Annotated in this window: 46 protein-coding genes, 3 tRNA genes and 2 pseudogenes (1 of these 51 running past the window's edge); 31 read left to right on the forward strand and 20 right to left on the reverse strand. The window is 66.7% G+C overall.

The window, feature by feature from the left end:
- Nucleotides 1–20: 20 nt before the first annotated feature.
- The 10 genes from dnaA to RCP80_RS00050 all read left to right on the forward strand — a co-directional run bounded on the left by dnaA (nucleotide 21) and on the right by RCP80_RS00050 (nucleotide 13,428).
- Nucleotides 21–1,529, forward strand: a complete 1,509-nt coding sequence (gene dnaA, locus RCP80_RS00005; protein ID WP_308480399.1) for a chromosomal replication initiator protein DnaA — start codon at nucleotides 21–23, stop codon at nucleotides 1,527–1,529.
- 715 nt (nucleotides 1,530–2,244) lie between these two features.
- Nucleotides 2,245–3,447: a DNA polymerase III subunit beta gene (dnaN, locus tag RCP80_RS00010; RefSeq protein WP_308480400.1), complete on the forward strand. Its 1,203-nt coding sequence runs from the start codon at nucleotides 2,245–2,247 to the stop codon at nucleotides 3,445–3,447.
- 31 nt (nucleotides 3,448–3,478) lie between these two features.
- Nucleotides 3,479–4,372 carry a phosphogluconate dehydrogenase (NAD(+)-dependent, decarboxylating) gene (gnd, locus tag RCP80_RS00015; protein ID WP_308480401.1) on the forward strand — a complete coding sequence of 298 codons (894 nt, stop codon included), beginning with the start codon at nucleotides 3,479–3,481 and terminating at the stop codon, nucleotides 4,370–4,372.
- A gap of 7 nt (nucleotides 4,373–4,379) precedes the next feature.
- Entirely contained in the window at nucleotides 4,380–5,537 is a 1,158-nt protein-coding gene (gene recF, locus RCP80_RS00020; RefSeq protein WP_308480402.1) for a DNA replication/repair protein RecF, read from the forward strand.
- Nucleotides 5,534–6,103, forward strand: a complete 570-nt coding sequence (locus tag RCP80_RS00025) for a DUF721 family protein (protein WP_308480403.1) — start codon at nucleotides 5,534–5,536, stop codon at nucleotides 6,101–6,103. Before recF ends, RCP80_RS00025 begins: the two co-directional genes overlap by 4 nt.
- A 213-nt stretch (nucleotides 6,104–6,316) precedes the next feature.
- Nucleotides 6,317–8,344: a DNA topoisomerase (ATP-hydrolyzing) subunit B gene (gene gyrB / locus RCP80_RS00030; RefSeq protein ID WP_308483032.1), complete on the forward strand. Its 2,028-nt coding sequence runs from the start codon at nucleotides 6,317–6,319 to the stop codon at nucleotides 8,342–8,344.
- A 48-nt stretch (nucleotides 8,345–8,392) separates the two neighbouring features.
- Complete coding sequence (gene gyrA / locus RCP80_RS00035; protein WP_308480404.1) at nucleotides 8,393–12,169, forward strand: intein-containing DNA gyrase subunit A; 3,777 nt, start codon at nucleotides 8,393–8,395, stop codon at nucleotides 12,167–12,169.
- A gap of 22 nt (nucleotides 12,170–12,191) precedes the next feature.
- Nucleotides 12,192–13,082 (forward strand): DUF3566 domain-containing protein, encoded by an 891-nt coding sequence (locus tag RCP80_RS00040; protein WP_308480405.1) that lies wholly within the window; start codon nucleotides 12,192–12,194, stop codon nucleotides 13,080–13,082.
- Between the two features lie 65 nt (nucleotides 13,083–13,147).
- Nucleotides 13,148–13,221, forward strand: a tRNA-Ile gene (locus RCP80_RS00045).
- Nucleotides 13,222–13,355: 134 nt separating this feature from the next.
- Nucleotides 13,356–13,428, forward strand: a tRNA-Ala gene (locus tag RCP80_RS00050).
- Between the two features lie 73 nt (nucleotides 13,429–13,501).
- On the opposite strand, the gene cwsA is transcribed toward RCP80_RS00050, so the two are convergent.
- Nucleotides 13,502–13,978: a cell wall synthesis protein CwsA gene (gene cwsA, locus RCP80_RS00055; protein WP_373693417.1), complete on the reverse strand. Its 477-nt coding sequence runs from the start codon at nucleotides 13,976–13,978 to the stop codon at nucleotides 13,502–13,504.
- A gap of 64 nt (nucleotides 13,979–14,042) precedes the next feature.
- Between cwsA and RCP80_RS00060 the strand changes: the two genes are divergently transcribed.
- Nucleotides 14,043–14,591, forward strand: a complete 549-nt coding sequence (locus RCP80_RS00060) for a peptidylprolyl isomerase (RefSeq protein ID WP_308480406.1) — start codon at nucleotides 14,043–14,045, stop codon at nucleotides 14,589–14,591.
- A gap of 242 nt (nucleotides 14,592–14,833) precedes the next feature.
- On the opposite strand, the gene RCP80_RS00065 is transcribed toward RCP80_RS00060, so the two are convergent.
- A complete protein-coding gene (locus RCP80_RS00065; protein WP_308480407.1) occupies nucleotides 14,834–15,256 on the reverse strand; it encodes a PH domain-containing protein in 423 nt (140 codons plus the stop codon).
- Between the two features lie 148 nt (nucleotides 15,257–15,404).
- Nucleotides 15,405–15,668, reverse strand: a complete 264-nt coding sequence (gene crgA / locus RCP80_RS00070; RefSeq protein ID WP_308480408.1) for a cell division protein CrgA — start codon at nucleotides 15,666–15,668, stop codon at nucleotides 15,405–15,407.
- A 106-nt stretch (nucleotides 15,669–15,774) separates the two neighbouring features.
- Here crgA and RCP80_RS00075 point away from each other — a divergent pair, with 106 nt between their 5' ends.
- Together RCP80_RS00075 and RCP80_RS00080 are read left to right on the forward strand one after the other, a co-directional pair.
- Nucleotides 15,775–16,524 (forward strand): DUF881 domain-containing protein, encoded by a 750-nt coding sequence (locus RCP80_RS00075; protein ID WP_308480409.1) that lies wholly within the window; start codon nucleotides 15,775–15,777, stop codon nucleotides 16,522–16,524.
- 33 nt (nucleotides 16,525–16,557) lie between these two features.
- Entirely contained in the window at nucleotides 16,558–17,256 is a 699-nt protein-coding gene (locus RCP80_RS00080; protein WP_308480410.1) for an aminodeoxychorismate/anthranilate synthase component II, read from the forward strand.
- On the opposite strand, the gene pknB is transcribed toward RCP80_RS00080, so the two are convergent.
- The 7 genes and pseudogenes from pknB to RCP80_RS00115 all read right to left on the reverse strand — a co-directional run bounded on the left by pknB (nucleotide 17,234) and on the right by RCP80_RS00115 (nucleotide 26,855).
- Nucleotides 17,234–19,105, reverse strand: coding sequence for a Stk1 family PASTA domain-containing Ser/Thr kinase (gene pknB / locus RCP80_RS00085; protein ID WP_308480411.1), 1,872 nt, complete (start codon nucleotides 19,103–19,105; stop codon nucleotides 17,234–17,236). The genes RCP80_RS00080 and pknB overlap by 23 nt on opposite strands.
- Nucleotides 19,102–20,442 (reverse strand): protein kinase domain-containing protein, encoded by a 1,341-nt coding sequence (locus tag RCP80_RS00090; protein WP_308480412.1) that lies wholly within the window; start codon nucleotides 20,440–20,442, stop codon nucleotides 19,102–19,104. Before RCP80_RS00090 ends, pknB begins: the two co-directional genes overlap by 4 nt.
- Complete coding sequence (gene pbpA, locus RCP80_RS00095) at nucleotides 20,439–21,914, reverse strand: D,D-transpeptidase PbpA (RefSeq protein WP_308480413.1); 1,476 nt, start codon at nucleotides 21,912–21,914, stop codon at nucleotides 20,439–20,441. Before pbpA ends, RCP80_RS00090 begins: the two co-directional genes overlap by 4 nt.
- A complete protein-coding gene (locus RCP80_RS00100) occupies nucleotides 21,911–23,323 on the reverse strand; it encodes a peptidoglycan glycosyltransferase RodA (protein ID WP_308480414.1) in 1,413 nt (470 codons plus the stop codon). The genes pbpA and RCP80_RS00100 overlap by 4 nt, the downstream gene beginning before the upstream one ends.
- Before the next feature lie 1,041 nt (nucleotides 23,324–24,364).
- Nucleotides 24,365–24,790: pseudogene (locus tag RCP80_RS25950) on the reverse strand (PP2C family protein-serine/threonine phosphatase); the annotation flags it as partial.
- Between the two features lie 104 nt (nucleotides 24,791–24,894).
- Entirely contained in the window at nucleotides 24,895–25,362 is a 468-nt protein-coding gene (locus RCP80_RS00110) for an FHA domain-containing protein FhaB/FipA (RefSeq protein ID WP_308480415.1), read from the reverse strand.
- A 107-nt stretch (nucleotides 25,363–25,469) separates the two neighbouring features.
- On the reverse strand, nucleotides 25,470–26,855 hold the full coding sequence (locus tag RCP80_RS00115; protein WP_308480416.1) for an FHA domain-containing protein: 1,386 nt from the start codon (nucleotides 26,853–26,855) through the stop codon (nucleotides 25,470–25,472).
- A 239-nt stretch (nucleotides 26,856–27,094) separates the two neighbouring features.
- Here RCP80_RS00115 and RCP80_RS00120 point away from each other — a divergent pair.
- The 5 genes from RCP80_RS00120 (at nucleotide 27,095) to RCP80_RS00140 (ending at nucleotide 35,922) form a co-directional block, all read left to right on the forward strand.
- A tRNA-Leu gene (locus RCP80_RS00120) sits at nucleotides 27,095–27,177 on the forward strand.
- 253 nt (nucleotides 27,178–27,430) lie between these two features.
- On the forward strand, nucleotides 27,431–28,885 hold the full coding sequence (locus tag RCP80_RS00125) for a type I restriction-modification system subunit M (protein WP_308480417.1): 1,455 nt from the start codon (nucleotides 27,431–27,433) through the stop codon (nucleotides 28,883–28,885).
- Nucleotides 28,882–30,072: a restriction endonuclease subunit S gene (locus RCP80_RS00130; RefSeq protein WP_308480418.1), complete on the forward strand. Its 1,191-nt coding sequence runs from the start codon at nucleotides 28,882–28,884 to the stop codon at nucleotides 30,070–30,072. Before RCP80_RS00125 ends, RCP80_RS00130 begins: the two co-directional genes overlap by 4 nt.
- A gap of 9 nt (nucleotides 30,073–30,081) precedes the next feature.
- A complete protein-coding gene (locus RCP80_RS00135) occupies nucleotides 30,082–33,495 on the forward strand; it encodes a DEAD/DEAH box helicase family protein (RefSeq protein ID WP_308480419.1) in 3,414 nt (1,137 codons plus the stop codon).
- A gap of 72 nt (nucleotides 33,496–33,567) precedes the next feature.
- A complete protein-coding gene (locus RCP80_RS00140) occupies nucleotides 33,568–35,922 on the forward strand; it encodes a hypothetical protein (RefSeq protein WP_308483052.1) in 2,355 nt (784 codons plus the stop codon).
- Nucleotides 35,923–35,973: 51 nt separating this feature from the next.
- On the opposite strand, the pseudogene RCP80_RS00145 reads toward RCP80_RS00140, so the two are convergent.
- Together RCP80_RS00145 and RCP80_RS00150 are read right to left on the reverse strand one after the other, a co-directional pair.
- A pseudogene (locus RCP80_RS00145) lies at nucleotides 35,974–36,231 on the reverse strand (integrase core domain-containing protein); the annotation flags it as partial.
- 106 nt (nucleotides 36,232–36,337) lie between these two features.
- The gene (locus tag RCP80_RS00150) at nucleotides 36,338–37,297 is read right to left on the reverse strand and encodes a DUF4268 domain-containing protein (protein WP_308480420.1); all 960 of its coding nucleotides are present in this window, start codon (nucleotides 37,295–37,297) and stop codon (nucleotides 36,338–36,340) included.
- Between the two features lie 386 nt (nucleotides 37,298–37,683).
- Here RCP80_RS00150 and RCP80_RS00155 point away from each other — a divergent pair, with 386 nt between their 5' ends.
- On the forward strand, nucleotides 37,684–38,934 hold the full coding sequence (locus RCP80_RS00155) for a PP2C family protein-serine/threonine phosphatase (RefSeq protein ID WP_308480421.1): 1,251 nt from the start codon (nucleotides 37,684–37,686) through the stop codon (nucleotides 38,932–38,934).
- Entirely contained in the window at nucleotides 38,922–39,947 is a 1,026-nt protein-coding gene (locus RCP80_RS00160; RefSeq protein WP_308480422.1) for a cobalamin B12-binding domain-containing protein, read from the forward strand. Before RCP80_RS00155 ends, RCP80_RS00160 begins: the two co-directional genes overlap by 13 nt.
- A gap of 7 nt (nucleotides 39,948–39,954) precedes the next feature.
- Here the strand turns inward: RCP80_RS00160 and RCP80_RS00165 are convergent, their stop codons facing one another.
- Nucleotides 39,955–40,701 (reverse strand): hypothetical protein, encoded by a 747-nt coding sequence (locus RCP80_RS00165; RefSeq protein WP_308480423.1) that lies wholly within the window; start codon nucleotides 40,699–40,701, stop codon nucleotides 39,955–39,957.
- Nucleotides 40,702–40,771: 70 nt separating this feature from the next.
- On the reverse strand, nucleotides 40,772–40,969 hold the full coding sequence (locus RCP80_RS00170; protein WP_308480424.1) for a hypothetical protein: 198 nt from the start codon (nucleotides 40,967–40,969) through the stop codon (nucleotides 40,772–40,774).
- A gap of 193 nt (nucleotides 40,970–41,162) precedes the next feature.
- Between RCP80_RS00170 and RCP80_RS00175 the strand changes: the two genes are divergently transcribed.
- Together RCP80_RS00175 and RCP80_RS00180 are read left to right on the forward strand one after the other, a co-directional pair.
- A complete protein-coding gene (locus RCP80_RS00175) occupies nucleotides 41,163–41,840 on the forward strand; it encodes an HxlR-like winged helix-turn-helix transcriptional regulator (RefSeq protein ID WP_308483034.1) in 678 nt (225 codons plus the stop codon).
- A 103-nt stretch (nucleotides 41,841–41,943) separates the two neighbouring features.
- Nucleotides 41,944–43,686, forward strand: a complete 1,743-nt coding sequence (locus RCP80_RS00180; RefSeq protein WP_308480425.1) for an HNH endonuclease signature motif containing protein — start codon at nucleotides 41,944–41,946, stop codon at nucleotides 43,684–43,686.
- Nucleotides 43,687–43,788: 102 nt separating this feature from the next.
- Here RCP80_RS00180 and RCP80_RS00185 read toward each other — a convergent pair whose 3' ends face one another.
- Both RCP80_RS00185 and RCP80_RS00190 read right to left on the reverse strand, forming a co-directional pair.
- A complete protein-coding gene (locus RCP80_RS00185; protein ID WP_373693562.1) occupies nucleotides 43,789–45,846 on the reverse strand; it encodes an acyltransferase family protein in 2,058 nt (685 codons plus the stop codon).
- A gap of 177 nt (nucleotides 45,847–46,023) precedes the next feature.
- Nucleotides 46,024–46,596, reverse strand: a complete 573-nt coding sequence (locus RCP80_RS00190; protein WP_308480427.1) for a GNAT family N-acetyltransferase — start codon at nucleotides 46,594–46,596, stop codon at nucleotides 46,024–46,026.
- A gap of 268 nt (nucleotides 46,597–46,864) precedes the next feature.
- Here RCP80_RS00190 and mgtE point away from each other — a divergent pair, with 268 nt between their 5' ends.
- The 3 genes from mgtE to RCP80_RS00205 are packed head-to-tail and all read left to right on the forward strand — an operon-like array spanning nucleotide 46,865 to nucleotide 49,168.
- Nucleotides 46,865–48,241, forward strand: coding sequence for a magnesium transporter (mgtE, locus tag RCP80_RS00195; protein WP_308480428.1), 1,377 nt, complete (start codon nucleotides 46,865–46,867; stop codon nucleotides 48,239–48,241).
- 55 nt (nucleotides 48,242–48,296) lie between these two features.
- Nucleotides 48,297–48,644, forward strand: a complete 348-nt coding sequence (locus RCP80_RS00200; protein WP_308480429.1) for an ArsR/SmtB family transcription factor — start codon at nucleotides 48,297–48,299, stop codon at nucleotides 48,642–48,644.
- A gap of 32 nt (nucleotides 48,645–48,676) precedes the next feature.
- A complete protein-coding gene (locus RCP80_RS00205) occupies nucleotides 48,677–49,168 on the forward strand; it encodes an SRPBCC family protein (protein ID WP_308480430.1) in 492 nt (163 codons plus the stop codon).
- Between the two features lie 69 nt (nucleotides 49,169–49,237).
- Here the strand turns inward: RCP80_RS00205 and RCP80_RS00210 are convergent, their stop codons facing one another.
- Nucleotides 49,238–49,708, reverse strand: coding sequence for a hypothetical protein (locus tag RCP80_RS00210; RefSeq protein ID WP_308480431.1), 471 nt, complete (start codon nucleotides 49,706–49,708; stop codon nucleotides 49,238–49,240).
- Between the two features lie 176 nt (nucleotides 49,709–49,884).
- Here RCP80_RS00210 and RCP80_RS00215 point away from each other — a divergent pair, with 176 nt between their 5' ends.
- Entirely contained in the window at nucleotides 49,885–50,538 is a 654-nt protein-coding gene (locus RCP80_RS00215) for a response regulator (protein WP_308480432.1), read from the forward strand.
- Nucleotides 50,539–50,540: 2 nt separating this feature from the next.
- Nucleotides 50,541–51,737 (forward strand): sensor histidine kinase, encoded by a 1,197-nt coding sequence (locus RCP80_RS00220; RefSeq protein WP_308480433.1) that lies wholly within the window; start codon nucleotides 50,541–50,543, stop codon nucleotides 51,735–51,737.
- Nucleotides 51,738–51,800: 63 nt separating this feature from the next.
- Here RCP80_RS00220 and RCP80_RS00225 read toward each other — a convergent pair whose 3' ends face one another.
- Nucleotides 51,801–52,184, reverse strand: a complete 384-nt coding sequence (locus RCP80_RS00225) for a type II toxin-antitoxin system death-on-curing family toxin (RefSeq protein ID WP_308480434.1) — start codon at nucleotides 52,182–52,184, stop codon at nucleotides 51,801–51,803.
- Nucleotides 52,181–52,387, reverse strand: coding sequence for a CopG family transcriptional regulator (locus tag RCP80_RS00230; RefSeq protein ID WP_308480435.1), 207 nt, complete (start codon nucleotides 52,385–52,387; stop codon nucleotides 52,181–52,183). Before RCP80_RS00230 ends, RCP80_RS00225 begins: the two co-directional genes overlap by 4 nt.
- Before the next feature lie 145 nt (nucleotides 52,388–52,532).
- On the opposite strand from RCP80_RS00230, the gene RCP80_RS00235 reads away from it, so the two are divergent.
- Both RCP80_RS00235 and RCP80_RS00240 read left to right on the forward strand, forming a co-directional pair.
- A complete protein-coding gene (locus RCP80_RS00235; protein ID WP_308480436.1) occupies nucleotides 52,533–54,266 on the forward strand; it encodes a serine/threonine-protein kinase PknH/PknJ in 1,734 nt (577 codons plus the stop codon).
- A 247-nt stretch (nucleotides 54,267–54,513) separates the two neighbouring features.
- Nucleotides 54,514–56,085, forward strand: a complete 1,572-nt coding sequence (locus RCP80_RS00240) for a serine/threonine-protein kinase (RefSeq protein WP_308480437.1) — start codon at nucleotides 54,514–54,516, stop codon at nucleotides 56,083–56,085.
- Nucleotides 56,086–56,091: 6 nt separating this feature from the next.
- Here RCP80_RS00240 and RCP80_RS00245 read toward each other — a convergent pair whose 3' ends face one another.
- Nucleotides 56,092–56,841, reverse strand: coding sequence for a helix-turn-helix domain-containing protein (locus tag RCP80_RS00245; RefSeq protein WP_308480438.1), 750 nt, complete (start codon nucleotides 56,839–56,841; stop codon nucleotides 56,092–56,094).
- A gap of 139 nt (nucleotides 56,842–56,980) precedes the next feature.
- On the opposite strand from RCP80_RS00245, the gene RCP80_RS00250 reads away from it, so the two are divergent.
- The gene (locus tag RCP80_RS00250) at nucleotides 56,981–57,397 is read left to right on the forward strand and encodes a WhiB family transcriptional regulator (RefSeq protein ID WP_308480439.1); all 417 of its coding nucleotides are present in this window, start codon (nucleotides 56,981–56,983) and stop codon (nucleotides 57,395–57,397) included.
- 9 nt (nucleotides 57,398–57,406) lie between these two features.
- Nucleotides 57,407–57,671 carry the start of a C40 family peptidase gene (locus tag RCP80_RS00255; protein ID WP_308480440.1) on the forward strand. The gene runs 566 nt beyond the window's last position, so only the first 265 of its 831 coding nucleotides appear in the window; the start codon lies at nucleotides 57,407–57,409; its stop codon lies off the right edge, out of view.

The following is a 57,671-nucleotide window of genomic DNA, read 5'->3' on the forward strand; positions in this document are numbered from 1 at the left end:
CGAAACAGGGGGATCCGTCGTTGAGCGATGATCCCAGTGCCGATTTTGGGACGTTGTGGGCCCAGGTTGTCGCGGAGCTCAACGGCGAATCCGAGGCCGCCCAACACGGTTCCGCGCCGCCGAACGCCGACGGCTTCAACCGACCGCTGACCCCCCAGCAAAGGGCCTGGCTCAAACTCGTCAAACCGCTGACGATCGTCGAGGGCTTTGCTCTGCTGTCGGTACCGAGCAGCTTTGTCCAGAACGAGATCGAACGGCACCTGCGCATCCAGATCACCGACGCGCTGAGTCGTCGCCTCGGACAGCGCGTCGAACTCGGGGTGCGCATCGCTCCCCCGTCCGCCGACGACGCCCCCGACGACACCGACTCCCCCGCGCCGCCCGAATCCGAGGACGTCGACGAGGTCGACGAGGACAGCGAGGCGTTGGCCAGCGCGCACGAAAGCTGGCCGTCCTACTTCACCGGCCGCCGCCCGGCCGACACCGCGACCACCCAGGCCAACAGCCTCAACCGGCGCTATACCTTCGAGACCTTCGTCATCGGCGCGTCCAACCGGTTTGCGCACGCCGCCGCGCTGGCCATCGCCGAGGCGCCGGCGCGCGCCTACAACCCCTTGTTCATCTGGGGCGAATCCGGTTTGGGTAAAACCCATCTGCTGCATGCGGCCGGCAACTACGCGCAGCGACTGTTCCCCGGCATGCGGGTCAAGTACGTCTCCACCGAAGAGTTCACCAACGACTTCATCAACTCGCTGCGCGACGACCGCAAGGTCGCGTTCAAGCGCAGCTACCGCGACACCGACGTGCTGCTGGTCGACGACATCCAGTTCATCGAGGGCAAGGAAGGCATCCAGGAGGAGTTCTTCCACACCTTCAACACCCTGCACAACGCCAACAAGCAGATCGTCATCTCCTCGGACCGCCCGCCCAAGCAACTCGCGACGCTCGAGGACCGACTGCGGACCCGCTTCGAATGGGGTCTGATCACCGACGTTCAGCCACCCGAACTCGAAACCCGCATCGCGATCCTGCGCAAGAAGGCGCAGATGGAGCGCCTCGATGTGCCGGGCGATGTGCTGGAACTCATCGCGAGCAGCATCGAGCGCAACATCCGCGAACTCGAGGGGGCGTTGATCCGGGTCACGGCCTTCGCGTCGCTGAACCAGACACCGATCGACAAGGCGTTGGCCGAGATCGTGCTGCGCGATCTGATCGCCGATGCCAGCACCATGCAGATCAGCGCGGCCGCGATCATGGCCGCCACCGCGGAGTACTTCGACACCACGGTGGAGGAGTTGCGCGGGCCGGGCAAGACCCGCGCGCTGGCGCAGTCGCGTCAGATCGCGATGTACCTGTGTCGCGAGCTCACCGACCTGTCCCTGCCCAAGATCGGGCAGACGTTCGGCCGCGACCACACCACGGTGATGTACGCCCAGAAGAAGATCCTCAACGAGATGGCGCACCGCCGCGAGGTCTTCGACCACGTTAAGGAACTCACCACCCGCATCCGCCAGCGCTCCAAGCGCTGACCTGGCAGCCGGGACGGCCGCCGCGACGCACGGTTGGTTGCCCGCGGCCCGGCCTGCGCGTTTCCCCTCATCAGGCCCTGGACGGCCCGTGGCGGCCCGCTACGCGCGTGGCCAGCCCCTCACCCCACCCCAAACGCGCAAGTTCGCGTGATTCTCGTCGGCGAGGTCGACGAAATGCCGGAAGCCACTCGCACTTTGCGGCCCAAACCCCCCTTTCGGCGGGTGGGGCGGGGAGAAACTTGGGCACCAGCGGCCACAACAGTCCCAGCGCCGAGATGTGTAGTTCCCTGTGCACAACCTGCCCACCAACGGCGCCCGGCTGCGGGATCTCGTGCACAACCTCGATGTTCTGCACAGCCGGGCCGAGTAGTCCTCAGGATGCTCCACGGCTGCTCCACAGCGGCGCACCGCCCTGGTCTGCAGCAACCCCGATCCATCCCCAGTGTGCACAGCCCCTATTACTACTACTGCGTTATCTCCCTAGATTGTTCTTTAGAAGCAGACCGTTGGGGACAGCCGCTCCACAACCCGATGACCTCGGCTCACAGCGCCGATGTCGGGGCGATCGAATAGCTTTGAAGTTACGAGCGAAAGCTCTACGGTTGTTCTTCGACGGCGGATAGGGTCGTCCTGCGGGGCACGGTCACCGGACCTCGGCGAAGGACCGCCGCCGCCAGAAGCTTGTGAATTGATCGTGAAGTGACGAAGGGACGCTATGGCCGTGCATGGGCCGACGGTGACAGTTGGCACCGACTTGAAGTGCCGTCTGGTGCGAGACGACTTCGCCGATGCGGTGGCATGGGTGGCGCGAAACCTTCCGAGCAGGCCCACCGTGCCGGTGTTGGCCGGGGTGTTGATCACCGGGACCGAAGACGGTCTGACGATCTCCGGATTCGACTACGAGACCTCCGCCGAAGTTCAGGTTGCGGCCGAAGTCGCTTCTCCTGGAAGCGTTTTGGTGTCCGGGCGGCTGTTGTCCGACATCACCCGGGCGTTGCCGAACAAGCCCGTCGAGGTCAACGCTGACGGCACCCGGGTCGCGCTGACCTGCGGCAGCGCCCGGTTCTCGCTGCCGACGATGGCGGTCGAGGACTATCCGGTGTTGCCGACGTTGCCCGAGGACACCGGCATGGTGCCGGCGGATTTGTTCGCCGAAGCCATCGGTCAGGTCGCCATCGCCGCCGGCCGCGACGACACGTTGCCGATGTTGACCGGCATTCGGGTGGAGATCTCGGGCGACAGTGTGGTGCTGGCCGCCACCGACCGCTTCCGTCTCGCCGTTCGCGAACTCACCTGGACGACCTCGACCGCCGACACCGAGGCCGCGATCCTGGTGCCGGCCAAGACGCTGGCCGAAGCCGCCAAAACCGGCGGTGCGGGCACCGAAGTGCATCTGTCGCTCGGGGCCGGCCCCGATGTCGGCAAGGAAGGCCTGCTGGGCATCCGCAGCGGCGGAAAACGAAGCACCACCAGGCTGTTGGATGCCGAATTCCCGAAATTTCGGCAGTTGCTGCCGGCCGAGCACACCGCGGTCGCCTCGCTCGGTGTGGCCGAACTCACCGAAGCCATCAAGCGCGTGGCGCTCGTCGCCGACCGCGGCGCCCAGGTGCGGATGGAATTCAGCGACGGCACGGTGCGGTTGTCGGCCGGCGCCGACGACGTGGGCCGCGCCGAAGAGGACCTGCCGGTGGAGTTCGCGGGGGAACCGTTGACCATCGCGTTCAACCCGACCTACCTCACCGACGGCCTGGGGTCGCTGCATTCGGATCGGGTGGCCTTCGGTTTCACAACGCCGAGCAAGCCCGCGGTGCTGCGACCGGGCGGCGAGGAGGGCTCGCTGCCCGAGGGGTCGGGCCCGTTCCCGGCCGCCGAAACCGATTACGTGTACTTGTTGATGCCGGTACGGCTACCCGGTTAGGTCCTGTCGGACCGACCGGAAAGGGGATTGCATGCAGCTCGGGTTGGTTGGACTCGGCAAGATGGGGTTCAACATGCGCGAACGGCTGCGCGCGGGCGGTCACGAGGTGATCGGCTACGACCCACGCCCCGAGGTCACCGACGTCGAAACCCTCGCCGCGCTCGCCGGCGCCCTCGACGCGCCGCGGGTGGTGTGGGTGATGGTGCCGTCCGGGCCGGTCACCAGCGAGACCGTCGCCGACCTGGCGGCGGTGCTCAGTGCCGGTGATCTGGTGATCGACGGCGGCAACTCGCGCTACACCGAAGACGGCAAGCACGCAAAACTGTTGGCCGAAAAGGGAATTGGCTTTGTCGACGCCGGTGTCTCCGGTGGTATCTGGGGCTTGACGGAGGGGTACGGCCTGATGGTCGGCGGCGCCGACGCGGATGTGGAACGCGTCCTGCCGATCTTCGAGACACTGCGGCCCGAGGGTCCGCGCGAGGACGGCTTTGTCCACGCCGGGCCGGTCGGCGCCGGGCATTACGCCAAAATGGTGCACAACGGCATCGAGTACGGGTTGATGATGGCCTATTCGGAGGGCTACGAGTTGTTGGCCGCCGAGGATTTGATCCAGGATCCGCAGGCGGTCATCCAGGCCTGGACCAACGGCACCGTGGTGCGGTCCTGGTTGCAGCAGCTGCTGGCCAAGGCGCTGTCCGAGGATCCCGGGCTGGCCGAGATCTCCGGCTACACCGAGGATTCCGGTGAGGGCCGCTGGACCGTGGAAGAAGCCATCAACCACCGCGTTCCGGTTCCGGTGATCGCTGCCTCGTTGTTCGCCCGGTTCGGGTCGCGGCAGGAGGAGTCCCCCACCATGAAGGCCGTCGCCGCGCTGCGCAACCAGTTTGGCGGGCACGCCGTCAAACGGATCGGTCTTTCCGGTTAGGTCGCGTGTGTACGTTCGTCACCTGGCTCTGCGGGACTTCCGATCGTGGCACTCCATTGACCTCGATCTGGAGCCGGGCCGGACTGTATTCGTCGCTCCCAATGGCTACGGGAAGACCAATCTCATTGAGGCGCTGTGGTATGCGTCGACCTTGGGCTCACACCGGGTCGCCACCGACGCGCCGCTGATCCGGGCCGGCGCCGAGCGTGCGGTGGTCTCGACGATCGTCGTCAACGAGGGCCGCGAGATGGCGGTCGACCTCGAGATCACCGCGGGGCGGGCCAACAAGGCCCGACTGAACCGGTCACCGGTGCGTAGCACCCGGGAAGTGCTCGGCGTCTTGAAGGCGGTGCTGTTCGCCCCCGAGGATCTGTCGCTGGTGCGCGGTGATCCCGGCGATCGACGCCGTTATCTCGACGACCTGGCGGTGCTGCGTCGGCCCCGAATCGCCGGTGTGCGTGCCGATTACGAGAAGGTGGTGCGGCAGCGGACGGCGTTGTTGAAGTCCGCGGCCGGGGCCCGCTACGGCGGCCGGGACGCCGGGATCGAGCAGACCCTGGAGGTCTGGGACGGCCATCTGGCCGACCACGGCGCGGAGCTGATGGCGGCCCGGCTGGAACTCGTCAGCGAGTTGGCCCCCGAGGTGGAGAAGTCCTATCAACTGCTGGCGCCGTCGTCGCGGCCCGCGACCATCTCGTACCGCAGCAGCACCGAGTTCTCCCCCGATGTCGTCGCCGGCCCGGACGCGGTGGATGCGTTGCGGCTGGCCTTGCTCGACAGCCTGGCCCTGCGGCGGCGCGCCGAACTCGAACGCGGCGTCTGCCTGGTGGGTCCGCACCGCGACGATCTGGAACTGACACTCGGTGACCAACCCGCGAAAGGCTTTGCCAGCCATGGCGAATCGTGGTCGATCGCCTTGGCGTTGCGGCTGGGATCCTACGAGCTGTTGCGCGCCGAGGACGCCGAGCCGGTGTTGCTGCTCGACGATGTCTTCGCCGAGCTCGATACCTCGCGGCGCGCGGCGCTGGCCGGGGTCGCGGCCTCGGCCGAACAGGTGTTGGTGACTGCCGCTGTGTCCGAGGACATTCCGGCCGAGTGGGATGTGCGTCGGGTCATGGTCAACATGAAAGACACTGAACACGGCCGGGTTTCGGAGCTGGTATGACCGAATTCGACGACGAACCCGAGGAGACCCCGAAGCCGCCGGCGCATCTGGCGGGCCTGAAGGGCATGGATCTGGTCCGCCGCACGCTGGAGGAGGCGCGTGGTGCGGCCCGGGAACAGGGCAAGGATGTCGGTCGCGGCGGTCACGGTCCGGTCCGTCGCTCCCCAGTCGCGGGTCGGCGTCGCCGCTGGTCCGGTCCCGGGCCGGACAGTCGGGACCCGCAGCCCCTCGGCGCGGCCACCAACGACCTGGCCAAGAAGCGGGGCTGGAACAACAAGGTCTCCGAGGGCGTGGTCCTCGGTCAGTGGGCCGTGGTGGTCGGTGAGCAGATCGCCGAACACGCCCAGCCCACGGTCCTGCGGGACGGGGTGCTGAGCGTTTCGGCCGAGAGCACGGCCTGGGCCACTCAACTGCGCATGGTGCAGGCCCAGCTGCTGGCCAAGATCGCCGCGGCGGTCGGCGACGGCGTGGTCACTTCGTTGAAGATCACCGGTCCCACCGCGCCGTCGTGGCGCAAGGGCCCGCGGCATATCTCCGGACGGGGACCCCGCGACACCTACGGTTGAGGTGCGCGCTCAGAGCTACCAGGACAGCGCAGTCTCCTCAGGTGGTCCCGATTTGGTGCCGCTTAGCACGAAAATCAGCGCCTGACGCAATCAGATGCCCAGAAACGCCCATAGAGTATGAGTCCTGACGGGGTCTACCGGTAGACTTGGACGATGACCTGCCGCGGTGACTAGGCCGCGTGCATGCGACACCCCAAGGAGAAGCGTCCGACCGTGGCTGCGCAAAAGAAGAAGAATGATTACGGCGCCGAATCCATCACCGTTCTCGAGGGCCTCGAGGCCGTGCGCAAGCGGCCCGGTATGTATATCGGATCCACCGGAGAGCGTGGTCTACACCATCTGATCTGGGAAGTTGTCGACAACTCGGTCGACGAGGCGATGGCGGGCTACGCGGACCAGGTCGATGTCACCCTGCTCGACGACGGCGGCGTGGAGGTGCGCGACAATGGCCGCGGCATCCCGGTCGCCATGCACGCCACGGGCGTCCCCACCGTCGATGTCGTGATGACCCAGTTGCACGCCGGCGGCAAGTTCGGCGGCGAGGAGAGCGGCTACACGGTCTCCGGCGGCCTGCACGGCGTCGGTGTCTCCGTCGTCAACGCGCTGTCACGGCGGCTCGAGGTCGACATCTGCCGGGACGGCTACGAATGGTTCCAGGTTTATGACCGCGCCCAGCCCGGGACCCTCAAGCAGGGCGAGGCCACCAAGAAGTCCGGCACCGTCATCCGGTTCTGGGCGGACTCGGAGATCTTCGAGACCACGGTGTACGACTTCGAAACCGTGGCGCGGCGCCTTCAGGAGATGGCCTTCCTCAACAAGGGCCTGACCATCAACCTCACCGACAAGCGGGTCCGGGTCGAAGAAGTGGTCGACGACGTGGTCAGCGAGACCGCCGAAGCGCCCAAATCCGCCGAGGAGCAAGCCGCCGAGGCCGCGGCGCCGCAGAAGGTCAAGCACCGGACCTTCCACTATCCGGGCGGCCTGGTGGACTACGTCAAACACATCAACCGCACCAAGACCCCGATCCATCAGAGCATCGTCGACTTCGAGAGCAAGGGCACCGGCCATGAGGTCGAGGTCGCGATGCAGTGGAACGCCGGCTACTCCGAATCCGTGCACACCTTTGCCAACACCATCAACACCCACGAGGGCGGCACCCACGAGGAGGGCTTCCGCGCGGCGCTGACCTCGGTGGTCAACAGGTACGCCAAGGACAAGAAGCTGCTCAAGGACAAGGATCCGAACCTCACCGGTGACGACATCCGCGAGGGCCTGGCGGCGGTGATCTCGGTGAAGGTCGCCGAACCGCAGTTCGAGGGTCAGACCAAGACCAAACTCGGCAACACCGAGGTCAAGTCCTTCGTCCAGAAGGCCTGCAACGAGCAGCTCAACCACTGGTTCGAGGCCAACCCGGCCGAGGCGAAAATCGTTGTCAACAAGGCGGTTTCGTCGGCGCAGGCGCGTCTTGCCGCGCGCAAGGCCCGCGAGTTGGTGCGGCGCAAGAGCGCCACCGACCTCGGCGGGCTGCCGGGCAAGCTCGCCGACTGCCGTTCTACCGATCCGACCAAGTCGGAACTGTATGTGGTGGAGGGTGATTCGGCCGGTGGCTCGGCCAAGAGCGGGCGCGACTCGATGTTTCAGGCGATTCTGCCGTTGCGCGGCAAGATCATCAACGTCGAAAAGGCACGCATCGACCGGGTCTTGAAGAACACCGAAGTCCAGGCGATCATCACCGCGCTCGGCACCGGTATCCACGACGAGTTCGACATCACCAAGCTGCGCTATCACAAGATCGTGCTGATGGCCGACGCCGACGTCGACGGTCAGCACATTGCGACGCTGCTGCTGACGCTGTTGTTCCGGTTCATGCGGCCGTTGATCGAGAACGGCCACGTGTACCTGGCGCAACCGCCGCTGTACAAGCTGCGTTGGCAGCGCAGCGAACCGGAATTCGCCTATTCCGACCGCGAGCGCGACGGTCTGCTGGAGGCCGGTCGGCAGGCCGGTCGCAAGATCAACGTCGACGACGGCATCCAGCGCTACAAGGGCCTCGGCGAGATGAATGCCAAGGAACTGTGGGAGACCACCATGGATCCCTCGGTACGGGTGTTGCGGCAGGTGACGCTCGACGACGCGGCCGCCGCCGACGAGTTGTTCTCGGTGCTGATGGGCGAGGACGTCGCGGCCCGTCGCAGTTTCATCACGCGCAACGCCCGGGATGTCCGCTTCCTGGATGTGTAGCGCGCACAACACCTTTGACTCGAACATGGCAGAACAGATGAGGATCAGATGACAGACACCACGCTGCCGCCCGGCGGCGGTCCGGCCGATCACGATCGGATCGAACCGGTCGATATCCAGCACGAGATGCAGCGCAGCTACATCGATTACGCGATGAGTGTGATCGTGGGCCGCGCGCTGCCCGAAGTCCGCGACGGCCTCAAGCCGGTGCACCGCCGGGTGCTGTACGCGATGTACGACTCGGGCTTCCGCCCGGACCGCAGCCACGCGAAGTCGGCGCGGTCGGTGGCCGAGACGATGGGTAACTACCACCCGCACGGCGACTCCTCGATCTACGACACTCTGGTGCGCATGGCGCAGCCGTGGTCGCTGCGCTACCCGTTGGTGGACGGTCAGGGCAACTTCGGTTCGCCGGGCAACGACCCGCCGGCCGCGATGCGTTACTGCCTCACCGCCGATGCGATGGTCCGGCTGCCGTTCGGGCAGTCGATACGGATCGGTGACGTCGTACCGGGCGCCCGACCCAACACCGACAATGAGATCGATCTGAAAGTTCTGGATCGCCACGGCAATCCAGTGCTGGCGGATCGACTCTTCCAATCCGGTGAGCATCCGACCTACAAGGTGAGCACCGCCGAGGGCTACGAGGTCACCGGGACGGCCAACCATCCGCTGTTGTGCCTGGTCGACGTGGCCGGTGTGCCGACGCTGTTGTGGAAGCTGATCGAAGAGATCCGCCCCGACGACTGCGTGGTCCTGCAGCGCACACCGCCGATGGAGTTCGGCTCGGCCGATGGGGAGGTCTCCCTGGAGGCCCTGCTGTTGGGCGCCTTCATCAGCGAGGGCTTCGTCGGCGAATCCCGAGCGGGATTCAACAACCTTGACCGCGATTATTTCAACCTCGTTGTCGCCGCTTACGACGCCGTCATCGGCGGACCGCGGTACGTCTCGGAACGACTGATCGCCTCCGGCTCCACCCTGCTCGAGCTCGACATTCAGAACACGGCGCGACTGCGAAGCAGCCGTCTGGGCTGCCTCGTCGGCCAGCGCTCGGCCGACAAGGTGATCCCGGAGTGGTTGTGGCGCTCTCCCGCCGCGGTCAAACGCGCCTTCCTGCAGGCGTTGTTCGAGGGCGACGGTTCGTGCTCGGCCCTGCCGCGAAACACCGTGCAGGTCTCATACTCCACCCGTAGCGGACGCCTGGCCAAGGATGTCCAGCAGATGCTGCTGGAGTTCGGGGTGCTCTCCAATCGGTACCTGCACGCCACCGGTGAACACAAGGTCGTCATCACCAACCGTGGACATGCCGAAGCGTTCGCAAGTCTGATCGGATTCGGCGGCGCCAAACAGACCAAGCTGCAAGGCATCTTGTCGGCGTTGCCGGCCCGAGCCGCCGGCCTCGATGGCGATTTCGTGCCCGGACTGGGCGCGTTCATCCGCGAACACAGTGGTGGTTCGTGGGTCGACAAGGAGTGGTTGCGCAGGCACAACATCGACCGGCTGTCGCGTTGGCGGCAGCACGGTGCCGAGATCCTGGATCACATCGCCGATCCGGATGTCCGCGCCATTGCCACCGCCCTGACCGACGGCCGGTTCTGTTATGCGCGCGTCGCGGCGGTGACCGATGCCGGTGTTCAACCGGTGTACAGCTTGCGGGTCGACACCGACGATCACTCGTTCATCAGCAACGGATTCGTCAGCCACAACACCGAGGCCCGGCTGACCCCGCTGGCCATGGAGATGTTGCGTGAAATCGACGAGGAGACAGTCGATTTCGCCCCGAACTACGACGGCCGGGTGCAGGAGCCGACCGTGCTGCCCAGCCGGTTCCCGAACCTGCTGGCCAACGGATCCGGCGGCATCGCCGTCGGCATGGCCACCAACATCCCGCCGCACAACCTGCGTGAGCTCGCGGAAGCGGTGTACTGGGCGTTGGAGAACTACGAGGCCGACGAGGAGACCACCCTCGAGGCGGTGATGGAGCGGGTCAAGGGGCCTGACTTCCCCACCCACGGCCTGATCGTCGGCACCCAGGGCATCAACGAGGCCTACCGCACGGGTCGCGGATCGATCCGGATGCGCGGCGTGGTCGAGATCGAAGAGGACAGCAAGGGTCGCACCTCGCTGGTCATCACCGAACTCCCCTACCAGGTCAACCACGACAACTTCATCACCTCGATCGCCGATCAGGTCCGCGACGCGAAGCTGGCCGGCATCTCCAACATCGAGGACCAGTCCAGCGACCGGGTGGGCCTGCGCATCGTCATCGAACTCAAGCGGGACGCCGTGGCCAAGGTCGTGGTGAACAACCTCTACAAGCACACCCAGTTGCAGTCGAGCTTCGGTGCCAACATGCTGTCGATCGTCGACGGCGTGCCGCGCACGCTGCGCCTCGACCAGATGATCCGCCTGTACGTCGAACACCAACTCGATGTCATCGTGCGGCGCACCACCTACCGGCTGCGCAAGGCCAACGAACGGGCCCACATCCTGCGCGGCCTGGTCAAGGCCCTCGACGCGCTCGACGAGGTCATCGCGTTGATCCGGGCGTCCCAGACCGTCGACATCGCCCGCGCGGGCCTGATCGAACTGCTCGACATCGACGAGATCCAGTCGCAGGCGATCCTCGACATGCAGTTGCGGCGCCTGGCCGCCCTCGAGCGGCAGCGCATCGTCGACGACCTGGCGAAGATCGAGGCCGAGATCGCCGACCTCGAGGACATCCTGGCCAAGCCCGTGCGGCAGCGCGGCATCGTGCGTGACGAACTCGCCGAGATCGTCGAGAAGCACGGCGACGACCGGCGCACCCGGATCATCGCCGCCGACGGCGACCTCAGCGACGAGGATCTGATCACCCGCGAGGACGTCGTCGTCACCATCACCGAGACCGGCTACGCCAAGCGCACCAAGACCGACCTGTACCGCAGCCAGAAGCGCGGCGGCAAGGGTGTGCAGGGCGCCGGCCTCAAGCAGGACGACCTCGTCGCGCACTTCTTCGTGTGCTCGACGCACGACTGGATCCTGTTCTTCACCACCCAGGGCCGGGTGTACCGGGCCAAGGCCTACGACCTGCCCGAGATGTCGCGCACGGCGCGCGGCCAGCACGTCGCGAACCTGCTGGCCTTCCAGCCGGAGGAGCGCATCGCCCAGGTCATCCAGATCAGGGGCTACGACGATGCGCCGTACCTTGTCTTGGCGACCCGCAACGGCCTGGTCAAGAAGTCCAAGCTGACCGACTTCGACTCGAACCGCTCGGGCGGCATCGTCGCGATCAACCTGCGCGGCGACGACGAGTTGGTGGGTGCGGTGCTGTGCTCGGCCGACGACGACCTGCTGCTGGTCAGCGCCAAGGGCCAGTCGATCCGGTTCTCGGCCACCGACGAGGCGTTACGGCCGATGGGCCGCGCCACCTCGGGCGTGCAGGGCATGCGGTTCAACGACGACGACCGGTTGTTGTCGCTCAACGTGGTCCAGGAGGGCACCTACCTGCTGGTCGCCACGGCCGGCGGTTACGCCAAGCGCACCGCGATCGAGGAGTACACGGTCCAGGGCCGCGGCGGTAAAGGCATCCTGACCATCCAATACGACAAGCGGCGTGGCACTCTTGTCGGAGCGTTGATCGTCGACGACGACACCGAGTTGTACGCCATCACCTCCGGTGGCGGTGTCATCCGGACGGCGGCGCGCCAGGTGCGCAAGGCCGGCCGTCAGACCAAGGGCGTTCGGTTGATGAACCTGGGCGAGGGCGACACACTGATAGCCATCGCGCGCAATGCCGACGAGACTGAAGACTCGGAGGCGTCGGCGGACGCCGCCGACGAGTAGCGGTCAAACGGACGGAGTTGGTGTGAGTTCACCGAACGAACCGGGCCACCCGGGCGCCGGCGAGAATGCCGGCAGCGGCAACGGCACGGTCGACCGGAGCGGGACCCGGCCGACCACGCCGGTGCCCCGGGTCACCGACTCCGGTGAGGTACCGCCCTGGCAGCGCGGCGCCGGCCGCACCCAGCAGTCGACTCCCCCGCGGCCGGCCGCCGAGCCGCCGGCCCGGGAGCCGAAGCCGGAGTCGCGGCCCGAGAACCGCGGCGCCCACGCCGCGGCCGGTGCGGACAGCCGGATCAGCCGCTACGTCACCGGTACCGCGGCGCCCGGCGCGTTGCAGGGCGCCAGCAAGCCGTCGGCCCCCGCCGGCGACTCGGAGGCGCAGGCCCGTCCGGAGTCCGTCCGCAGCAAGGAGTACGCCAGCGAGCTGCCCGACCTGTCGGGACCCCAACCGCGGCCGGCGGCACCGCGCCGCGACGCCGACCGGCCCGACGGGGCGGCCGCGCGGACGACGGTCACGAACCGAATCCAGGTGGGCAGCCGGGCCAAGTCCGGACCGGTGCGGGCCAGCATGCAGATCCGTCGCATCGATCCGTGGAGCACGCTGAAGGTGTCGCTGCTGCTGTCGGTGGCGCTGTTCTTCGTGTGGATGATCGCCGTGGCGTTCCTCTACCTCGTGCTGGGCGGCATGGGCGTGTGGACCAAGCTGAACAGCAACGTGGGCGATCTGCTGACCACCAGCGGCGGCGCCGGCGGCGAGCTGGTGTCCAGCGGCACCATCTTCGGCGGCGCCCTGCTGATCGGTCTGGTCAACATCGTGCTGCTGACCGCGATGGCGACCATCGGCGCGTTCATTTACAACCTGTCGACCGACATCGTCGGCGGGGTCGAGGTGACGCTGGCCGACCGGGATTGACCCAGGTCGGGAGGCGCGTTTTGTTCCCACGGCCGCCGGTGCGGTAATCTCACCGCTCGGTGTACGGGCCTATAGCTCAGGTGGTTAGAGCGCTTCGCTGATAACGAAGAGGTCGGAGGTTCGAGTCCTCCTAGGCCCACTATGAGACTGCTGTTGGGCGTTGTCGCCATGGTCGCCGCGGCCGCCGTGGTGTTACGGTCACGGCAGCGTGCCGAGGTCTGGCACTCCCTCCCGGAATCAGCGGTCGGCCAGACGCCCGCCTGACTCAGGCAAGGGGCCTTAGCTCAGTTGGTAGAGCGCTGCCTTTGCAAGGCAGATGTCAGGAGTTCGAATCTCCTAGGCTCCACAACGCACTTCCGGCAGTGCCCGCGGTGCGAATGCCGCCGGGCTTTCGCAACCCAACCCCGACGGCGGTTCCGCTACGGCCTGGGATCGATCTGCACGCTCGGCGGCAGCGCCGACGAGGGCTCCGGTTGCTTGGTGCGCCGCACGAACGCGAACGCCGCCCCACCGAGGACCAGGGTGCCGGCCACGGCCCCGGCGATAATCCAGGGCCGCTTGCTGTTTCGTCGGTTGGCCCGCGCCTCGCGGAAGGTCTCCGGCAACTCGGCGAGCACCTCCCCCGCCGTGCTGAGCTCGCGCGTGAGGGCCTCCTGGGCCGCGGCGAGTTCCTTGCGGAGTTGACCGCTGCGGTAGCGCTGCCGGACCGAGGACGCCGTCGCGGCGACCGCGTTGGCGCTCAGGCCCAACGCTCCCCTGGTGATGTCGACGGGGCCCGCCGCGGTGTGTGCCAGCCCGCGGGTGAGGCGCTGCGCGGGGGTGGGCCGGGACTCGGTGCTGGAGGTCATGTCCACCTTCTGAAAGTCGAACGAGCAATACCGGTGTGTGGTTCTCACCCTGCCACTGTCGCGGCCCGTTCGGGGCCAAAGGTAGGTGGGCCATCAAGCCGATACTGCGATAGTGGCACACTGTAAAACCGTGACTACGAGCCCCATTCAGACCGCTACCGCAACCCTGCACACCAACCGCGGCGACATCAAGATCGCGCTGTTCGGCAACCACGCCCCCAAGACCGTCGCCAACTTCGTCGGGCTGGCCCAGGGCACCAAGGATTACTCGACGGAAAACGCGTCCGGTGGCAGCTCGGGCCCGTTCTACGACGGCTCGGTGTTCCACCGGGTCATCGAGGGATTCATGATCCAGGGCGGCGACCCGACCGGCACCGGCCGCGGCGGACCCGGCTACAAGTTCGCCGACGAGTTCCACCCCGAACTGCAGTTCGACAAGCCCTACCTGCTGGCGATGGCCAACGCCGGGCCGGGCACCAACGGTTCGCAGTTCTTCGTGACTGTGGGCGCCACGCCGCACCTCAACCGCAAGCACACCATCTTCGGAGAGGTGGTCGACCCCGAGTCGCAGAAGGTCATCGACGCGATCGCCACCACGGCCACCGACCGCAACGACCGGCCGTCCGAGCCCGTCGTGATCGAGTCGGTCACCATTTCCTGACGCTGCTCGGCTGAGGGCCGGCCGCTCGAGCCTGCATGGGCCGACGGCCGGCCTCGGCGTGCCGAGCGTGCGGTTCGATACGGCGACGCGGCGTGTCGCGGATGGACCTGCACTGTCGCGTACACCGTCGGCTGGTTTGGGCCCCTAAAGCCGAGCGAGCGTGCGCAGAACACGTGAATGTGGCGGCGTGTCCCCCGGGACACGCCCGCTCGCGCTATCGGACGCCACCCCCGAGATTCGCGCTAGGGGGCGTAGCCGGCGGCGGTGAGGGCATCGAGCACCACGAGCGGGTCGGTGCCCAGGTCCCACCGGGTGAAGACGCGCAGCCGGTCGTCGGTGGTGTCGATCTCCAGCATCCGGGACCGCCGCCCCAGGCGTCGGAACTCGGTGATCCGGATGTGCGCGATCTCCGATTTCGGCAAAGTGGTGACGCCCAGCAATCCCCGGATGGCGAGACCGCCTTCGGTGATTGCTAGTTTCGGCCGGTTCCGCCACGACACGAGTGCAAACACCAGCAGGCTCACCGCGGCAACGCCGGTCAGCACCCGCCCCGGGGTGTCTGTGACCAGCATCACACAGGCGACGGCCATCACAATCCCGCCGATTCCGAGGGCTGCGATACTCCCCGACCGGGGTCCCCAGAAAGTTTGCTGCGAATCATTCATAGGTGCTCTTACCATTGCAGATGGAGTTATCCACAGGCGCTATCAACAATGGGGATGAATAACACGCGTGTGATTGGGTTGACAGGACCCGTCGGCATCAGTAGGCGCCGGATCCCCATAATGAATTCATTCTGTCGCCGCGCTGGGCTCAGCGCCAGCGCATCGTCAGTAGCAGTCCGGTGATCATGAAGGCAAACGCGATCGCGTAGTTCCACGGCCCGAGGTCGGCCATCCACGGCAGCGACGAGGATGCGAGCTGGAAAACCAACAGCCAGAACAATCCAATCAACATCAAACCCACGAAAAGTACGACAAACCACACACTCGACGGTCCGGCTTTCACCTTGACCGGGGTGCGGCTGACCGGGTTGATGGTGAAGTCGTTCTTCTTGCGAACCTTGGACTTGGGCATGGTTACCTTCGTAGAAAGTTGAACAGGTGCGACGATGAACGTCGCGACAGGAGTCTCCCGAGCCTAACGCAGCGCCCGGGTCTCCTCAGAACACGCAGGAGTGGTGATGGCCGATCCGCCGCCCCGCCGGACCTGGTGGCGATTCGGGGTGCCGGTGGTGTGTCTGCTGGCCGGCCTGCTGCTGGCCGCCACCCACGGCGTCGCCGGTGGCGACGAGATCCGCCGCAGCGACGCGCCCCGGCTCGTCGACCTGGTGCGCGAGGCCCAGCAGTCCGTCGAGCGGGTCGCCGCCGAACGCGACGACCTGGCCGGGCGGCTGGACTCCACGCACGGCAGGTCCGGTGGTGCGGCGCTGGCCGCCATGCAGGCCCGGGCCGACGAGATCGCCGCGGAGGCCGGCCTGGACCCGGTCCGGGGCCCCGGGCTGGTGGTCACCCTCACCGATGCGCAGCGGGACGCCCAGGGTCGTTTCCCGCGCGATGCCCGCCCCGATGACCTGGTGGTGCACCAGCAGGACATCCAGGGCGTGCTCAACGCGCTGTGGAGCGCGGGCGCGGAGGCCGTCCAGATGCAGGATCAGCGCCTGATCGCGACCTCGGCCCCGCGCTGCGTGGGCAACACGCTGTTACTCAACGGGCGGACCTACAGCCCGCCCTACCGGATCACCGCCGTCGGCGATCCGGTGGCGATGCAGGCCGCGCTCACCGAGGCGCCCCTGGTGTCGCTCTACAAGCAGTACGTGGTGCGCTTCGGCCTCGGCTACACCGAGGAGGTCCACGACGACCTTCAGGTGGTCGGCCATTCCGACCCGGTCCGGATGCGCCACGCCCGCCCGATCGGGCCGTTGGGGTACTGAGCCGCATCCCGCCGACCCCGGTAACCTGTGACGATGCAGGTCTTGGTCGTCGACAACTACGACAGCTTCGTGTTCAACCTCGTGCAGTACCTCGGGCAACTCGGGGTGACGGCACAGGTGTGGCGCCACGACGACCCCCGACTGGCCACCGCCGACGCCGTCGGCGCGGTCGCCGCCGAGTTCGACGGCGTTTTGCTGAGTCCCGGTCCGGGCACCCCGGAGCGGGCCGGCGCCTCGATTCCGCTGGTGCACGCCTGCGCCCAAAGCGCCACCCCGCTGCTGGGAGTGTGCCTGGGACACCAGGCCATCGGCGTGGCCTTCGGCGCCACCGTCGACCGTGCGCCCGAGCTGCTGCACGGCAAGACCAGCACCGTGTTTCACCGCAATTCCGGTGTCCTGCAAGGGCTTCCGGACCCCTTCACGGCAACGCGGTACCACTCGTTGACGATCCTGCCGGAGACGCTGCCCGAGGTGCTGCAGGTCACCGCGCAGACCCGCAGCGGCGTCATCATGGGCGTCCGGCACGCCGAGTTGCCGATCCACGGCGTGCAATTTCACCCGGAGTCGATCCTGACTGAGGGCGGTCATCGGTTGCTCGCCAACTGGCTCGGGTACTGCGGTGCCGCGCCCGAGGAGGGTCTGGTGCGGCGCCTCGAGACCGAGGTCGCCGACGCCCTGGCCGGGTCTCCGGCGGCGCGGACGGCGGGGGCTACGAGCCGAACGACAGCGTGATCGTCCCGCTGTAGTTGACGCCCTGGCCCGACTGCGGCGCCTGCGACATCACCCGGTTGCGGTTCTGATCGCCGGCGTTGGGTACGTCGGGGCCCTTGTTGAGCACCCCGGTCCAGCCCAGCGCGCGCAGTGTGGGTTCGGCGTCGGTCCAGAACTGGCCGACCAGGTTCGGCATGGTGAACTGATTGCCGCGCGAGACCCGCAGTTCGATCACCGAGTCCAGCGGAACGTTCTGTCCGGTCGGGGGATTGGTGCCGATCACGGTGCCCACCGGCTGGGTGCCGTCGACGTCGGCCCGGGCCACCTTGGTGAAGCCGTACACGCCGAGATTGCGCTGCGCGACGTCGACGGTCTGGCCGCTGACATCGGGCACATCGCGGGTTTCGGGGCCGGCGCCCACGATCACGGTGATCTCGTTGGTGATCGCCGAGGTCTGGTTGGCCGGGGGACTGGTGCCGATCACCCGGTCCTTGAGTTCGGGGGTCGACGGCGAATTCGCCTGTTTGAACACCGTGAAGCCGGCGGCCTTGAGCTTCTGCACCGCATCGCCGTAGCTCAGCCGTGCGACGTCGGGCACCTCGCGCTGCTCGGGACCCGTCGATACGTAGACGGTGATCTCGTCGCCCGCGCCGACGGAGGTGTCGGCTGCGGGTTCGGTCTCGATCACGTGGTCGGGCGGGACGCTGGAGTCGGGCCGCTGCTGGGTGCGGGTCTGGAAGCCGCGGTTCTGCAGGGTCGCCACCGCATCCGCCGACGTCACGCCGGTCACGTCGGGCACCGCGACATCGCGGGTGTCGCCGCCGAAGACGTTGATGGAAATCGTGACGATCACCGTCAGCACCGCCAGCACCGCCACGGCCACCAGCCAGCGCGCCACCGATCCGCCGCCGCGGCCGTCGCCGTAGGGCACCGGCGCCGCGATCTGCTGCGTCTGATCACCCCGGTATCCCGGCGGCGCGGTCAGCATCGAGGTGCGTTCGGCGTCGGTGAGGACCTTCGGGGCCTCCGGGTTCTCGCCGTTGTGCACACGGACCAGGTCGGCGCGCATCTCGGCGGCCGTCTGGTAGCGGTTGTCGGGATTCTTGGCCAAGGCCTTGAGCACCACCGCGTCGAGTTCGGCGGGAATGCCGGCGTGCCGTTGCGAGGGCGGCACCGGATCCTCCCGGACGTGCTGGTACGCCACGGCCACCGGGGAGTCACCGACGAAAGGTGCTTCGCCGGTGAGCATTTCGTACAGCACGCAGCCCAGGGAGTAGACGTCGGAGCGGGCGTCGACGGACTCGCCGCGGGCCTGCTCGGGAGACAGGTACTGGGCGGTGCCGATCACCGCGGCCGTCTGGGTGACGCTGTGGGTCTCGGCCAGCGCGCGGGCGATGCCGAAGTCCATCACCTTCACCGCACCGGCCCTGCTGATCATGATGTTGGCCGGTTTGACGTCGCGGTGGATGATGCCGTGGGTGTGGCTGAAGTTCAGGGCCTGACACGCATCCGCGATGACCTCGATGGCGCGCTTCGGCGGCATCGGCCCGTCGTTGTGCACGATGTCGCGCAGCGTCACGCCTTCGACGTACTCCATGACGATGTAGGGCAGCGGACCGGTGGGCGTCTCGGCCTCACCGGTGTCGTAGACCGCGACGATCGCCGGGTGGTTCAGCGCGGCGGCGTTCTGCGCCTCCCGACGGAACCTCAGATAGAAGCTGGGGTCGCGGGCCAGGTCGGCGCGCAGCACCTTGACCGCGACGTCCCGGTGCAACCGGGTGTCGCGGGCCAGATGGACCTCCGACATTCCGCCGAACCCGAGGATTTCACCGAGTTCGTAGCGGCCGGAGAGCAGCTCAGGGGTCGTCATTGCGGTATCTCGTCAGTAGGCAGGGTCGAGCGTGCAGCGTGGGCGGTGGACAGGACCACGGACCGCGCGGGGTTGACACCAGCATCCTCGGTGCGCGGTCCCGGCGTCCAATTCTGCGGGGACCAGCTCTGCGGTTCCACGTACGGTTCCTCCGGCGGGGCTTCCGGTGGCACCTCGCCGGCCGGTTCCTGCCCCGGCGTGACGGTGTCGGTGACGGTCGGCGGGGGCTGATTCTGGTTCAGCCGATCGTCGCGGGCGTTGACCACGATCAACACCGCGATCACGATCGCGAGGGTGCCCAGGACGCCCGCGGCCCACAGCAGCGCGCGCTGTCCCGAGGAGAAGGTGCGCCGCGGCGCCACCGGCGGCCGGTGATGGCCCGTCGCGGGGCGGGCCCGCGCCGCGGTGGCCGGTCCGACGGCCGCCCGCGCCTTGGTGCTGGACGGGATCGCCGCCGGAGCGGCCCGGCCGATCGTGGGTGCGGAGTTGGGCCGCGGCGGACGGCGGCCGGAGCGGACGGCGGCCACCGCGTCGGCGAACGGGCCGCCGCTCTTGTAGCGCACGCCTGGGTTCTTGGCCAGCGTGATCTCGATGAGCTCGCGCACGTTGGGCGGCAGGTCGGCGGGCAGCGGCGCCGGGGTCTCCTTGATGTGCTTCATGGCCACCGTCAGAGCGCCGTCGCCGGTGAACGGGCGCCGACCCGAAACCGCCTCGTAGCCGACAACTCCCAATGAATACACATCGCTGGCGGCGGTGGCGTCGTGGCCCAGGGCCTGCTCGGGCGCGATGTACTGGGCGGTGCCCATCACCATGCCGGTCTGGGTGACGGGCGCGGCGTCGACGGCCTTGGCGATGCCGAAGTCGGTGAGCTTGACCTGCCCGGTCGGGGTGATCAGGATGTTGCCGGGCTTGACGTCGCGGTGCACCAGGCCGGCCGAATGCGCGACCTGCAGGGCGCGGCCGGTTTGCTCGAGCATGTCGAGGGAGTGCCGCAGCGAGAGCCGCCCGGTGCGCTTGATCACCGCGTTCAGCGGTTCGCCGTTGACCAACTCCATCACCAGGTAGGCGGTGCGGCCCGAGCCGTCGATCTCGGTTTCACCGTAGTCGTGCACGCTGGCGATCCCGGGATGGTTGAGCATCGCGACCGTGCGGGCCTCGGCGCGGAAGCGTTCGACGAACTCGGGGTCCGACGAGTACTCGGCCTTGAGGATCTTGACCGCCACCCGACGGCCCAGCCGGCTGTCGACGGCCTCCCACACCTGGCCCATACCGCCGGTGGCGATGAGGCGCTGCAGCCGGTAGCGGCCGGACAGCGTGACGCCTACGCGGGGGCTCATGATCCTCCCTGAAGTGCCGTGGCCATCACAGCCCGGCCGATCGGTGCCGCGATCGCGCCGCCGGTGGCCGCGAGGCGGTCACCGCCGTTCTCGACCACCACCGCGATGGCGACCTTCGGGTCTTTGGCGGGCGCGAAAGCGATGTACCACGCGTGGGGCGGCGTGTTACGCGGGTCGGTTCCATGTTCGGCGGTACCTGTCTTGGACGCGATCTGGACGCCGGGGATGGACCCAGCCTGCTGGGTGGACTGTTCGGCGTCGATCATCAAATCCGTTAGTTTAGCGGCGACCTGCGGAGACACCGCACGCTCCTGCTCGTAGGGGACGGTGCTGGAAATGTTTGCCAGGTCGGGGCCTTTAAGGCTGTTCACCAGGTACGGCTGCATGGCGACGCCGTTGTTGGCGATGGTGGCCGCCACGAGGGCGTTCTGCAGCGGGGTCATCGCGACGTCGCGCTGACCGATGGCCGTCATCCCCAGCGCCGCCCGGTCGGAGATGGGGCCCACGGTGGACTCGGCGACCTGCAACGGGATCGGCTCCGGAGGCGTGTCGAGGCCGAAGGCCGCCGCGGTGTCGCGCAGCCGGTCGGCGCCGATGCGCAGCCCCATCTGGACGAACGCGGTGTTGCAGGACCGCGCGAAGGCTTCCTGCAGCGAGGCCGTCTGGCCGGACCCGCACGGCGCCCCGCCGTAGTTCTCCAGCGCCGCGGTGCTGTCCGGCAGCGGGATCGAGGGCAGTGCGGTGAACCGATCGTCCACGTCGATGCCGGCCTCCAACGCCGCGGCAGTGGTGATGACCTTGAACGTCGAGCCCGGGGGGTAGCGCTCGGAGATGGCCCGGTTGGTCAGCGGGCTGGTGGGGTCGTCGCGCAGGTTCTCCCACGCCGCCGATTGCGCGGCGGTGTCGTGGGTGGCCAGCCGGTTGGGGTCATACGACGGCGAGGACACCATCGCGAGGATCCGCCCGGTGGACGGGTCCAGCGCGACGACGGCACCCTTGCAGGGTCCGCTGCACCCGCGCTGCAGGCCGTCCCACGCGGCCCGCTGCACGCGCGGCACGATCGTGGTGTCCACGCTGCCGCCGCGCGGGTCGCGGCCGGTGAAGAAGTCGGCCAACCGGCGGCCGAACAGGCGCTGATCGGATCCGTTGAGGATGCTGTCCTCGGCCCGCTCCAACCCGGTGCTCGAATAGCTGAGCGAGTAGAAGCCGGTGATCGGCGCGTAGACCAGGGGATCCGGATACACCCGGAGATAGCGGTAGCGGCCCTCGGTGGACACCGAGTAGGCCAGCAGCTGGCCCTCGGCCGAGATCTGGCCGCGTTGCCGCGAGTACTCGTCGAGCAGCACGCGCTGGTTGCGCGGGTCGGCACGCAGACCATCGGCGGTGAACACCTGGGTCAGCGTCGCGTTGCCGAGCAGCAGCACGATCAGGGCCATCAGCGTCATCGAGACGCGGCGCAGGGAGGTGTTCATACCTTCTCGATCACCTCGGTGCTGGCGACGGCGATGGGCGGTTGCACGGCCGGCTGCGGCCCGGTGTTGATGGGCCGGCGCGCGTTGTGCGAGATCCGGATAAGGATCGCCAGGAGCAGATAGTTGGCCACCAGCGACGAGCCGCCGTAGGACATCCACGGCGTGGTGAGGCCGGTCAGCGGGATCAGGTTGGTGACGCCGCCGACGACGATGAACAACTGGATGCCCAACGTGCCCGCCAGCCCGGCCGCCAGCAGCTTGCCGAAGCTGTCCCGCACGGCGATCGCGGTACGCAGGCCCCGGATGATCACGATGGTGTAGAGCATGAGTACGCCGGCGAGGCCGACGAGGCCGAGTTCCTCACCGATCGCGGCGATGATGAAGTCCGTCGAGGCGGCGGGCACCGTGCCGGGTTGCCCGTTGCCCAGGCCGGTGCCGAAGATGCCGCCGGTGGCGAAGCTGAACAGCGACTGGATGGTCTGGTAGCCGGCGCCGTCGGGATCGGCGAACGGGTCCAGCCAGTTCTGTACCCGCACGCGGACGTGGGCGAAGAGGTAGTAGGCGGCGATGCTGCCGGCGGCGAACAGGCCCAGCCCGATCAGCACCCAACTGAGCCGCTCGGTGGCGATGTAGACCATCAGCAGGAACGAGGCGTACAGCAGCAGCGAGGTGCCGAGGTCCTTCTCGAAGATCATCACGCCGATCGAGGCGACCCAGGCGGCCAGCAGCGGAGCCAGGTCGCGGGGCCGGGGCAGATCCAGGCCCAGCACATGCTTGCCGGCGCTGGTGAACAGCGTGCGCTTGGACACCAGCACGGAGGCGAAGAAGATCAGCAGCAGAATCTTGGAGAACTCGGCGGGCTGTATCGAGAAGCCCTCGAAGCGAATCCAGATCTTGGCGCCGTACTCCTCGGAGTACTTCGCGGGCAGCAGCGCCGGGATGACCAGCAGGACCAGCCCGGCCAGGCCGCAGACGTAGCCGTAGCGCGACAGCTGCCGGTGATCCTTGAGCGCGACGACCACCGCGATGAAGCCGAGCACACCCACCAGGGTCCACAGCAATTGCTGGTTGGCACTGGGGGTTTCGTCGGCGATTGCCACCCGCACCAAATCCAGGCGGTGGATCATCACCAGGCCCAGACCGTTGAGCAACGCGACGACCGGCAGCAGCAGCGGGTCGGCGTAGGGCGCGAAGCGCCGGATCGCCAGGTGCGCGCCGCCGAAGAGCGCGAGAAAACCGGCGGTGTAGGCCAACAGGTCGGCCGAGAGGGCCTGCTCCTGGTTGATCTCGACGAGCAGCAGGGCCGCGGTGGTGATCGCCGCGGCGAAACACAACAGCAACAGCTCGGCATTGCGGCGATTCGGCAGTGGCGGTTTGACCGCCACCGGGGACTGCGGTGCCGTGGTCATGGGCCTGAGCTCGCTACTCGCCGACTGCTCATGCGGCCGTCCGGCAGTCCGTACCCGGCTTCTGCGGCGCCGGGGGCAGCGTCGTCCTGGTGGGTGGCGGTGCCGGGGTCGCGGCGGGCGGCGGCGCCGGCGGGGAGCGGATTCGGTTGGGGCAGCGTCGGTTCGGGTGGGCTGCTCGGTCGCGGGGAGCTCGGTCTCGGAGGTGGGCGTGGCGGTGGGCGGTGCCGGGGCGGGACCGGGCCGGCTCGACGGACCCGGGGAGTGCGTGCGGGGTTCCGGTGCCGGCCGCGGAGTCGGGGCGGTCGCCGGCGGTTCGCACACCGGCAGCAGCGAGGTTTCGGCGAGCCGACGCAGTTGGGCGATCGCGTCATCGAGCGATCCACCCGGCAGGCCGGCGGCGACCTGGGCGCGCTCAGATGGCCGCAGGTCGCCCAATTGCATGAGACGGCAGGCGAATTGCTGCTCGCCGTAGCTGATCTGGGACAGCTCGTTGCGCTCGTTGAGGCACCCGAGCAGGAACGGCTCGGACATCGAAAGACCCAGCAGCGAGCCCTGGACGCCGCGCATGATGGACACGGTGCCGTCGTGCTCGGTGACGTAGTAGTTGTTCCGGACAATCTGGCGACCGATCGCCAGGCCGGCCAGCACCACCAGCACGACCAGCACCGCGGCGATCGCCATGCGGCGGCGCGACCGGGGCTTGCGCACCGGTTCATCGGCCTCGGCCACAACGCGTTTGGCGGCGGGCTTGCGCGGATTGATCGCCGAGGCGCGCCCGGCGGCGGTGTTCGGGGGAGCGGTGCCTTCGCCGTCGTCGCCGGAGACCGCCCCGGCCAGGATCGGCTGGGTCTGGCCGTAGTCGTAGTCGACCACGTCGGCGACCACCACGGTCACGTTGTCCGGGCCGCCGCCGCGCAGCGCGAGTTCGATGAGACGGTCGGCGCTTTCGACGACGTCCTCGATCTGCAGCGCCTCCAGGATGGTCTCCTGGCTGACCGGGTCCGACAGGCCGTCGGAGCACAACAGGTAACGGTCACCGACGCGCGCCTCGCGCATGATCAGCGTGGGTTCGACCTCGTGCCCGGTCAGCGCGCGCATGATCAGCGAGCGCTGCGGGTGGCTGTGCGCCTCTTCGGCGGTGATCCGGCCCTCGTCGACGAGGGTCTGCACGAACGTGTCGTCCTTGGTGATCTGGTTCAGCTCGCCGTCGCGCAGCAGATAGCCGCGGGAATCGCCGATGTGGATCAGGCCAAGGCGGTTGCCGGCGAACAGGATGGCCGTCAGCGTGGTGCCCATGCCCTCGAGATCGGGGTCCGCCTCGACATGGGCAGCAATCGCCGAGTTGCCCTGATGGACGGCCTCGTTGAGCTTGCTGAGCAGGTCGCCGCCGGGTTCGTCGTCGTCGAGATGGGCCAGGGCGGCGATCACCAACTGGGAGGCGACCTCGCCGGCGGCGTGGCCACCCATGCCGTCGGCGAGAGCGAGCAACCGGGCGCCGGCGTACACCGAATCTTCGTTGTTGGCGCGTACCAGGCCGCGGTCGCTGCGCGCGGCGTAGCGCAGACCTAGGGTCACGGACGTAACTCGATTGCTGTCTTGCCGATTCGCACCGGCGTGCCTACGGGGACCTTTACGGCGGTCGTCACCTTTGACCTATCAAGGTATGTGCCGTTGGTTGATCCTAGATCCTCGACATACCAATCCGAACCTCGTGGTGACAGCCGCGCGTGGCGCGTCGAGGCGTAGTCGTCGGTGAGGACCAGCGTGGAGTCGTCCGCGCGGCCGATCAGCACCGGTTGGGCGCCCAACGTGATCCGGGTGCCGGCCAGCGAGCCGGCGGTGACCACCAGGTAGCGCGGCGTGGTCCGGTTCTGCCGGGCCGGCAGCAGGGTGCCGCGCAACGCCAGGCCGCGACGGACCATCACCGCGCCGGTGGGCGCGTAGATGTCGGTGCGCAGGATCCGCAGCACCGACCAGATGAACAACCAGAGCATCAACAGGAAACCGGCGCGCGTCAGCTGCAGCACTAAACCCTGCATCTGGCGTCCTTCCCGTCATCGATCGGCAACGTCACGATACTTGTGCAGTCACCGGCGTGAGGGCGAAGCTCGTGCGCGTCGCCTGAGTTGGCGTTGTGAGGCCGGGCTCAGTGCACGCGAACGACGATCTCAGAGTGACCCAGACGGATGACGTCGCCGTCGGCCAGCTGCCACTCCTGGACCGGCGCGTTGTTGACCGTGGTGCCGTTGGTGGAGTTCAGATCGGACAGCAGCGCGACCTGCCCGTCCCACCGGATCTCCAGGTGCCGGCGCGAGACCCCGGTGTCGGGCAGCCGGAACTGCGCGTCCTGACCGCGGCCGACGACGTTGGCGCCCTCCCGCAGCTGGTAGGTGCGGCCGCTGCCGTCGTCGAGCTGCAGGGTCACCGTGGCGGCGCCGGGGTAATCACCGGCGGGCGCGGGCTGGCCGTAGTCGGCGTAGCCACCCTGGGCGGGCGGCTGACCGTAGTCGTAGTCGCCACGCGGCGGTTCGCCGTAGCCACCCTCATAGCCACGGCCGGGGCCGGGCTCGGGCTGGCCGTAGTCGGGCCGACCGTAGTTCGGTGCGCCCTGGTAACCCTGCTCGTAGCCACCCTGATCCGGGTAGCCGCCGCGCGGGTCGGGCCGGCCTTCGGGGCGCCCGTAGTCCGGGGCCGGGGGACGGCCGTAGTTGTAGTCGCCACGCGGCGGTTCGCCGTAGCCACCGGCGGGGGGACCGTACGGCTGGCGGTAGCCCTGGTCGTAGCCGCCCGAGGGCGGCGGCGGGCCGTACCCACCGGCGGGCGGGCGCTGCTCATAGGACGGGGCGTAGCCACCCTGGTCCGGGTAGCCACCCTGGCGTGGGGGGTAGTTGGGCTCACCCTGCGGGGGGTAGTGGCCGCCCGACTCCGGCGGGGGCGGCGGGGCCTGCGGGGCGTAGCCGGCGCGGGGGTCGGGAGCGTCCTCCGGGCGACCGTAACGGTCGTCGTAGTACTCGTCCCCCGGTCGTCCCTGCCCTGGGCCGCCGCGGTGGCTCGGATTGTCGCTCATCGGTGGTACTCCTGGTTCTGCGTTCGACGCACGGTCTGATTGTGGCGCGGCGGGTGGTGCGGGTTCTGGAATATCGGCACCGCCCACCGTGGCGTCGGGGTTGACGACACCGCGGGCGCGGACCTGGCCGCTGTGCAAACTCGGCGACTGTTCGAAACGGACAACAACATCACCATACGTTTGCCACCCCTGTTCGCCGATGTATCCCCCGAGATGTTTGGCAAAAGTATCCGACGTGATGTCCGGATCGGCGAGGACCTTCCGATGGTCGGGGGCGCTGAGAGTGATGACGTACTCATTGGGGGCCAGCAGCCGCCCGCCCTGCAGCGCGCGGACACCGTCGGCGGCCGCGCGGCGCAGCATGCCCTCAACTTCCTCGGGAACGACCGCTCCGCCGAACACCCGGGCGAACGCGTCGCCGACGGTAGATTCGAGCTTGCGGTCAAAACGCTCCACAAGTCCCATCTTCACCGCCTGTCTCAGGTGTTCGTCGTACCGATCGGCACAGGCGCGCGGGCTACCGCGTGTCGCGCCCCTGTGTTATTTCCGCACCATGGTATCGGTCTATGCAGGTCGGGCGTCACCATAAGAACTCTGAGAATCGTGTTACCCCAGGTCAGCTTGGTTCCGGGCGGGTGCGATTGGGGCGCGAACAGCGGTTGGAAGATGGGTCATGGACCGTGATACGCTGCCCCGGTTGTCATGGGCGAGTGGCGGAATGGCAGACGCGCTGGCTTCAGGTGCCAGTGTCCTTCGGGACGTGGGGGTTCAAGTCCCCCTTCGCCCACAAGTGAGCGGTTCGTTTGAGCCGCGGCGCAGAGGTCACGAACCAGGAATGGTTCGTGACCTTTGTGTTTTGTGGACAAGCTGTGAGTGAACCGCCCTGCGCGGGGCCGCGGGATATCCAGCTCCAAGTCCCCATGTGGATCGTTGCATGATGCGACGTCGTCCTGACCCTCAGTGTTGCGCGCTACTTGTCGGCCAGGTCCTATATACAGTTCCGTTCAGTTCATGACGATGAAGTTGAGGGGGCCTCGACCGTGATCACCGGTGAGTTGAAGAGCAAGGTCGACCGGGTCTGGGACGCATTCTGGTCCGGCGGCATCTCCAACCCGCTGGAGGTCATCGAGCAGATCACTTACCTGCTTTTCATCCGACGCCTCGATGACCTGGAGACTCTGGAGGAGCGCAAAGCGCGCCTCGGCGCAGCCGGTTTGCTCCGTTTCGGTTCAGACCAGCAAGAGCTCCGGTGGTCGCGCTTCAAGAATGAGGAGCCGGCTGTCATGTTCGCGACGGTCGGGGAAAAGGTCTTCCCGTTCCTGCGGACCCTCGGTGGCGACGGCTCGACCTACGGCGAACACATGAAGGACGCCCGGTTCACTATCCCGACGCCGCAGCTGTTGTCCCGGGTGGTCGACTTGCTTGACGACATTCCGATGAACGATCGCGATACCAACGGCGACCTCTATGAGTACTTGCTGTCGAAGATCGCGAGCGCCGGCGTCAACGGCCAGTTCCGTACGCCGCGGCACATCATCAAGTTGATGGTCGACATGATGGCGCCGAAGCCGACCGACGAGATCTGCGACCCGGCATCCGGTACGGCAGGCTTCCTCGTTGCCGCGTCCGAGTACATCCGCGGGCAGCACCCGTCAGTACTCACCGATGCCGCACAGCGCAAGCACTTCCACGCCAGCATGTTTCACGGCTACGACTTCGACAACACCATGCTCCGGATCGCTAGCATGAATATGCTGATGCACGGCATCGAATCTCCGGACATTCGCTACCGGGACTCGTTGTCGGAGGGTGCTTCTGAGGACGCCGAAAAGTACACGCTGATTCTCGCCAATCCGCCGTTTGCTGGCTCGCTCGACTACGAGTCGACATCGAAAGATCTACAGCGGGTAGTAAAGACGAAAAAAACAGAGTTGCTGTTCGTGGCTTTGTTCCTCAAGTTGTTGAAACCTGGTGGGCGCGCGGCCGTGGTCGTGCCAGATGGCGTGTTGTTCCAGTCTTCGAAGGCGCACAAAGAACTTCGGCAAAGTCTGGTTGAAGATCAGAAGCTGGATGGGGTTGTGAAACTTCCGTCAGGGGTGTTCAAGCCTTACTCGGGGGTCTCGACGGCAATCCTGCTGTTTACGAAGACAAACTCGGGTGGCACCGACAGTGTGTGGTTCTACGAAGTGGCTGCCGACGGGTACTCGCTCGACGATAAACGGAATGCGGTGGAGGCAAATGACCTCCCTGACGTGTTGGCTCGGTGGAGCGCACGCGCAGGGTCCGAACGTGAGCGAGCTCGCACGGACCGGTCGTTCTGCGTCTCAAAGAAGGACATCGTCGCCCAGGGTTATGACTTATCGCTCAACAGGTACAGGGAAAGTGTTCATGACGCAATCCAGCACCGACCGCCACTGGAGATCGTCGCCGAGATCGAGAAATTAGAGCGGGAAATTGCCGCGGGCTTAGTCGAGTTGAAGGCAATGCTGACATGACGTGGCCGACCGTGTCGTTAGGTGACTGCGGCGAGATCCAAGGCGGACTCCAGGTAACAAGCAAGCGCGATTCTTTACCGCTATCTAGGCCGTATCTTCGGGTAGCAAATGTTTATCGCGGTCGCCTCGATTTAACCGAGATCAAGACAATCTGCGCAACTCAGACCGAAATCGACCGGACTCGGCTCGAACCCGGAGACCTACTCTTCGTGGAGGGGCACGGTAACCCCGAAGAAGTAGGCCGAGTGGCCATGTGGAACGGCTCAGTTCCAGACTGCGTGCACCAAAATCACCTAATTCGCGTCCGACTGGATCGCAACGTTCTGATACCCGAGTTCGCGGCCAGGTGGTTTAATTCCCCGGCCGGGGCCAGTCATTTCCGACGGGCTGGAAAGACAACATCCGGCCTTAATACCATCAGCACCCATACAGTTCGATCCGCCGTCACTCCGCTGCCACCACTTGACGAGCAGCGCCGTATCGCCGCGATCCTCGACCGGGTCGATGAATTGGACCTGTCGCGTCGGGCAGTCGACGAGCGGATCGACGAAGTGCCTACCGCCATATTTTTCGAAATGTTTGGCGACCCAGCCGCCGCGTCGGCTCGCGATACCGAGCCACTGGGTGAACTTGTGACTCTCCGTGGTGGCGGGACTCCGTCAAAGGCGAACCCCGCTAATTGGAAGGGCGAACTTCCCTGGTTCAGTCCTAAAGACCTCAAGCGCAAGTTTCTATTCGATTCAATAGACCACGTATCAGAAACGGTCCTCGACTCGACCTCGTTGAAGGCAATCCCGCGCGACACGATACTGATCGTTGTACGCGGCATGATCCTTGCTCACACTGTCCCCATCTCGATTGTCAAGACGAGGTGCACGATCAACCAAGATCTAAAGGCGCTGATCCCACGTGTCGAAATCGACCCGCTATTCCTCCATACCGCGCTTGCTATACAACACGCGCGGATCCTTGACAGCGTAAGCACGGCAGCGCACGGTACGAAACGCCTCGACGTTGAGGACCTGAAAGCCGTCCGTATCCCCCGACCTACCGCTGGTGCACAGACGGAGTTCATCGAACGGGTCAATCAGGTTGAGGACATCGCGCGCGCCGCTGCATCTCAAGCCAAAACTATCAACGAGCTCTTCAGGTCCCTCCAATCCCGCGCGTTCTCCGGTCAGCTGTGAGGTAACGGCATGTCGAACTTCGCCTTCCTGCGCACGGTCAATTGGTCGGAGATGTACTCCGACTGCGCGCGAGCAGAGAGTTATGCCACCACCGACCCACGTTCGGCATGCTTCTACAGCCGCCGGACCGTGGAGCTATTGGTGGACTATCTCTATGACGTTTTGGCGCTGACGATTCCGTACAAGAACGATCTCGCCGCCAAGATCAATGACCCGGCGTTTAAGTCGAAAGTCGGTCTGGGGATCGCTAACAAGCTCAATCTGATTCGTAAGCTCGGAAATACTGCTGTCCACGAGGCACAGCCGATACCGCCCAGGGCCGCCCTCGATACGCTGCGTGAACTGCACCACGTGATGCTGTGGGCTGCCTTCCGGTATTCGACCAACCCGCAACCGGTTCCGATGAAGGCCGCCTTCGATCCAAAGATGGCGGTCAAGGCTGCACCGCTGACCCGGCAGGAAGTCGCTCAGCTCGCGGCGAAGTTCGCCGCTCAGGACGAAGCGCATGCCAAGGCGCTGGCGGAGAAGGACGAACTTGCCGCGACGCAGGCCACTGAGATCAAAGCGTTGCGCGAGGCGGTCGAGCAGGCCCAGGCGGCCAACCAGCAGCCCGATGACCGCGATTACAACGAGGCCGAGACCCGAGATCGGTTCATCGACGTTATGCTCGCCGAAGCCGGCTGGCCCCTGACAGACACCAAGGACCGCGAGTACCCGGTCACCGGCATGCCCAATGGCGACGGCAAGGGGTTCGTCGACTACGTCCTGTGGGGTGCAGACGGTCTCCCGTTGGCGATCGTGGAGGCCAAACGAACGGCTAAAAGCCCGCAGGTCGGCCAGCAGCAGGCCAAGCTGTACGCGGACTGCCTTGAGAAGATGACAGGGCGTCGGCCGGTAATCATCTACACCAACGGTTTCGAGCACTGGATCTGGGATGACACCGGCGGCTACCCTCCGCGGGATATCCAGGGTTTCTACACCCGGGACGAGCTGGAGCTCCTAATCCAACGCCGCGACACCCGCAAGCCGTTGATCGACATGCCGATCGACTCGGCCATCGTAGAACGGCACTATCAACACCGTGCGATCCGCGCGATCGACGACGCATTCACCGAAAAGCAGCGGGAGGCCCTGCTGGTGATGGCAACAGGCTCGGGGAAGACCCGTACCGTGATCGCGTTGGTGAAGCAGCTGATGGAGGCCAACTGGGTCAAACGGGTCCTTTTCCTCGCCGACCGCACTGCACTGGTGACCCAAGCCGCCAACGCGTTCAAGGCACACCTGCCCGATGCCACCACTGTGAACCTAGTGACCGAGAAGATCACCGACGGCCGGGTGTATGTGTGCACCTACCCGACGATGATGAACCTCATCAACGAGACCGACTCTGGCATTAGGAAATTCGGACCCGGCTACTTTGACCTCGTCGTCATTGACGAAGCCCACCGGTCGGTCTACCAGAAGTATGGTGCCATCTTCGACTGGTACGACTCTCTGCTCGTCGGCCTGACCGCCACCCCCAAAGACGAAGTCGACCACAACACCTACCGACTGTTCCACCTCGAAGACGGCGTACCCACGGATGCTTACAGCCTCGACGACGCCGTCAGGGAAGGCTTCCTGGTACCTGCTGTCGGGATCTCCGTGGGCACCAAATTCCTGCGCCAGGGCATCCGCTACGCCGATCTCTCCGAAGAGGAGAAGGACGACTGGGACGCCCTGGACTGGGGCGAGGGTGACCCGCCGGATGAGGTGGGCGCCGAGGAGATCAACCGGTTCCTATTCAACGAGGACACCGTCGACAAGGTGCTCGCCGAACTGATGAGCAAGGGCCACCGTGTAGCTGAAGGCGACCGGCTCGCCAAGACCATCATCTTCGCCAAGAACCAGGCGCACGCTGAGTTCATCGCGCGACGCTTTGACGTCCAATATCCGCAATACGCAGGAACATTCGCCCGCGTCATCACCCACAGCACTGCCTATGCCCAATCGCTGATCGACGACTTCTCCGTCACCGACAAGGTCCCACACATCGCCATATCGGTCGACATGCTCGACACCGGAATCGATGTCCCCGACGTCGTCAACCTCGTGTTCTTCAAGCTGGTCCGGTCCAAGACCAAGTTCTGGCAGATGATCGGCCGCGGTACCCGCCTACGGCCCGATCTATTCGGACCCGGCAAGGACAAGCAGAACTTCTACGTCTTCGACTTCTGCGGCAACCTCGAGTTCTTCAGCCAGGATTTGCCGGGATCGGAAGGCTCGTTCCAGAAGTCCTTGAACCAGCGGCTTTTCGAAACGCGCCTCGGGCTGATCACCGCGATCGACCACGCCTGGCCGCCCTCGGAGCCAGAACCCGAAGAGGGGCAGGGCAGCGAGACCGAACGAGGATTGCGGGTCGATGTCGCGTGGTCGCTCCATCGGGCCGTCACGGGGATGAACCTGGACAACTTCCTGGTGCGACCACACCGCAGGCTGGTCGAGCAATACTCGCAATGGCCGGCGTGGAGATCGCTGACGCCCGACGTCGCCGGAGATGTGGCCGAACACCTGGCCGGGCTGCCGTCAGCCCACAAGGACGACGACGAGGACGCCAAGCGCTTCGACATGCTCGTCTTGCGCCGTCAACTCGCCCAACTCGAAGGCGACGCCGTCGCGGCCGAACGGCTACGCGAACAGATCCAGAACATCGCGACCGGCCTGCTGAGCCAGACAGCGATCCCGTCGGTGAAGGCACAGGAGCGGACTCTCGAAGAGGTCGGCGGGGATGAGTGGTGGGTCGACGTCACTCTGCCGATGCTCGAATCCGCGCGGCGCAAGCTACGCGGTTTGCTCCGGTTCCTGGAGAAGGTGAAACGGAACCAGGTCTACACCGACTTCGCCGACGAACTCAGCGAAGCCACCCTCGTTGATCTTCCAGGGATCACGCCCGGCACCAACTGGGAACGCTTCCAGGCCAAGGCCCGCGCGTATCTCAGACAGCACCAGGATCACGTTGCGCTGCAACGGTTACGACGCAATAAGCCCTTAACCCCCGATGATCTCGCTTCGTTGGAGCAGATGCTTATCGAGAGCGGTACGGGAGAGCAAGCCGACATTGAACTGGCGAAGGAGCAGTCGCATGGCCTGGGGTTGTTCGTGCGGTCACTAGTCGGGCTGGACCGCGAAGCCGCCGCCGAAGCCTTCGGCGCATACCTGGACGGCACGAAGTTCAATACCGACCAGATCCGCTTCGTGAACCTCATTGTCACCGAACTGACAGCCAACGGCTTCATGGAACCCGTGCGGCTCTACGAGTCGCCATACATCGACCACGCACCTACAGGCCCCGACGACGTGTTCGGCGAGGCCGATGTCGACACGATTGTTTCGATTCTGAATATGGTGCGGGATAACGCCGTGCCCGACGACGGAGCAGCATGAATTCCGACCGGCCGGCTGACGCCGACATCGCCCACAGCGACCAAAGTCATGAGGTCGTAGACGAGAGTGCTGATGTCTGATCAAAGCGCGTACTTCAACGAGGTGGCTCATATGCAGCTTCGTGCACCACGCGTTGTCCTCGTCGTGCCGGTCACCGACGACTGGCACCGATTAGCAATGCAAGGGCTTCACCTAGTGACTACATCTTGGGCTGGTGCCGGGTTCGTAGTCGTGCCGACAGAGCGAGGTGTCGTACACCCGGCGATTCTTGCTTCTCTTCGGGAGTACGACCCCGACTGTGTCCTTGCGCCTCCAGCTGAAGCGCTTCCCGCCGACTTGGCGGACGGTGTGACGCGCGCACAGGAAGCAATTTCGGCAATCTGCTCCAACTATCGATCACCTCTGCTGAACCCGCTGGAAGTCGCGAATCCTCGGTTCTCCGCGCTCTGGAACATTTGGTTCTCAACCGCTGGTCACCCGAGCTCCGGTGATCCTGTGGACGTCTCAACTGTCAGTGACGTTCACGACGGCGAGACCTCGATCGGTGCCAATCCAGCTCTTGAAGGCGCCCTTGGCCTAGCGGCAGCAAGTCGCTGGGGGTTAAGTGAAACGCCGAACGACGACACTGCAGACGTCGAAGACTCCGTCAAGAAGGCAGCAGTGCGGCGGCTCTCGTCACACGAATACCAAGCTGGGGGTCTTCCAGGCATTGGCACAGCGGCCACTTTCGAGGGTAGGTACGAGACCTATCTTTCGCGTACGCTCGTCGGTTTGGATGGAGCCCAATCGTACGGTCCTCGACGGTCCGACGCGCTGATCGTCATGGGTGACAAACCGTCGGACTTCGCTCTGGCTATGGTTTGGGACCGCACCTACCGATACGGAATCTGGGTCCCCGAAGAGTGGTGGGCGGACACCGAACTCCGTCCCCACGTCATAGCGGGAATCGACGAACTGGTGCGGCACGCATCGACACAGTTGAAAAGAGTTCTGTTCACATCCACCACTCTCGAAGAGAGCGAAATCGCAGCCCGCGCAAAACAATGGCGCGACCGCACGAGCCTGATCCTCGAAAAGGACCTAGATGACAAGTGGATGGTGGTGGGTGCCGACGCCCTAGCGCCTTCGCGGTACTGGAAGGTCCACTACGTCCTGAAGGAGAACATCTCTCACGAATGGTCGACTGCTGTCACGACAGAGGCTGGCACTGCGAATCTCTCAATGCTCCCGCCCCTTCCTCGGATCGGGGTGCCGGGTCTTGAGCCGCTCGAGCAGTCAACATGCTGGCACGTGGACGTTTCTCTCCGCGGTTACGACCTTCCCGTCTCGACCGCTTTGCCTGAAGATGCGTTGCTGGTCGAAACAACGGAGGCCCAGGCCACTCGTGTTCGTGCGGGCAGAGGGGGGATTTCATACCAGGCGCATCGAACCGACTTCATTCCATCAGGAGCTTCACTTTCGCAATCACTCGCTCGTCCGTTGCTCAGCTTCCCGTCGTTGATCGACTGGGCGAACTCACGCGCAAGTACTCACGCGATGTCCGTTCGGCTTTCGACTGCAGGCACGCAGGCGAACGTGCTGGCTTCAATGATGGGCAGCCGAGAGGCGTTGACTGATCTCGTTGCCAGTGATTTCTTGGCTGCTCTCCTCGCATTCAATCGGTCGCGATCTACGAAAGACGATTACCCCGGGGGCGAGGGATGCGTAGTCAATTCGGAGGGATATTTGCACTTTTCGGGCATATGCGCGATTGCGGGTGTCACGGACACTGCCGAAGCCAGAGACAGGGTAGATGGGTTACTCAAAGCGGGCGTTCTCAGGCGAGGACTGCTTACAAAGTGCCTCTTGTGCCAACATTCTGCATTTGTCCATGTGGACGACCTGGCTTCGATGATCCGATGCGACCGCTGCCTTGGAGTAAACGCCCTCGAGCGTCAACTGTGGCTACATCCGGTCGAAGAACCCACCTGGTATTACGATCTTCATCCCATTGCCCGAAAGCTGCTCCAGGACAATGGAGACGTTCCATTGCTACTTTCTAAGTACCTACGGTCTACTTCTCAGCGCAGTTACACCGACGCAGCCGAGTTTGAGCTATTGGGACCGGAGGGAGACCCCGTATGCGAGACCGATCTACTCGCGCTTACCGATCGGAGGCTATCAATGGCGGAAGCGAAGTCTAGCAACACATTTGGGAGTCGAAAACAACGTATGAGCGGTGCCCGAAAAAGAGTTACCGCCGCGCACGCATTGCATGTCGATGAGATTGTCCTTGCGACTACGGCCGCTCAGTGGGAGGGGGCCACGATCGAAGCGATGAAGACGGCAATGTTTGAACGTGATTGGCGAATGGGGCGAACACCCGATCTGCGAATAGTCTGTAGCCTTGGCGGAGCGGTAACTGACGACACACAACGAGTGCGTTGAAGTTCCGCTGAGGTGAGCCCCTCGTAGTGGTCCAGTCGCTATGCGACTTGGGGGTTGATGGGTCGTGGTCCACTGTAGAGCGAACTCGGCTGGGGTGAGTTCGCCGTGGGCGGAGTGGGGCCCGTTGGCGTTGTAGTCACAGCGCCAGCCTTCGATGAGCACGCGGGCTTCCAGTAGCGAGTCGAAGCGCCACGAGTTGAGCAGCTCATCACGGAACCGGCCGTTGAACGACTCGACCCATGCGTTCTGCCACGGCGATCCGGGATCGATGAAAAGTGAACCAGCACTGTTGAATCGGCACCAATCACTGCTCACCTCATCCGGGCACCCGCGAACCCGACTGCGCCAAGCTAAGCTTACTTAGCGCATATGAGGTGGAGCAGAACTGGGAAAGTGTCGAAGCTCGACGCAAACGTTACCGAAACGCAGTGGCGCCACCAACCGCTTGGAACGCTTGCCGAAACTTGTCCAATCGGTTGATGATCCAGTCCTGCATGGCTGGCCACTGGTCAGTGTCTTCGACCGAAGTGAAAGTAGACGTGGTGAAGATAGCGGCGCCTTTCTTGCCGGGTTTATCATCCCATTCGGCGCTTTCGCCTAACGCGGCCTCAAAGAGTTCCTTTTGTGCGGAGATCCGGTCGAAATTTCGTTCGTTGACCTCCGGTTTGGGACTGTTGAAGTAGAGCTGGGCCCGAAGTCCCGTCGTGGCGAACGAAACGTTGTACACGATAGCGCCGTAACCCGTGGAGAAGTCATACCAGGAACTGGGCGTAGTGGCTTTGGCCCGTGTCCAGGTGGGATGTTCGGAAGCGATGCGGGACAGGAGCAACTCCCAAAACTCCCAGTACAGCTTTGAGCGCTTGGACATTTCGGATGCGCCCGTCGTCGCCGCTCTGACACGTTTTCCCCAATCATTGGGCTGAGCAACCAGTTTGAAGTTGGGAGCTGGTTCGGAGTCGCCGATCTTGACCACCTGGATCTCTACTCCGAAGAACCGCACGTCGGGACCGGTGTGCTCATTGAGCCAGTCCAACGCTGCTCGGTGCTCGGCACGGAACCCCGTCGTGATCCAGACGACTGTCCGCGGTTCGGTGCCCGCCGCGTACGTCAAGATCTGACCGAGGTGACCATGGTCGGATTGGTCGAGTTGATTCTCTACGATCACCACACTGTCATCAGCGAGGTCGCGACCTAAAAGGTCGAGCGAGAATCCCCCCACCGGATGTTCAGCCACCTCGAGTTCCAGCTCCATCCCGAGCAAGTCTGAGAGGACGTCGACATTGCCGAGAAGCCAGGGCGTGAACGCGTGAGCTTCGTGTGGCCAGACGTCGCGTGGATGCACTTCGGCGAGCCGACCGAGTCGCAGTTCGGACATGGTGCCCTTTCGGTGCCTTGTTTGGGACGAAGGCAGTTTGGTCGTACGTTACCCAACGCGCAACGGCTGAAGAGCTTGCCTTCAAGGAGTACGTTTTTCGGCAACACGATGGATGGTGCGTAGCCCAGCCTCAGAAGGCTGCCCATTTGTGAGACGTCGAGGTGACCCCGGTTCGATATCACCTGGATCGACACTGACCGATGGGTGACCTCGCCCTGTGGGGCTCGTTTCCCAAGCCCACACGTGAACTCACAGCACACACAGCCGCCGTTGGGTACCGTGGTCATCGAGGTTGAGTTCACAGCTTCGTCATCTGAGGTCCGCGCGGGGGTCCGCCGGTGTCACCGCAGGGAAATCCGCCACCCCGCCGATTGACGAGGAAAAGTTTGACCATCGATCCCGAACTTGACCGCGCCCCACCCACCCAGACCGGTGATCAGCTGGCCCACGAGGTGGCGACGGTGCTGGGCGGTTCCCTCAATCCGCGGCGCGCCGCGCTGCAACTGGTCAACCTGATCCAACTAAACATGGCTGACTGGGCCATGGTCGTGATTCCGGACCGGCAGACCGGCGCGATGATGCTGGTGGGGGACGCGGCGCCGACCGGCGTCCGGATTGGTCGCGCTGGACTGACGGGACGCCCACTGGACCGGGTGCTGAGTGCCGGCGGCTATGAACACATCGAGGGCAGCGATCTATCCGGCCTGGTGCCGGCGGAGCCATTCCTGCAGGCGGCGGTCGCGTTGGCCCCGGCCGAGGCGGTGGGCGTCGCGCTGACGGCGCGGGGCGTCACATTCGGTGCGCTGGTGCTGCTGCGGCAGGCAGACGCCGGATTCACCGCTGCGGAGATCGGCGCAGCGCAGCGCGTTGCCGACCGGGCGGCGCTGGCCCTGGACTCGGCGCGGATGTATCAGCAGCAAACGCACGTCGCGGCGGTGCTGCAGCAGAGCCTGCGGCCGCCGACCCTGCCCAGCATTCCCGGGCTGCGGCTGGCCGCCTGCTACCGGCCCGCGGCCGAGAACCTCGACATCGGTGGCGACTTCTACGACGTCCTCGGCGGCGACGACGACTGGCTGGTCGCGATCGGCGACGTGTGCGGCAAGGGCGTCGAAGCCGCGGCCCTGACTGGGCAGGCGCGCCAAAGTATCCGCACCGCAGCACATTTCGATCGGGATCCAGCGGCGGTTCTGCGCGTGACCAACTCGGTGTTGTACAACCCGGCGTCGACGCAGTTTGTGACGATGTTGTGTGCGAGACTGCGCCCCGACGGCACCGAGGTCCGGGTGGACCTCGCCACTGCGGGACATCCGCCGCCGCTGGTCTTGCGCGCCGACGGCCGCGTGGAGCAGCTCGCGGTGTATGGCACAGCAGCCGCTCTGGTCGCCGAAGTCCAATACGGCGCAATAACTTTCCGCCTCAGCCGCGGCGACACCATGCTCATGTTCACCGACGGTGTCGACGAGGCCTGGGGAAGCGAAGGCCAGTACGGGCTCGAGCGACTGCAGAAGATGCTGCCCGCCTACGCCGGGGCGTCTCCCGAGGTGGTCTGCGAGGCCGTGGAGCAGGACGTGATGGAGTACCTCGACGGCACTGCCCACGACGACATCGCTTTGCTGGCGGTGACGTGCGGATCTTAGCGGCGGCACCGGTGCTGCGCGAGTACGAGGCGGCCCTGGCCGAATCGGATCGGCCCAGAATCGTTGCGCTCGTGCAGGACCTCCTTGACGATGGGGTCGCGCCGGCGACCGTGCTGACCGACGTCGTGGCGGCCTCGCAACGCGCCATCGGCCAGCGGTGGCAGCGTGGCGAATGGACCGTCGCGCAGGAGCACGCGGCGACGGCAATGGCCATGGCCGCTACCGAAGCGGTCACTCAGCGCGTCGCAGACGTGCCGCTGACCCGCGGCCACGTCCTGGTCACCTGCGCCGAACGGGAGTGGCATTGGTTGCCCGCCGCCATCATCGGCTGTGTCCTGCGCGCTGCGGGCTGGCGGGTCACATCGTTGGGACCGGCGACGTCCCCGCTGCGGCTCAGCCAATACATCCAGGACATCGGGCCCGAGGCGGTCGCGGTCAGCTGTTCGGTGCTGGGAGCACTGCCGACGACACGGAGATTCATCGAGGCGAGCACGTCTGCCGGCGTGCCCGTGGTGGTCGGCGGCCCGGCTTTCGGCTCGGACGCGGTGCGCGCGCAGGCGCTCGGAGCAACCGCGTGGGCCCCGGATGCCTCGGGCGCGCTCACGGCGATGGAAACCCTGCCGGTGGTGGCCTCGGCGGTGCCGCCACTGCCGCGGGCCCCCGCCCAGGAACAGCGTGCCCTCGAGCTGGCGCATGCCGACCTCGTCGCGCGTGTCGTGCGGCGGTGGAGCGTAACATCCAGTGCTGCAACAGATCCCGCCCAGACCGCCCTGCGTGCAGTGGCGCGCGATGCGGCACCTCAAACCCTGCATGCGGTGGGAGCCGCACTGTTGACGGGCGACGTGCGACCGGTGTCCGAGACCGCACTGTGGATGGGCGAGCTGTTGGCTCACCGCAAGGTGGACTCCCAGGCGGCCGTACACGAACTTGCCGCGGTGATCGGTACGACGCTGACGGACTATCCGCTCAGCGTAGAGCTCGTGCGAGCGAACTTCCGGCTGGACCAGGGCTGATTTCGCATCACCGCGCTGTGCTCCCACCGGGTTGACTCTCCACCCACTGGCGAGCCTGCTCGGCGGCCCGGCCCAGCGCGCACCCTTCGCCGAAGTACGACGCCACAGCACCCACCGCGGGCAACATCGCGAGATAGCGGAAGGGCGTGCGCGGATGCGGACGCTTGGCGAGCACGTCGCTGATGGCGTCGAACAACCCCACCAGGCGCCACAGCGCCTTCGCGATGCCCAGCGGCGTGCGGGAGATCGGCTCCGCCTCCTGCGGCTCGCTGACCTCCGTGTCGGTCAGATCGCGGTCGCACAACACCTCGGCCAGCATCCGAGCCTGGGTATCGGGGTCGGTGACGCCGAGTTCGCGGGCCACCGCGCACAGCACGATGGCTTGGTTGACGAAACCCAGCAGGTCCTGAATCGGCAGGCCGCGCGCCACGGCCCCGAGCACGCCCGGGAACGCGACCACCACGGTGTTCAGCGCACCGATGCGCCGAACCCACCAGCGGATACGGGCGTCGACGTCGAGATCTTCCCATCCGCGCGTGCCCGGCACGTCTGCCGCGTTGAGTACCCAAGAGAGCCCGTCGGCCACCTTGTCCAGCGGCCCGGCGTCAGGGTCGACATCGCGTTGCTTCAGTCCCAACGGGTCGGTGCCCCACAGGATGTCGAGCAGCGGGTTGATGATCCGAACCGCGCGCCGCAACGCGTCTTCGACGTCGGAGTCGCTGATCGTCACCGTGGGGCCAGGCAAGAGATTCACCGTTCCATGATGTCCCCATTGCACCGTGCTCAAACCGCGGGGGCGATTCGCTCGCGGCACAGCGTGGCCGTCAGAGCCGGTACATCTCCCGCGCCATCGCCGCGTTCTCGATGAACGCGTCGCGCTGCGGTTGGTAGAAGCGCTTCTCGCGCCGTGCTGCCGGGGTGGCTATTTCTTCCAGCGTCGGCGAATCGGGTGGCCTGAGCAGTTGCAGCAGCCAGGACCGACTCCATCGGGGCCAGGAGCGTAAGCCTGCGATCGATGCCATGTCGTGAACCTCTCTGTGCTGTCGGTGATCGATCGGAAATGCGTCGCCGCGGAGCTTGATTCAGCGATGACCAGTTGCCGCGCCCCTTCGTCCGAGTGAGGCCTTGCACTTCCTGCTCGAAAAAGTAACATAAGATTTAGAAGTGAACAACAGAAAAGTGAGTCGAAGTAGGAATGCGGAGTGAATGAGTACGATGACTGACGTGTCGCGACGGACGTACGGACAGTTCTGCGGGCTCGCCCATGCGCTTGACGTAGTCGGCGAGCGCTGGACCCTGTTGATCGTCAGGGAGCTGGCTTCGGGTCCGAAGCGCTACAGCGAGCTGGCCGATTCACTGGCCGGCATCGGAACCAGCTTGCTGGCGAACCGGGTCCGGCAACTGGAAACGGACGGCGTCGTGCACCGCCGGCTCGCGCTCGATCAACCCGGATCGGCGGTCGTTTACGAATTGTCCGACGCCGGACGGGAACTGGCGTCCGCGTTGGTGCCATTGGCGACGTGGGGCGCACGCCATCAGATGACCGATGCCGACGCCGATACGGAAACTTTCCGGGCCGAATGGGTGCTGGGTTTCCTGGCCGCCGACGTCCGCCGGGCGGGGCCGCATGACCTCGACGCGGTCTTCGAGTTCCACATCGATGACAGCACGGCCCACCTGCGGATGCTCGACGGCAGCGTGACCGTCACCTCCGGGCCCAGCTCGACGCCCGGCGATGTCACCGTCCGCTGCCAGGCCGCCACCATCGCGGCGATCGTGGGCGGCCAGCTGTCCATCGAGGACGCGCTGGACGACGGCCGGCTAGATGTCTCCGGGGATCCGTCGACCGTCACGACCCTGCTCGGCGTCCTCGAGAGGATGCTCGGACGCTGAGGTCCGCGGCACCGATTCGCCACGCGCGTTTTCTTACAGAATTCTTATCTTCCCCCGCGTCTACGGGCCATTCTTGTCAGTAGGTCGAACTAATGTTCGAGTCATGAGTAGGAACGCACTCTTGGACCGGGCCACGGTCTTGGGGTGCCTGGAGGCGATCGAAGCGGCCTGCACCGATCTCGAACAGTGCGGCTTCGACGGCTTCACGGCCGAGGAATTGGTGACGGTGCTGCAGCGTCGCGAAACCGTGGCCTGGCGGGCACCGGTCATCGACCATCGGATCCTGGCCCGGCTGGTCGCCGACGGCAACCCGGGCGAGCTGGGCGCCACGACGCTGGCCGGGGTGTTCGCCGAGCGGTTGCGGATCAGCCTGGGGGCGGCCCGGCAACGCGTCAAGGAGGCCGCGGACCTGGGCCCGCGGGTGAGCGTGACCGGTGCGCCGCTGGAACCGGTGCTGCCGAATCTGGCCGCGGCTCAAGCCGCCGGGCGGATCGGGCCCGAGCATGTCGAGATCGCCCGCAAGGCCTACGCGAAAATCCCGGCCGCGGTGGACGCCGCGGCGCGTGAGCGCGCCGAGCGGGATCTGGCGCAGATGGGCGGGCAGTTCGGCCCGCAGGCCTTCCAGAAACTCGCCGACCACCTGGTCGCCGTGCTCGACCCCGATGGAGATTTCGCCGACCGGGACCGCCAGGCTCGCCGCGGTCTTCGGATGAGCCGTCAACGCGCCGACGGGATGAGCACGATCAGCGCCACCATCACCCCCGAACTGCGCGCCACCCTCGAACCCCTCTTCGCCAAACTGGCTGCCCCCGGCATGTGCAACGCCGCCGACGAGCACCCTTGCATCAGCGGCACCCCCACCGAAGCCCAAATCCTCAACGACGACCGCACCGTCGCCCAACGCCACCACGACGCCCTCCAAGCCCTCGGCCGCGCCGTGCTCGCCAGCGGCGACCTCGGCCAACTCAACGGCCTACCCGTCACCGTCATCGTCACCACCACCCTCGCCGAACTCCACGCCGCCGCCGGACTGCCCGAGCCCGCCGCGCCTGAACCCGAACCCGAGCCCGCAGACCCCGGCAAGGTCGATCCCGACTCCGAGCCCGAGGCGGCAGCTGAACCCCAGGCCGAGGCGCCACCCGAAACCCCGTCCGAGCCACAACCCGCACCCACACCGGACCCAAAACCCTTGACCGGCAAAGCCATCACCGCCGGCGGCACCCTGCTGCCCATGGCCGACCTGATCCGCATGGCCAGCCACGCCTACCACTACCTGAGCATCTTCGACGGCCAAGGCCGCCCCCTATGGCTGGGCCGCACCAAACGCCTGGCCTCCGCCGACCAACGCATCGTGCTGCACGCCCGCGACCGCGGCTGCACCCGACCCGGCTGCACCGTCTCCGGCTACCACACCCAAGTCCACCACCTCGCCGAATGGACCAGACACAGCGGAGCCACCGAAATCAACAACCTCGCCCTGGCCTGCCCCGCCGACAACCGCATGGCCACCGACCAGAACTGGAACACCGAAATCAACACCCACGGCCGCGTCGAATGGATCCCCCCACCCGAACTCCAACACGGCCAACCAACCACCAACCCCTACCACTTCATCGAAGACCTCATCGACTACTACCGCACACCCGCCGGCACCGACCCCGACCCACCCGACAAGCCCGACGACAGCGCGGACCTCAGGCCCGGGGACCGACCACCCGACGACGGCCTTTACCCGTGGTTCGAGCCACCACTGCCCGGCGAACCCGGGTACGACGAAGCCGCAGCGGAATTCGCAGCGGACACCAGTTGGTACCTGGTCGACGAGGGCGCCGAGGCCCAGTTCTGACCAATCGGGGCGGATGGTCTTGCGCTAGCGGCGAATTCAGATTCTGCCCGCTGCAGCGGAGAGGCCGCCGGAGCCGCTACCGACGCGGACCAAGTGGCGCGCTCACCACCAACCGGTGGCCTCCGAGATCTGGCGCGCCAACTCGTCGCTCAACGTCTGCACGTAGGTGGAGGTCAGGTGGTGTGCGTCGTGATACACCAGCACGTTGCCTTCGACCGACCGGCAGAAGTCGGGTCGGCACACGGCGTCGCTGAGGTCCAGCGGTGCAATGCCGGGATATCGGTCGAGGTAATCCAACGTGGGGTTGTAGCTGGCCAGCACTTCGGAGCGGGGAAGTCCGCAGCTTTCCGGGTCGCCACCTTCAGCCAGGCAGTCGACCGGTGAGAACACCATGCCGTTCTGGTACATCCACGGCGTATCCCGGATGCCCAGGATCGGAATTTCATTGGCGGCCAGGACATCCCAGATCCCCAGGTAGCTGTCCGGCACGAAGTCCCCCGGCGCATGCGGACGCGGCCGGGTGGTGGTCATGAACACGAAGTCCGGTCGGTCCTCCACCAGGCTGGCCATTGTTTCTTCCACCCAGTCCCGGCAACCCGGGTAGGGATTGTTGGACACGCTCACCCGGGGAACCTCGTCGGTGTTGAGTGGACAACCCATCTTCAAGTACGTCACCACTTGGAACCCGTGCTGCTGACCGATCTTGTTCAGCGCGGTCAGCCAGTGTTCGGAATGCGAACCGCCGGCAACGGCGATCGTGCGCTGCGCCTTTCGGTTGCCGTAGGTGCACTTGATCAACGCGGCGTTGCCGAAGTCGCTGATGCACTCGTCGACAATGGAGGCCGGCAGATCATCGGAGGCCTCGAGCACGGTCGGCCGGAAGGGCAGTGCCGGCGCCTTCAGACCGTCGAGCAAGGCGCGCGCACCGGGATAGTCGACCGGCGAAAGATGCAGCAGATCGGCACCGTTGGCGCGAATCGTGTTCGTGTACTGGCGCCAACCCGCCGCGCCGAGGGAAACCACCAGCGCGACCGCGACCAGCAGACTGGTCAGAATCAGCGGCGTCGCCGGTGCGGGCGCATGTCGCGCCGAATGCGCCGCGCGCAGCGGGCGCTCGATGAGCCAATGCGTCAGACCGGCCAGCGCAACTGCCCCGATGACGACCACGGTCCCGTCGGTCAGGCCTGCGCTGTCCGCGTCGGTATGCGTGAGCCAGAAGATCAACACCGGCCAGTGCCACAGGTAGAGCGCATACGCTATGGCGCCCAGCGCAACCAGCGGGGTCGCACCCAGCAGGCGGTTCGGCCACGGGAACACGCCGTTGAGATTCGCGGCGCTGCAGAGAATCAGAACGGTCGCCGCCACGGGAATCAGGGCCAGCGGCCCCGGGTACTGCGCCACGCCGTCGACGAGAAACCCGACCGTCACGATCGTCGCCACCCCGACCACCGCCGCGCCGGCCCGGAGCCACCGGGGCCAGCGCAGGTACGGCACCGCCGCCGCCGCCAGTACTCCGAGCAGTGGCTCCCACGCCCGCGCGAGACTGTCGTAGTACGCCAGCGCCTGATCGGTGCGATGGCTGACCACGGCGTAGACGAACGAGGCGACGGCGGCGACGGCGACCACGGCGGTGAAGGCGGCCCGCCTGCGATGCGGCGCTAACACTGCGGCGATGAGCCAGGCGACCACCAATCCCGCGAGGAAGAACTGACCCAGCACCGACACCGCCCACAGGTGCTGCAGCGGACTGACGGCCTCCCCGGCCTTCGCGTACTCGCCCGCGGACTGGGACAGCTGCCAATTCTGGGTGAAGCCGAACGTGGAAAGGCTGTGGTCGGCGAAGGTCTCCCACCGGGTTCGTGGCTGAAGTAACAGCGTCAGTACGCCGGTGGCCGCCACCATCACGACGAGCGCGGGCAGCAGCCGGCGTGCGAGCCACCCGAACTCGCGTCGCAACACCGCCGCGGAGCAGTCCTGCGCCGAGACGCGAAGGAGTCGTCCACCGCAGTAGAAACCGAAGAGCACAAAGAGGACGTCGACGCCGGCGGAGCCGTGACCAGACCAAACGTGGAACAGGACGACCAGCGCGACCGCAAGACCGCGAAGTCCGGTGAGGTCGTCGCGCACCGTCGGGGCCGGGCTTTGCGTCGCGGAGGCCATCGCCTGTGGGGCCAGCACGGTCTGCACGATCACTGTCCAAAATTGGGGGGGCACCGAGTGCCGCTACGGCGCCGGCTCTCGCATTTCGTCCCGCAGCATAACGGCGTCAGGGCGGGGCGGCTCAATCCGGGATCCGGTGCCCGGCTACCTGCTCCGTCGCGCCGAACCCGCCGAGAACTACGCGGCCGGGGCCGGTCGGTGCATCGAGTACACGACCGGACCGTCCGGGATCGCGGTGGTGGCGAAGGTGGCGAATCCGAGGCGCCGGTACAGGCGCACATTGCGGTCGTCCGAGGTTTCGAGAGCGACGGGTTCACCGCGCTGATCGAGCAGGACCAGACCGGCGGTGATCGCGGCCGTTCCCAACCCCGTTCCCTGCCGATCCGGAGCGACGCCCACCGTCGCCAGGGTCCAGGACCCCGCCGGTGGGTCGGGCAGCGCGAGTTCGGCCAGTGCGGTCAGACGCGGTCCGTGCAGCTCCGCCAGCCGTCGCCGCATGTCCTCGCCGGGCGAAGCGACGTTCGGTGGAACAAACGCGGCCACCGCGCGCACCGGTTGCTCGGCCACCAGCACGACGCCGTGTTCCAGGGCATGGGTGAGGTACAGGTGTTGGATTTGTTCGAGGCGCTCCCGGTAACCGTCGGCGGGAATCGTCCAGCGCGTCCAGTCCGAGTCGTCGAATGCTGCGGCCAGGAGCTGTGCAGCCGACGCCAGGTCGGCGGAAACCGCGGCGCGGATGGCGGTACTCACGGACGTTCTCCTGTGGTGCACGGACGGTCCCCAGCTCGCTGCCGGGCCGGCGTTCCAGCATAGGGCCCACGCCTTTCCGGCGGTGCCGCCCTTCATCAAAAGCGCTCGGTAGCAACACCGTCGACGCAACCGGACACAACGGCGCCCGCGTGCCGCGACGGCCGTGTTCGACCCGCGCATTCGGCTGGTGAACAATCAGTTCGAAGGATTCGGAATTGCCAGGGTTACTCCGCTACGCCCACGCCACACCGAGATGAGATGAGTGACCATGTCTGAAACGCCGATGAAATTCGTCGAGGGAACCGATCGCGATGCGGCGACCCGCGCGATCGAAGCCATCATGGCCGACGAGCTGGACCTGGCGAGGCTGACCGCGGGGGTACGCTCGCTGACGCCGGGACAGGTGGTCGACGTCCTGGACCGCGTCACCTCCAAACGGCGCGCGGTGCTCTACCGACTGTTGACCAAAGATCAGGCCATCGAGGTCTTCGAGATCCTGGACCCGAGCCTGCAAAGTGACCTCGTCGGTGCCTTGCAGGACGACGACGTCGCGGCACTGTTCGCGAATCTGGATCCCGAGGACCGGGTCGAACTGCTCGACGAACTGCCCGCCAAGGTCGCCCACCGGTTACTCCAAGGCTTGCCGGCCCGGGAGCGGGAGCTGACCGCGGTCATCCTCGGCTATCCGCAGGGTTCGATCGGCCGGCGGATGAGCCCGAAGACGGTCGCGTTGCGTCCGACCATGACGACGACGGAGGCGTTGGCCCGAATCGATGAGCGTCTGCACGACGCCGAGACGGTTTACACGCTGCCGGTCACCGACGGCCACCGGGTGCTTCTCGGCGTGGTCAGCCTGCGCAACCTGATGGGTTCCGCGCCGGAGGTGACGGTTCAGGAGATCATGCAGCAGCCCTACAGCGTGCGTGCCACCGACGACGAGGAAGAGGCGGCCCGTCGCTGCGCGGACCTCAAGCTGCTGGCGCTTCCCGTCGTCGACAACGAAAGCCGGCTGGTGGGAATCCTGACCGTCGATGACGCGCTGTGGATCCTCGAACACGCGGATTCCGAGGACCAGGCGCGCATCAGTGGTGTGGAGCCGCTGCGCCGGCCCTACCTGACCGCACCGGTGTCGGGACTGGTTCGCTCCCGGGTGGTCTGGCTGCTGGTGCTGGCCATCGGGGCCACCTTGACCGTCCAGGTGCTGGAGGTATTCGAGGCCACCTTGGAGCAGGTGGTCACGCTGGCGCTGTTCATACCGCTGCTGATCGGCACCGGCGGAAACACCGGTAATCAGGCCGCCACCACCGTGACTCGTGCGCTGGCGCTGGGGGACGTGGTGCCCCGAGACCTCGGCAGGGTGCTGTTCCGGGAGTTCAAGGTGGGCCTGTCGTTGGGTGTCCTGCTGGGCGCGGTGGCCTTCGTGGTGACCGGCATCGTCTATGGGCGCGACATCGGCATGGTCATCGGGCTGACCTTCGTCAGCGTGTGCACCATGGCCGCGGCGGTGGGCGGTGCGATGCCGCTGTTGGCCCGCACCCTGCGGGCCGACCCGGCCGTGTTCTCCAACCCGTTCATCTCGACCTTCGTCGACGCGACGGGGCTGCTGATCTACTTCGGCATCGCCAAGGTAGTGCTCGGGATCTGATACCGCCCCAACATATTCCTTGACAGGAATACGTCGTGCGTTTTACGTTGGGGTTATGCAGGCGACGGTGTTCGGGGCTCTTGCCGAGCCCAGCCGGTTGAGGATCGTCGAACTGCTGAGAGCTGGACCGATGTCGGTGGGTGAGATTGCCGAGGCGCTCGACATCCGCCAACCGCAGGTGAGCAAACACCTTCGGGTGCTTGGTGATTCGGGTGTTGTTGCCGGCGCGGCACAGGCGCGACGACGAATCTACCGGCTGGAACCGGAGCCGTTCGAGGAGATCGGCCGCTGGGCCGAATCGTTCGAACGGCTCTGGGAGGCCCGGCTTGACTCGCTGGGCAGTTTTCTCGAGGCCATCAGCGGCGAACACCCGTCCGATGGCGACAGCCAGCGCGCCGAGTAGCCGCGCTGAACAAACCAAACAGGAGCCGAACCATGATTCTGCAGCTGTTCAAGAAGACCAAGGAACTCGATTTCGAACGCACCTACGGCGCGCCGATCGCGACGGTCTGGGACGCCTGGACCAAGCCCGAGATGCTGCGGCAGTGGTGGGGCCCGCCAAAAACCCTGGTGCCCGAATGCCGCCTCGAGTTGAGCGTGGGCGGGGAGATTCACATCGTCACCGAGGCCGGCGAGGCCATGGGTAAATACCAGGGCACCCGGTGGCCAATGTCCGGCACTTTCACCGCCGTCGAGGCGCCGTCGCGGCTGACCTACGACGCCCGCTCGTGGACCGAGGGCGAAGAGGAAGGGTCGATGATCCATCACACCAACGACATCGCCCTGACCGAGAGCGACGGCGCCACCACGGTCAAACTGCACGTCACGATCACCCAGATCGGGCCGAAGGCCAAGCTGGCCGCGTTCGGCATGAAGTGGGGTTACAAGGCGCAACTCGACAAGCTCGAGGCGCTGCTGTCGGCGTGAGCCCAACGCGCCAAGGCCCTCCCCGAATCCCGGGGAGGGCCTATCTGGCGGCAGTTGCGGTGTCGGTACTTACGCCCGGGTCGCCTTGCGCCCCTGGGCGGCGTCACCGGCGGAGGCCTTCTTGCCGGCGGGGTCCTGCACCGAGGCCTTCGGCTTGACCGACGCGAGGTCGCCGGAGGCCTTCGGCTTGACCGACGCCAGCGCGGCCTCGGGCATCAGTGAGGCCAGTGCGGGGTCCTGGACCGAGGCGAGCTTGGCCTTGGGCATGAGGGAGGCCAGTTCCGGGCTCTGCACCGAGGCGAGCGCGGGGTCCTGGACGGACGCCAGCGCCGGGTCCTGCACGGAAGCCAGCTTGGCCCTGGGCATCACCGAGGCCAGCTCCGGGCTCTGCACCGAGGCCAGCGCACCGCCGTCGTGGGCCGGCTCGGTGCTCGCGTTGGCGATGCCGCTCAGGCCGACCGCGGCCGCGCCGAGGATTCCGGCGGAGACGACGGGGACGGCGATGTAGCTGGTGAAGCGGCGGATGATCTGAGTGCTCATGTCAATTCTCCTGTGTGAGTGTTGATTTGGTTTGCTGTTCCGGTGTGCTCCGGTACAACACAAACTGTGCCGTGTCCGAGGTTCGGTGTCTGTCGGGCGAATGGCCGTTGCGGGGGATGAATCCCGTGTCCGCCGATCGGGGGACACCCGGCGATTGCTTTGGAAAGCTATGCAGCATGGTTGGCGCGGAATTCAGCGAGAAGGTACGCGTCGTGGTGGCAGACGATCATCCCCTGTTCCGCGAAGGCGTGGTGCGAGCGCTCACTTCGAGCGGCACGGTGGACGTGGTGGCCGAGGCCGACGACGGGCCCTCCGCGTTGGAGATGATCAGGATCCATCTGCCGGCGGTGGCGCTGCTCGACTACCGGATGCCCGGCATGGACGGTGCGCAGGTCGCTGCCGCGGTCCGGCGCGACGATCTGCCGACCCGGGTGCTGCTGGTGTCGGCGCACGATGAGTCGCCGATCGTCTACCAGGCGTTGGAACAAGGCGCCGCCGGATTCCTGTCGAAGGAATCGACTCGGGCCGAGATCGTCGACGCGGTGCACAACTGCGCGAAGGGCCGCGACGTGCTGACATCGGGCCTGGCCACGGGTCTGGCCGGGGAGATCCGTCGGCGCAGTGAACCGGCGGGTCCGACGCTGAGTCCGCGGGAACGTGAGGTGCTCGGGCTCATCGCGGCGGGCCGCAGCATTCCGGCGATGGCCGAGGAACTATATCTGGCACCCTCAACGGTCAAGACGCACGTACAGCGGCTCTACGAAAAGCTCGGCGTCGGCGACCGTGCGGCCGCCGTCGCCGAGGCCATGCGGCGCAGGCTGCTGGAATAGCGGTGCTGGACTCCCCGGCGCGCGTCGTCGAACACCTGGCGGCCGAACCGGTCCGGGTATGGGCGTGTCTGCGGCTGCCGTTGATCGGCCTGATGATCCTGCGGATCTACCTCGCGGGCGTCGAGCACTGGCTGCCGGTGGTGTACGGCGTGGTGCTCGCGGCATATTGCGGAGCGGCGCTGGCGTGGTTGGTGTTCGTGCTGCGTGCCCCGGTGCCGCGGTGGGGCCCGTGGGTGTCGGCGGCCATCGACGTGCTCGCGGTGCTGGCGCTGTGTGTGGCCTCCGGTGGTGCCACCGCGGAGTTGCTGCCGCTGTTTCTGGTGCTGCCCATCTCGGTGGCGTTCCAGGACCGTCCGGCGCTCACCGCAGCCCTCGGAATCAGCACCGCCGTCGGCTATCTGGTGGTGTGGCTGGTGTTCTCCCTGCGCGACGACACCGTCGAGATGACGCGGGTGGTGTATGTCCAGTTCGGCTTCCTGTTGTGGCTGGCCGCCGCGACCAGCGCGCTGTGCTTCGTGTTGACGCGCCGGTCGAATCGTGTCGTCGCGCTGTTGGAGGTGCGACGCCGGCTGGTCTCGGAATCCGCGCGCGCCGAGGAGCGACAGAACCGGGAACTGGCCGAACATCTGCACGACGGCCCACTGCAGACCCTGTTGGCCGCCCGGCTCGAAATCGACGACCTGCGCGAGCGGATCCCGGACCCCGCGCTGGACATGGTGCACACCGCGCTGCAGGAGACCGCGGCGGGCATGCGCTCGACGGTCACGGCCTTGCATCCGCAGGTACTGGCGCAGCTGGGCCTCACCGAGGCGATTCGAGAGCTGGTGCGCCAGTACGACAGTCGCGGCGACTTCATCGCCGAGGCCGAACTGGAGGACGTCGGACGCCCGGGATGTCAGGCAGTGTTGTACCGGGCGGCACGCGAATTGCTGAACAACATCAGCAAGCATGCGTCGGCCACCATGGTGCGGGTGCAGCTGCTGCGCCGCGGCGACCGCATCGTGCTGTCGATCAGCGACGACGGCACCGGGTTCGATCCGGCGATCCTCGAACAACGCGTGGCCCAAGGTCACATCGGGTTGGCCTCGCTGATCGTGCGGATCGACGCCATGGGTGGGTCCATGGACGTCGACTCGGTGATCGGCCGCGGCACCACAATCACCGTGACCTCTCCCGCGGAGGTCTTAGTCAACCAGTAGCTCAAAAGAACTGAGCCTCGGGTGAACCCGCACGGACGAATTTTCTGAAAGACGAGTCCGGCTTCAGCCCTCCGAGTAGCTCCAGGCCCGTAACTGCTCGGCGATATCGTCGAGGGCGGGTTCGGCGCCCGTGGCAACCCGGATCACGAAGTCGAAGCGGTCGTCCTCCGGCGCGCTGATCCACTGGCCGTTGATCGCCAGGAACGTTCGACACGCCGTCCACGCCAGCCGCTTGTTTCCGTCCACCAGCGCATCGTTGCGGGCCAGCGAGTGCATCAGCGCCGCGGCCTTGAGATGAAGATCAGGATAGGCGTCCCGTCCGAACACCGAAGCGCGCGGACGCGCTTGCGCGGACTCGAGCAAACCGTAGTCGCGGACCGTGGCCTCTTCGCCGGTGGCGTGGCGGGCGATCTTCAACAGGTCGGCGACATCCAGGTACTCGATCATGCGTCCTTGAGACGGTCCAGAACGCCGGCCTCCTCCGTCACCACCCGCTGCATCGCGGAGTCGACCTTGCTCTCGTGTGCGCGTCGGGCGATGTACTCGTCGATCGCTGACAAAGCGACAGCCTGCATGGACCGGCCCTCGGCGGCGGCCTGCCGGCGCAACGCTTCGGTCTGCTCGTCATTGGTGCGCAGAGTCATAGCCATGACAGTGATGGTACCGAAGTGATACCACCGAGGAGTTGGCGCAGCCAGCCGCCGGCCGAGGGCCGCGGCGGTCCGCGATGTAGACGCCCGACGCCCGCTATCTTTGCCCTGTGACAGTTCGCACCGCACCCGGCGCCGTCGCCTGATGCTCTCGCCCGGGGATCTGGTGGCGGGGTACCGGGTCGAACGCGTGCTCGGCACCGGCGGCATGGGTGTGGTGTACCTGGTGGCCAACCCGGAGTTGCCGCGTCGCGACGCGCTCAAGGTGCTCTCCGCGGAGCTGTCCCAGGATCCGGATTTCCGGGCGCGTTTCACCCGCGAGGCCGACGTCGCCTCGCGGTTGGACCACCCCAACATCACCTCGATCTACCGCCGCGGCACCACCGAGGACGGCCAGCTGTGGATCGCGATGCAGTTTGTCGACGGCACCGACGCGGACGCCGCTTTGCGCTCGGGCACCATGACCACGCACCGGGCCGTGCACATCATCGCCGAGGTCGGCAAGGCGCTCGACTACGCCCACGCGCACCACGTCGTTCATCGCGACGTCAAACCCGCCAACTTCCTGCTGACCGGTCCGGTGGGGCCGGACGAACGAGTGCTGTTGTGTGACTTCGGTATCGCGCGTGCCCTCGACGACGCCGGCATCACCGTCACCGGGTCGGTGACCGCGACCGTGGCCTATGCCGCGCCCGAGGTGCTCTCCGGTCGGCCCATCGACGGGCGTGCGGACATCTACTCGCTGGGCTGCGCGTTGTTCCGGCTGCTCACCGGCAAGCCGCCCTACCACGACGCGGTCAGCGCGGCGGCGGTGATGACGGCGCATTTGCAGCGGCCGCCACCGCGGGTTACCGATCTGGCGCCGGGGCTACCGAGCGCTCTCGACGGCGTGATCGCCCGCGCGATGGCCAAGGATCCCGCCCAGCGATACCGCACCGCGGCGGACTTTTCGGGCGCCGCGGCCGCCGCCCTCGACGAGCGGACCGTCCCGGCACCGCAACGCCGGTTCGCGCCGCCCGCGCCGCCGCAGCCATCCCTGCCGCCGGCCGCGCCGCCCGCCGGTTGGGCACCGACCTACCCGCAGTACCCGCCGCACCCGGCGGCACCGGTGCGCCGCGGCCGGGTGCTGGGCGTCATCGCGGCGGTGATCGTGCTGGTGGCCGCCGGCATCGTTGGCATCACGGCGCTGTCGAATCGCGGTGGGGGACAAGCCGACACCGCGGCGCCGCCCACCACCACGACCACCACCACCACGACCACCACGACGACGACCACGCCGACGCGCCCGCCCGGCCCGCCGGTGTCCGCGTCCGCGTTGGCCGGACTGCTCAGCGCACCCGAGGAACTCGCGAACCTGGCCGGCGCGGCGGCCGTCACCATCACCGGCAGCGGCCCGGTGCTCTCCGACGATTCCGCGGCGGTGGACATCCAGGAGTGCGTGGGGGCATGGGTTCCGGTGCAGCGCAGCGTCTACGGCGATCAGGGTTGGAGCGCCGCGCAGCAGCAGATGTCCCGCAGCGCCAACGACGGCCCGCCCAGCCACACCATCACGCAGGCGGTGATCTCGTTCGCCGACGCGGCCGCGGCCGGCGCCTCGGTGCAGCGGCAATCCGAGCAGTGGGCCCAGTGCGCGGGACGGGTCATCACGGCCACCATGCCGGACTCGTCGGCGACGGTGCGCTACACGTTCGGCTCGCCGAGCACCGAGGACGGGGTGCTGTCGATGCGCGAGGCCCGCGAGGACGGCAACGGCTGGGGCTGTGAACGCGCGGTCGGCGCGCGCAACAACGTCGTCGCCGACACCATGGTGTGCCGGTACGACCCGGCCGGGCAGGCGGTCGCCGTCGCGCGGGCCATTCTCGACCGGGTGCCGACCTGACACAACCGGTCGCCGCCGAGCGATATCTCACGTTTGAATCCGAACGGACCGTCGGGCGTCCGGTGGTCATCGCGCGCGGGGCCGGCCACAGCAAATAAACGCCGGTGCTGGCGCTAACGGTGCGCCACCACAACAACTCTCGGCTGATTTTCGGTTTGTAAGGTGGAGGGTCGAGGCCGGGCTGCCACGCCCGCCGCGGGGGCCGATGGGCTCCCGCGATCCACACCGAAGTGAAAGGACTCTCCGCATGTCTTCCGCCAACGGTGGCGCCCGAGTGGGGACCCGGTTCGGGCCCTACGAGCTGCGGTCGCTGATCGGCGTGGGCGGCATGGGTGAGGTGTACCGCGCGTATGACACGGTCCGGGAGCGGATGGTCGCGGTCAAGCTGTTGCGCGCCGAACTGGCCGCCGACCCCAACTTCCAGGAACGCTTCCGCCGCGAGTCGCGGGTCGCGGCGCGGCTGCAGGAACCGCACGTGATCCCGGTGCACGATTTCGGCGACATCGACGGTGTGCTCTACATCGACATGCGCCTGGTCGAGGGTGCCAGCCTGAAGGAGGTGCTCAACCGCAGCGGCCCGCTGGAGCCGAAACGCGCGGCGTCGATCATCGCGCAGGTGGCGGCCGCGCTGGATGCCGCGCATGCCGACGGCCTGGTGCACCGCGACATCAAGCCCGAGAATGTGCTGCTCACCCGCGACGACTTCGCCTATCTCGTCGACTTCGGCATCGCCCACACCGGCGGCGATCCGGGCATGACGATGACGGGCATGGTGATCGGCTCCTGTGCCTACATGGCCGCGGAGCGGTTCAGCGGCAGCGGCCCCGTCGGCCCGCCGGCCGACATCTACTCGCTGACCTGCCTGCTCTACGAAACGCTGACCGGTCGGGCGCCGTTCGAGGACAAGGACCTGCGGCAGCTGATGAGCGCGCACATGTTCGCGCCGCCGCCGCGCCCCAGCCTGCAGCGCCGCGGGATCGCCCCCGCCTTCGACGACGTGATCGCAAAGGGCCTGGCCAAACAACCCGGCGACCGGTACTTCTCGGCCGGCGAGCTGGCCCGGGCGGCCACCACCGCGGCCGCGGCGCCGCCGGCGGAGCTCCCGATCGGGCCGCCGGCGCCCCCGCCCGCCCGTCCGACCAGCACCCGACAGTTCTCCACGCTGTATGAGAACCCGGCCGCGACGGGTTACACGCCCTATCCGCCGCCGCCGGCCGAACCGGCACCGGCGCCGCCGATCGCGCACAAGTCGCGGTTCAGCCGCACCCAGGTGGTGCTGGGGGCGGTGACAATAGTGCTGCTGGGGACCGCGGCGATCCTGGCCGCGCTGCTGATCAGCGGCGGCGGGGGCGCCCCGGAGCCGACCCGGTTGGCGGTGCCGCCTGCCCCCAGCACCACGACGACCAGCACCCCGACCACCCCGACCACCACGACCACCACCACGACCTCGCCGACCACGACCACGCCGACCACGACCACCTCCGCCGGGGCAGCGACGATGGCCGGGGCGGACACGCAGGGCTTCGTCGGCCATTCGGCCCGCTGCGACGCCGGGAGCTCGCCCGCGGCGATGATCCGCACGCCGCACTCCCTGGCCGTGATCTGCCAGACCGGTCCGAACGACTTCTACTACCGCGGCGAACGCCTGCGCGACGGCGCCAACCTCGAGCTGGCCGGCGCGACGCGCGCCGGGGGTGGATTCGACGCCGTCAACCCCGCCGACGGCGCGCGCTATCAGGTGCGGCCCGACGGGCTCACCATCATCAGCAGGGGTGGCGTCGATTCCGCGGAGCCGGCGCTGCAGTACGCCGGGGACTGACCGCGGCTATTCGGTCGCACCGGCGGCGCCGACGAACGCGCGGATCCGAGGCACCACCTGGGACGGAACGGCGGCCGCGCCGTTGCGGATCTCCCACATCTGCTCGACGGACAGCCCCAGCAGGTCGGCGACGACGGGCTCGGGCAGCCCGGCGGCGGCGCAGGCCCGGTCGAGTCGGGCACCGAGGCTGTCGCCCAGCCGCGCGAGCAGTGCCCGCCGGGTGGCCTCCAACGACCGCACATGTCGGAGCAGTCCGTCGCCCGGGTCGGCTCCGGAACCGACCGCGACCCGCCAGGAGTTCGCGGCCAGCAACTCGGCCTTGAGGCACTGCGCGATCACGGACCGGACCACGTTTTCGTATGCGGAATCGGAGGGCGGCGGGAGCCGGTCGATGACCGCGTGCAGCGCCTCGAGTTGCGCCTCGGCGTACTGCTCGAACACCGCGGCGTCGGTGCCCCGATCCACCACCACCGGCGCGGTCTCGCGCCGCGGAATCGTCGGCGTCGCCTCGGTGAGCCACTGCGCGATCTCGGCCTGCGGGTCCGCGGCGCCCAGGAGTCGCGCGTAGGTGCCCGGCGGCAGACCTAAACCGTTCTCAACCTTCTGAACTGTGCCTTTGTGGGGCTTTCGGGCGCCGCGCTCGAGATAACTCAGGCCCATGACGCTCACCCCGGTGGCCTCGGCGAGGTCGGCCAGCGACCAGTCCCGGGCTTCGCGGAGCGTCCGCAGCGCCGCGCCGGCGGCCACGCGGCTCACCAGAACGCTCCCGCCATGACGTGAATGCTACACAGCCACCATCCCCGAATGTATATACGTTTCCATCTACGTTTCTCTTGTCAGGATGCCCGTGTCGGTATACGCTTCCGTCACGTTTTCCATCGAGAGGAGCCGAACCATGACCGGAAACCCGTGTGCCGCCGACCCCGACCTGTGGTTCGGCTACTCGGACGACGACGAGGGCGCCGGCGCGGCCAAGGCGCGCAGCTACGAATCGGCGGCCCTGGAGGCCCGCGCGCTGTGCCTGCGCCGCTGCCCGCTGGCCCAGCAGCGCCAATGCGCGCGTCGGGCCGTCGAACACGGCGTGGAGTTCGGCGTCTGGGCCGGCATCAAGCTGCCCGGCAATCAGTACCGCAAACGCGGCGAACTCGCGCGTGCCCACGCCGTCCTGCGCCGGATCGCCGCCGGTGAGATCAGCGCCCGTCAGCTACCCGAAAACGCCGCCCTGTTGGAGCGCCGACAACACGCGGTGATCCCCGAGGTCGCCACCGTCTTTCACCTGACCCGCGCCGCCAGTGCGGTGTCTGCGGCCTGAGTCCCGACCATGACGGAGGTGGACGCCCTGGCGCGCGCGCACCAACTCTTCGCGGCCGCCACGGTGTCGACGGGCCCCGAACTCACCGCGCCTCGCGGTGCCGGCCCGGCCGGCGGCGCCTCCGCCCTGGGGACGGGCCGCAGCCTCGACCGGTACGGCCAGCAGGCCGGTTCCTCGGTCGCGGCGCTGCGGGCCGCGGCTCACACCGACCGGACGCTGGCCGCGGTGATCGCCGATGCCCGCCGCGACCATGCCGACGGCTACACCCGCACCG

The organism is Mycolicibacterium sp. MU0053 (genome assembly GCF_963378095.1).
Taxonomy (GTDB): Bacteria; Actinomycetota; Actinomycetes; order Mycobacteriales; family Mycobacteriaceae; genus Mycobacterium; species Mycobacterium burgundiense.

Bases quoted from the DNA above. Each gene is read 5' to 3' on its own strand.
- RCP80_RS00135 (WP_308480419.1), top strand. From the start codon at position 30,082: ATGTCGAACTTCGCCTTCCTGCGCACGGTCAATTGGTCGGAGATGTAC.
- dnaN (WP_308480400.1), top strand. From the start codon at position 2,245: ATGGCCGTGCATGGGCCGACGGTGACAGTTGGCACCGACTTGAAGTGC.
- RCP80_RS00115 (WP_308480416.1), bottom strand. From the start codon at position 26,855: ATGGGACTTGTGGAGCGTTTTGACCGCAAGCTCGAATCTACCGTCGGC.
- pbpA (WP_308480413.1), bottom strand. From the start codon at position 21,914: ATGAACACCTCCCTGCGCCGCGTCTCGATGACGCTGATGGCCCTGATC.
- RCP80_RS00210 (WP_308480431.1), bottom strand. From the start codon at position 49,708: ATGAGCACTCAGATCATCCGCCGCTTCACCAGCTACATCGCCGTCCCC.
- RCP80_RS00230 (WP_308480435.1), bottom strand. From the start codon at position 52,387: ATGGCTATGACTCTGCGCACCAATGACGAGCAGACCGAAGCGTTGCGC.
- RCP80_RS00180 (WP_308480425.1), top strand. From the start codon at position 41,944: ATGAGTAGGAACGCACTCTTGGACCGGGCCACGGTCTTGGGGTGCCTG.
- RCP80_RS00065 (WP_308480407.1), bottom strand. From the start codon at position 15,256: ATGAATGATTCGCAGCAAACTTTCTGGGGACCCCGGTCGGGGAGTATC.
- RCP80_RS00075 (WP_308480409.1), top strand. From the start codon at position 15,775: ATGGCCGATCCGCCGCCCCGCCGGACCTGGTGGCGATTCGGGGTGCCG.
- gnd (WP_308480401.1), top strand. From the start codon at position 3,479: ATGCAGCTCGGGTTGGTTGGACTCGGCAAGATGGGGTTCAACATGCGC.
- RCP80_RS00130 (WP_308480418.1), top strand. From the start codon at position 28,882: ATGACGTGGCCGACCGTGTCGTTAGGTGACTGCGGCGAGATCCAAGGC.
- pknB (WP_308480411.1), bottom strand. From the start codon at position 19,105: ATGACGACCCCTGAGCTGCTCTCCGGCCGCTACGAACTCGGTGAAATC.
- RCP80_RS00200 (WP_308480429.1), top strand. From the start codon at position 48,297: ATGCAGGCGACGGTGTTCGGGGCTCTTGCCGAGCCCAGCCGGTTGAGG.
- RCP80_RS00175 (WP_308483034.1), top strand. From the start codon at position 41,163: ATGACTGACGTGTCGCGACGGACGTACGGACAGTTCTGCGGGCTCGCC.
- RCP80_RS00225 (WP_308480434.1), bottom strand. From the start codon at position 52,184: ATGATCGAGTACCTGGATGTCGCCGACCTGTTGAAGATCGCCCGCCAC.
- RCP80_RS00140 (WP_308483052.1), top strand. From the start codon at position 33,568: ATGTCTGATCAAAGCGCGTACTTCAACGAGGTGGCTCATATGCAGCTT.
- RCP80_RS00150 (WP_308480420.1), bottom strand. From the start codon at position 37,297: ATGTCCGAACTGCGACTCGGTCGGCTCGCCGAAGTGCATCCACGCGAC.
- RCP80_RS00215 (WP_308480432.1), top strand. From the start codon at position 49,885: ATGGTTGGCGCGGAATTCAGCGAGAAGGTACGCGTCGTGGTGGCAGAC.
- gyrA (WP_308480404.1), top strand. From the start codon at position 8,393: ATGACAGACACCACGCTGCCGCCCGGCGGCGGTCCGGCCGATCACGAT.
- RCP80_RS00110 (WP_308480415.1), bottom strand. From the start codon at position 25,362: ATGCAGGGTTTAGTGCTGCAGCTGACGCGCGCCGGTTTCCTGTTGATG.
- RCP80_RS00235 (WP_308480436.1), top strand. From the start codon at position 52,533: ATGCTCTCGCCCGGGGATCTGGTGGCGGGGTACCGGGTCGAACGCGTG.
- RCP80_RS00170 (WP_308480424.1), bottom strand. From the start codon at position 40,969: ATGGCATCGATCGCAGGCTTACGCTCCTGGCCCCGATGGAGTCGGTCC.
- RCP80_RS00025 (WP_308480403.1), top strand. From the start codon at position 5,534: ATGACCGAATTCGACGACGAACCCGAGGAGACCCCGAAGCCGCCGGCG.
- RCP80_RS00080 (WP_308480410.1), top strand. From the start codon at position 16,558: ATGCAGGTCTTGGTCGTCGACAACTACGACAGCTTCGTGTTCAACCTC.
- RCP80_RS00240 (WP_308480437.1), top strand. From the start codon at position 54,514: ATGTCTTCCGCCAACGGTGGCGCCCGAGTGGGGACCCGGTTCGGGCCC.
- RCP80_RS00185 (WP_373693562.1), bottom strand. From the start codon at position 45,846: ATGGCCTCCGCGACGCAAAGCCCGGCCCCGACGGTGCGCGACGACCTC.
- RCP80_RS00090 (WP_308480412.1), bottom strand. From the start codon at position 20,442: ATGAGCCCCCGCGTAGGCGTCACGCTGTCCGGCCGCTACCGGCTGCAG.
- RCP80_RS00250 (WP_308480439.1), top strand. From the start codon at position 56,981: ATGACCGGAAACCCGTGTGCCGCCGACCCCGACCTGTGGTTCGGCTAC.
- RCP80_RS00205 (WP_308480430.1), top strand. From the start codon at position 48,677: ATGATTCTGCAGCTGTTCAAGAAGACCAAGGAACTCGATTTCGAACGC.
- crgA (WP_308480408.1), bottom strand. From the start codon at position 15,668: ATGCCCAAGTCCAAGGTTCGCAAGAAGAACGACTTCACCATCAACCCG.
- mgtE (WP_308480428.1), top strand. From the start codon at position 46,865: ATGTCTGAAACGCCGATGAAATTCGTCGAGGGAACCGATCGCGATGCG.
- RCP80_RS00100 (WP_308480414.1), bottom strand. From the start codon at position 23,323: ATGACCACGGCACCGCAGTCCCCGGTGGCGGTCAAACCGCCACTGCCG.